The sequence below is a fragment of the uncultured Algoriphagus sp. genome (assembly GCF_963974365.1).
GTDB lineage: Bacteria > Bacteroidota > Bacteroidia > Cytophagales > Cyclobacteriaceae > Algoriphagus.
Window position 1 is genome coordinate 173,014 of the sequence record NZ_CAXBBX010000007.1, and the last position, 57,671, is coordinate 230,684.

The 57,671-nt window shown below is 41.5% G+C and carries 49 protein-coding genes (2 of these 49 only partly in view); 23 read left to right on the top strand and 26 right to left on the bottom strand.

Annotated features, from left to right (window positions below; translation table 11 throughout):
• Positions 1-174 carry the 3' portion of a ribonuclease HII gene (locus AACZ87_RS11235; protein ID WP_339867209.1) on the top strand. 429 nt of this gene lie to the left of the window's left edge, so the window shows 174 of its 603 coding nt (coding positions 430-603); its start codon lies beyond the left edge, outside the window; it ends in the stop codon at positions 172-174.
• A gap of 33 nt (positions 175-207) precedes the next feature.
• Positions 208-537, top strand: coding sequence for a multidrug efflux SMR transporter (locus AACZ87_RS11240; protein ID WP_339867210.1), 330 nt, complete (start codon positions 208-210; stop codon positions 535-537).
• A 6-nt stretch (positions 538-543) separates the two neighbouring features.
• On the opposite strand, the gene AACZ87_RS11245 is transcribed toward AACZ87_RS11240, so the two are convergent.
• The 7 genes from AACZ87_RS11245 to tsaD all read right to left on the bottom strand — a co-directional run bounded on the left by AACZ87_RS11245 (position 544) and on the right by tsaD (position 5,114).
• A complete protein-coding gene (locus tag AACZ87_RS11245; RefSeq protein WP_339867211.1) occupies positions 544-1,266 on the bottom strand; it encodes a DUF502 domain-containing protein in 723 nt (240 codons plus the stop codon).
• A gap of 97 nt (positions 1,267-1,363) precedes the next feature.
• The gene (locus tag AACZ87_RS11250) at positions 1,364-1,528 is read right to left on the bottom strand and encodes a DUF1328 family protein (RefSeq protein WP_339867212.1); all 165 of its coding nucleotides are present in this window, start codon (positions 1,526-1,528) and stop codon (positions 1,364-1,366) included.
• A gap of 340 nt (positions 1,529-1,868) precedes the next feature.
• Entirely contained in the window at positions 1,869-2,303 is a 435-nt protein-coding gene (locus AACZ87_RS11255) for a lipocalin family protein (protein ID WP_339867213.1), read from the bottom strand.
• Between the two features lie 51 nt (positions 2,304-2,354).
• Positions 2,355-2,867 (bottom strand): HNH endonuclease, encoded by a 513-nt coding sequence (locus tag AACZ87_RS11260; RefSeq protein ID WP_339867214.1) that lies wholly within the window; start codon positions 2,865-2,867, stop codon positions 2,355-2,357.
• 3 nt (positions 2,868-2,870) lie between these two features.
• Entirely contained in the window at positions 2,871-3,668 is a 798-nt protein-coding gene (locus tag AACZ87_RS11265; RefSeq protein ID WP_339867215.1) for a hypothetical protein, read from the bottom strand.
• Positions 3,631-4,098, bottom strand: coding sequence for an SsrA-binding protein SmpB (gene smpB, locus AACZ87_RS11270; RefSeq protein ID WP_339867216.1), 468 nt, complete (start codon positions 4,096-4,098; stop codon positions 3,631-3,633). Before smpB ends, AACZ87_RS11265 begins: the two co-directional genes overlap by 38 nt.
• A gap of 2 nt (positions 4,099-4,100) precedes the next feature.
• Complete coding sequence (gene tsaD, locus AACZ87_RS11275; protein WP_339867218.1) at positions 4,101-5,114, bottom strand: tRNA (adenosine(37)-N6)-threonylcarbamoyltransferase complex transferase subunit TsaD; 1,014 nt, start codon at positions 5,112-5,114, stop codon at positions 4,101-4,103.
• A 29-nt stretch (positions 5,115-5,143) separates the two neighbouring features.
• On the opposite strand from tsaD, the gene AACZ87_RS11280 reads away from it, so the two are divergent.
• The 7 genes from AACZ87_RS11280 (at position 5,144) to AACZ87_RS11310 (ending at position 14,565) form a co-directional block, all read left to right on the top strand.
• Positions 5,144-9,721: a translocation/assembly module TamB domain-containing protein gene (locus AACZ87_RS11280; protein ID WP_339867220.1), complete on the top strand. Its 4,578-nt coding sequence runs from the start codon at positions 5,144-5,146 to the stop codon at positions 9,719-9,721.
• A gap of 39 nt (positions 9,722-9,760) precedes the next feature.
• Positions 9,761-11,059 (top strand): deoxyribodipyrimidine photo-lyase, encoded by a 1,299-nt coding sequence (locus AACZ87_RS11285; protein ID WP_339867222.1) that lies wholly within the window; start codon positions 9,761-9,763, stop codon positions 11,057-11,059.
• Entirely contained in the window at positions 11,056-12,006 is a 951-nt protein-coding gene (locus AACZ87_RS11290; RefSeq protein ID WP_339867224.1) for a Smr/MutS family protein, read from the top strand. Before AACZ87_RS11285 ends, AACZ87_RS11290 begins: the two co-directional genes overlap by 4 nt.
• A gap of 3 nt (positions 12,007-12,009) precedes the next feature.
• Positions 12,010-12,843: a hypothetical protein gene (locus AACZ87_RS11295; RefSeq protein ID WP_339867226.1), complete on the top strand. Its 834-nt coding sequence runs from the start codon at positions 12,010-12,012 to the stop codon at positions 12,841-12,843.
• Positions 12,844-12,984: 141 nt separating this feature from the next.
• Positions 12,985-13,629 (top strand): MOSC domain-containing protein, encoded by a 645-nt coding sequence (locus AACZ87_RS11300; protein ID WP_339867228.1) that lies wholly within the window; start codon positions 12,985-12,987, stop codon positions 13,627-13,629.
• A 47-nt stretch (positions 13,630-13,676) separates the two neighbouring features.
• A complete protein-coding gene (locus AACZ87_RS11305; protein ID WP_339867229.1) occupies positions 13,677-13,979 on the top strand; it encodes a DUF1330 domain-containing protein in 303 nt (100 codons plus the stop codon).
• A gap of 109 nt (positions 13,980-14,088) precedes the next feature.
• Positions 14,089-14,565 carry an acyl-CoA thioesterase gene (locus AACZ87_RS11310; protein WP_283412816.1) on the top strand — a complete coding sequence of 159 codons (477 nt, stop codon included), beginning with the start codon at positions 14,089-14,091 and terminating at the stop codon, positions 14,563-14,565.
• A gap of 228 nt (positions 14,566-14,793) precedes the next feature.
• On the opposite strand, the gene AACZ87_RS11315 is transcribed toward AACZ87_RS11310, so the two are convergent.
• Positions 14,794-16,866 carry a family 20 glycosylhydrolase gene (locus AACZ87_RS11315; RefSeq protein WP_339867231.1) on the bottom strand — a complete coding sequence of 691 codons (2,073 nt, stop codon included), beginning with the start codon at positions 16,864-16,866 and terminating at the stop codon, positions 14,794-14,796.
• Between the two features lie 199 nt (positions 16,867-17,065).
• Here AACZ87_RS11315 and AACZ87_RS11320 point away from each other — a divergent pair, with 199 nt between their 5' ends.
• Together AACZ87_RS11320 and AACZ87_RS11325 are read left to right on the top strand one after the other, a co-directional pair.
• Positions 17,066-18,397: a GntP family permease gene (locus AACZ87_RS11320; protein ID WP_339867232.1), complete on the top strand. Its 1,332-nt coding sequence runs from the start codon at positions 17,066-17,068 to the stop codon at positions 18,395-18,397.
• A 13-nt stretch (positions 18,398-18,410) separates the two neighbouring features.
• Entirely contained in the window at positions 18,411-19,199 is a 789-nt protein-coding gene (locus AACZ87_RS11325) for a polysaccharide deacetylase family protein (protein WP_339867234.1), read from the top strand.
• A 463-nt stretch (positions 19,200-19,662) separates the two neighbouring features.
• Here AACZ87_RS11325 and katG read toward each other — a convergent pair whose 3' ends face one another.
• Positions 19,663-21,927: a catalase/peroxidase HPI gene (katG, locus tag AACZ87_RS11330; RefSeq protein ID WP_339867336.1), complete on the bottom strand. Its 2,265-nt coding sequence runs from the start codon at positions 21,925-21,927 to the stop codon at positions 19,663-19,665.
• A gap of 339 nt (positions 21,928-22,266) precedes the next feature.
• On the opposite strand from katG, the gene AACZ87_RS11335 reads away from it, so the two are divergent.
• From AACZ87_RS11335 to AACZ87_RS11345, 3 genes are all read left to right on the top strand, one after another.
• The gene (locus AACZ87_RS11335) at positions 22,267-22,827 is read left to right on the top strand and encodes a LemA family protein (RefSeq protein WP_339867235.1); all 561 of its coding nucleotides are present in this window, start codon (positions 22,267-22,269) and stop codon (positions 22,825-22,827) included.
• A gap of 208 nt (positions 22,828-23,035) precedes the next feature.
• Positions 23,036-24,730, top strand: coding sequence for a DUF2207 domain-containing protein (locus AACZ87_RS11340; protein ID WP_339867236.1), 1,695 nt, complete (start codon positions 23,036-23,038; stop codon positions 24,728-24,730).
• A gap of 12 nt (positions 24,731-24,742) precedes the next feature.
• A complete protein-coding gene (locus tag AACZ87_RS11345) occupies positions 24,743-25,276 on the top strand; it encodes a dihydrofolate reductase family protein (protein WP_339867238.1) in 534 nt (177 codons plus the stop codon).
• Positions 25,277-25,278: 2 nt separating this feature from the next.
• Here AACZ87_RS11345 and AACZ87_RS11350 read toward each other — a convergent pair whose 3' ends face one another.
• The 3 genes from AACZ87_RS11350 to AACZ87_RS11360 all read right to left on the bottom strand — a co-directional run bounded on the left by AACZ87_RS11350 (position 25,279) and on the right by AACZ87_RS11360 (position 29,851).
• Positions 25,279-26,076: a glucose 1-dehydrogenase gene (locus tag AACZ87_RS11350; protein ID WP_339867239.1), complete on the bottom strand. Its 798-nt coding sequence runs from the start codon at positions 26,074-26,076 to the stop codon at positions 25,279-25,281.
• Between the two features lie 110 nt (positions 26,077-26,186).
• On the bottom strand, positions 26,187-27,293 hold the full coding sequence (locus AACZ87_RS11355) for a TIM barrel protein (RefSeq protein WP_339867241.1): 1,107 nt from the start codon (positions 27,291-27,293) through the stop codon (positions 26,187-26,189).
• 11 nt (positions 27,294-27,304) lie between these two features.
• Positions 27,305-29,851: a c-type cytochrome gene (locus tag AACZ87_RS11360; protein ID WP_339867243.1), complete on the bottom strand. Its 2,547-nt coding sequence runs from the start codon at positions 29,849-29,851 to the stop codon at positions 27,305-27,307.
• 215 nt (positions 29,852-30,066) lie between these two features.
• Between AACZ87_RS11360 and AACZ87_RS11365 the strand changes: the two genes are divergently transcribed.
• From AACZ87_RS11365 to AACZ87_RS11375, 3 genes are all read left to right on the top strand, one after another.
• Positions 30,067-30,495 carry a cupin domain-containing protein gene (locus AACZ87_RS11365; RefSeq protein ID WP_339867245.1) on the top strand — a complete coding sequence of 143 codons (429 nt, stop codon included), beginning with the start codon at positions 30,067-30,069 and terminating at the stop codon, positions 30,493-30,495.
• 38 nt (positions 30,496-30,533) lie between these two features.
• Entirely contained in the window at positions 30,534-31,667 is a 1,134-nt protein-coding gene (locus AACZ87_RS11370) for a DEAD/DEAH box helicase (protein WP_339867246.1), read from the top strand.
• Between the two features lie 393 nt (positions 31,668-32,060).
• Positions 32,061-33,296 (top strand): multidrug effflux MFS transporter, encoded by a 1,236-nt coding sequence (locus AACZ87_RS11375; protein WP_339867248.1) that lies wholly within the window; start codon positions 32,061-32,063, stop codon positions 33,294-33,296.
• Between the two features lie 265 nt (positions 33,297-33,561).
• Here the strand turns inward: AACZ87_RS11375 and AACZ87_RS11380 are convergent, their stop codons facing one another.
• Entirely contained in the window at positions 33,562-34,977 is a 1,416-nt protein-coding gene (locus tag AACZ87_RS11380; protein ID WP_339867249.1) for a cellulase family glycosylhydrolase, read from the bottom strand.
• Between the two features lie 179 nt (positions 34,978-35,156).
• Here AACZ87_RS11380 and AACZ87_RS11385 point away from each other — a divergent pair, with 179 nt between their 5' ends.
• Positions 35,157-36,023, top strand: coding sequence for a cation diffusion facilitator family transporter (locus AACZ87_RS11385; RefSeq protein WP_339867251.1), 867 nt, complete (start codon positions 35,157-35,159; stop codon positions 36,021-36,023).
• 165 nt (positions 36,024-36,188) lie between these two features.
• Positions 36,189-36,608 carry a nuclear transport factor 2 family protein gene (locus AACZ87_RS11390; RefSeq protein ID WP_339867252.1) on the top strand — a complete coding sequence of 140 codons (420 nt, stop codon included), beginning with the start codon at positions 36,189-36,191 and terminating at the stop codon, positions 36,606-36,608.
• Position 36,609: 1 nt separating this feature from the next.
• Here AACZ87_RS11390 and AACZ87_RS11395 read toward each other — a convergent pair whose 3' ends face one another.
• From AACZ87_RS11395 to AACZ87_RS11440, 10 genes are all read right to left on the bottom strand, one after another.
• Complete coding sequence (locus tag AACZ87_RS11395; RefSeq protein ID WP_339867337.1) at positions 36,610-37,596, bottom strand: bile acid:sodium symporter family protein; 987 nt, start codon at positions 37,594-37,596, stop codon at positions 36,610-36,612.
• 204 nt (positions 37,597-37,800) lie between these two features.
• Positions 37,801-39,285, bottom strand: a complete 1,485-nt coding sequence (locus AACZ87_RS11400; protein WP_339867253.1) for a mandelate racemase/muconate lactonizing enzyme family protein — start codon at positions 39,283-39,285, stop codon at positions 37,801-37,803.
• A gap of 63 nt (positions 39,286-39,348) precedes the next feature.
• Entirely contained in the window at positions 39,349-40,326 is a 978-nt protein-coding gene (locus tag AACZ87_RS11405; RefSeq protein WP_339867255.1) for an RraA family protein, read from the bottom strand.
• Between the two features lie 64 nt (positions 40,327-40,390).
• On the bottom strand, positions 40,391-41,668 hold the full coding sequence (locus AACZ87_RS11410) for a mandelate racemase/muconate lactonizing enzyme family protein (RefSeq protein WP_339867256.1): 1,278 nt from the start codon (positions 41,666-41,668) through the stop codon (positions 40,391-40,393).
• Between the two features lie 24 nt (positions 41,669-41,692).
• Complete coding sequence (locus AACZ87_RS11415; RefSeq protein ID WP_339867258.1) at positions 41,693-42,625, bottom strand: RraA family protein; 933 nt, start codon at positions 42,623-42,625, stop codon at positions 41,693-41,695.
• A 61-nt stretch (positions 42,626-42,686) separates the two neighbouring features.
• A complete protein-coding gene (locus AACZ87_RS11420; RefSeq protein ID WP_339867260.1) occupies positions 42,687-44,204 on the bottom strand; it encodes a SusD/RagB family nutrient-binding outer membrane lipoprotein in 1,518 nt (505 codons plus the stop codon).
• A gap of 11 nt (positions 44,205-44,215) precedes the next feature.
• The gene (locus AACZ87_RS11425; protein ID WP_339867261.1) at positions 44,216-47,755 is read right to left on the bottom strand and encodes a SusC/RagA family TonB-linked outer membrane protein; all 3,540 of its coding nucleotides are present in this window, start codon (positions 47,753-47,755) and stop codon (positions 44,216-44,218) included.
• A gap of 43 nt (positions 47,756-47,798) precedes the next feature.
• Positions 47,799-48,809 (bottom strand): FecR domain-containing protein, encoded by a 1,011-nt coding sequence (locus AACZ87_RS11430; protein WP_339867263.1) that lies wholly within the window; start codon positions 48,807-48,809, stop codon positions 47,799-47,801.
• A gap of 86 nt (positions 48,810-48,895) precedes the next feature.
• Positions 48,896-49,528, bottom strand: coding sequence for a sigma-70 family RNA polymerase sigma factor (locus tag AACZ87_RS11435; protein WP_339867264.1), 633 nt, complete (start codon positions 49,526-49,528; stop codon positions 48,896-48,898).
• 117 nt (positions 49,529-49,645) lie between these two features.
• A complete protein-coding gene (locus AACZ87_RS11440) occupies positions 49,646-50,785 on the bottom strand; it encodes a DUF819 family protein (RefSeq protein WP_339867265.1) in 1,140 nt (379 codons plus the stop codon).
• A gap of 302 nt (positions 50,786-51,087) precedes the next feature.
• Here AACZ87_RS11440 and AACZ87_RS11445 point away from each other — a divergent pair, with 302 nt between their 5' ends.
• Both AACZ87_RS11445 and AACZ87_RS11450 read left to right on the top strand, forming a co-directional pair.
• On the top strand, positions 51,088-51,930 hold the full coding sequence (locus AACZ87_RS11445) for a VOC family protein (RefSeq protein WP_339867266.1): 843 nt from the start codon (positions 51,088-51,090) through the stop codon (positions 51,928-51,930).
• A 12-nt stretch (positions 51,931-51,942) separates the two neighbouring features.
• On the top strand, positions 51,943-52,122 hold the full coding sequence (locus AACZ87_RS11450) for a hypothetical protein (RefSeq protein WP_339867267.1): 180 nt from the start codon (positions 51,943-51,945) through the stop codon (positions 52,120-52,122).
• A gap of 70 nt (positions 52,123-52,192) precedes the next feature.
• Here AACZ87_RS11450 and AACZ87_RS11455 read toward each other — a convergent pair whose 3' ends face one another.
• The 3 genes from AACZ87_RS11455 to AACZ87_RS11465 form a co-directional block, all read right to left on the bottom strand.
• Positions 52,193-53,290, bottom strand: a complete 1,098-nt coding sequence (locus AACZ87_RS11455; RefSeq protein WP_339867269.1) for a DegT/DnrJ/EryC1/StrS family aminotransferase — start codon at positions 53,288-53,290, stop codon at positions 52,193-52,195.
• Positions 53,271-54,560: a glycosyltransferase family 4 protein gene (locus AACZ87_RS11460; protein WP_339867271.1), complete on the bottom strand. Its 1,290-nt coding sequence runs from the start codon at positions 54,558-54,560 to the stop codon at positions 53,271-53,273. Before AACZ87_RS11460 ends, AACZ87_RS11455 begins: the two co-directional genes overlap by 20 nt.
• A gap of 316 nt (positions 54,561-54,876) precedes the next feature.
• Positions 54,877-56,328: an NADP-dependent isocitrate dehydrogenase gene (locus tag AACZ87_RS11465; protein WP_339867273.1), complete on the bottom strand. Its 1,452-nt coding sequence runs from the start codon at positions 56,326-56,328 to the stop codon at positions 54,877-54,879.
• Positions 56,329-56,540: 212 nt separating this feature from the next.
• Here AACZ87_RS11465 and AACZ87_RS11470 point away from each other — a divergent pair, with 212 nt between their 5' ends.
• Both AACZ87_RS11470 and AACZ87_RS11475 read left to right on the top strand, forming a co-directional pair.
• Positions 56,541-57,326 carry an enoyl-CoA hydratase-related protein gene (locus AACZ87_RS11470; RefSeq protein WP_339867274.1) on the top strand — a complete coding sequence of 262 codons (786 nt, stop codon included), beginning with the start codon at positions 56,541-56,543 and terminating at the stop codon, positions 57,324-57,326.
• 15 nt (positions 57,327-57,341) lie between these two features.
• Positions 57,342-57,671 carry the beginning of an oligosaccharide flippase family protein gene (locus tag AACZ87_RS11475; RefSeq protein WP_339867276.1) on the top strand. Its footprint extends 1,176 nt past the window's final position, so 330 of the gene's 1,506 nt are visible here — the first part of the coding sequence; its start codon is at positions 57,342-57,344; its stop codon lies beyond the right edge, outside the window.

The window sequence follows — 57,671 nt, forward strand, 5'->3', positions numbered from 1 at the left end:
CATCGCGACAAGTTCATGGAAAAATTAGCCGAAGAATTTCCTAATTACGCGTGGGAAAGGAATGCAGGCTATCCCACTAAAGCCCATAGATCTGGAATCGAGGAATTTGGAGACTGCATCTGGCATAGGAAAAGTTTTAAGTTGTTAAAAGATCAGATAGTCTTAGAATTTTAACTTTTTGATCCTTTTTTTTTAAACAAACTAAAAATGAACTGGATATTACTAATTATCGGTGGCCTATTTGAAGTTGGCTTTGCTTCCTGCCTAGGTAAAGCAAAGTATGCCACAGGAATGGCAGTATATGGCTGGTATGCCGGCTTTATCGTCTGCCTTACGATCAGCATGCTTCTGCTGATCAAAGCAACGCAGACACTACCTATTGGTACAGCATACGCCGTTTGGACTGGAATCGGCGCAGTTGGCACTGTGCTAGTTGGGATTTTTGTATTTAAGGAATCAGCAGAATTCTGGAGAATCTTCTTCCTTATCACGCTCATCGGATCCATTATAGGATTGAAATTCGTTTCAGCTCACTGAATTTTACTAAGCTGGATTTGTACCGACAGTATCAAGACTTTCATCAATTTCTTTACTTTTCATAATTTCTTTGGCACCTCCGGCAGTGAGAATCTCCGACAAATCCATCCCAGATAACATATCACAGGTTCCAGTACCCATACCCATGACAGTTCGCATGGCATCCTGAGTACTTACATCCAAAAAAGTAATAAGCTCCTTTGGCACATGGTAAATATTGCCATTAGTCGGATTAGGGGCTGTAGGGACAAAAATCGTATAAAGTGTATCGTTGATTTGATCTGTGATAAAACCCGTCATCATTGTACCCGATCTAAATGGATCCAAGAGCACTACCTCGGAAAAAGGAAGTTTTTTCAAACCCACAAATTGGTAGACAGTTTGGTGAATTAGATTGTAAAGTGGGATTTTGGTTAGGTACTTTTTCTCAAAACTTTTGAAATAAACTTTCCCAACCTTATTGCGGACTAGAAGTCCAATTAAGAAAATAAATACACAAAAAATTGCCAAAGAAAGTACATTGATAAACCAATGAGGCTCCTCTGAACCCGGATCTAACGCAGCACTAAGCGGTGCAACAATCCCAAAAATAAAGTTGAAAACAATAGAGATTAAAATCAGGATTATTGTCAATGGAAGCAGAATAAGAAATCCTTGCAATAAACTGTCTAATATGATCCCACGTTGGGATTTTTTAACTACTGCGGGTGCTGCGGGATCTGAGGTCATGGTTTTTGAAGAATTATTTCAAAAATCGCACAAACCCTACTAGAGAATTTGCGCGAAAGTTGGTTGATTGGTTTTTGGTCTAAGATGACTTAACTAATTAAGTTCTTCTTACCAGATGCATGATCAAGGAGATCACCAGCAAGACTAAGAAAATGTAGAAGATGATTTGGGCTATTGAAGCTGCACCAGCGGCTATTCCTCCAAATCCTAAAACGGCTGCAATCAAAGCGATTACTAAGAAAATTAATATCCAGCGTAACATAGTTTTTATTGGTTAATGGTTCAAACAAAAAAGCTTCAAAACCATACCAAGTGCCTTAATCAGCCCTAAACGCTACTTTACTGATTATGAAGCATATTGAAGTCGAATAGCCTGGGGAATTAAAGCCCCAAAACCAGAAATTATTGTGAATAAAAATCTTAGACCCGGCAAATTTTACATGAAATAAGTCTCCTTAAAAAGATAGAATGCGAAAGAAAACAGGAGAAAAAGCAGGGTTTTTAAATCCATATAATCACTTGGGTTAGAAATGAATGCCAAAAAAATAAGCCATCAGAGGGTCTGATGGCTTACATACTACTGGTGATTGATAACTACTTTTCTATTTAATTCTTTCAAAAACAAGCTTTCCAGATCCTGGATTTTTACTTATAGGTTCTAGAACCATTTTATCATCTCCGAACTCAACAATTTTGGCTTGCTTAGTTTCTGATCCTGTATGAATAGTCAATACATTATCGGCATTGATTTCAATTTTAGCATCCCGCTGCACGATTTCCTGTCTCACAAAATCAGTGTATTTTAAACTATCACCATCCACAAATTTATAGACCGTATTTTCAAGTCTATTTTGGATTTTATACTCTAAACCTTCCCGCATTGCAGCATTTGCATTACGGTATTGAGGTGATTTTCTCAATTGATCCATTGCTTCAAAATGTACCAATTGCCAAGTTCCTACAAGCTGCTCAAATTTGATTTGACTTGTCTGGAGTACAAAGGCTAGTAAAAGTGTGGGGATAATGGATAGATACATACCCAACGATCAGGCAATTATTTTGCCACAAAATCAAAAGAATAAATGTAATTAATCCTGAACTAATCTACTACTCAAGTAGGGCAGCCATTCCTCCGCCTGTCTTTCAGCATATTCGGACAAAAAGTAGGACAATGATGGTTTGAAAGGTTGCGACTGCATGGTTAGGCCGGCTTGCTCAGGACTTTTATCTCCTTTCAGCACATTGCATCTATGGCAGGCTGTGGTCAAGTTTGTCCAACTTGATTTTCCACCTTTCGATCGGGGAACAACATGATCTATGGTCAACTGGCGCTTGCTTCCGCAATACTGACACTCTCCTCGGTCGCGTCTGAATAGATTCACCCGATTGAGAAGAACCCCGCGATAGGGTATGTTTTTATAATTATTGAGACAAATCACTGCAGGATATTCAAAACTTCTGCTCACTGTACGGATCTGAAGTAAATCATATACAGAAAGGCAATTTGCCTTCTCCAAAAGCAGGAGCACTATGGCTTTTTGAGGCGAAACTACCGCCACGGGAGAATGATCTAAATTCAATACCAATACCCGCTTTTCCATAGTCTAACTAAATATTGACCGAGTTTCTAAAACAACCTGTTTATCCTTACTATTTCGCAAAAAGGCTTCCCATTCACTCAAATCAGAAACTTTTATTCTATTATCCATCCAAAATACTTCTTCAGCCCCAAGATACAAGGCATACTTGACTTGCTTCTTTTCTAACTCCTTGAAAATAAATAAATCACCCGGTAAAACGTCTTCCGGATCAATTAATTTACCAGGAATTTGGCCGGACTTCCAAGAATATCCCGCTATGCTAAAAATCAACTCAAAACCCTGAAGCTCATCCAATCCAAAGATACTTCTCCCTCCTGCCTGGTAGGGTGCATTAACGTACTTTATAGCTACATCGATCAGCTGAGAACGATCTGCTTTCAGTGCATGACTACGAACTGAGCCTGTAAATCCTATATGATCCTGCCAATTAAAAAGCTCCAAGTCAGAGAAATGGAGCCTGCTGCCCGGAAGCAAATACAAGTTAGTGCCAAGGTACTCTATCGCTGCGATAGGACTGGTGACTACCTGAAAATCTGTATTGAGGAATTTATTATAATCTGATCCGGGAATTTCTTTGAGTGCCTGGGTGGTGATCCAGCCTTGTAAGCCGGTATCTTCGTGTAAAATCTTAAACCACTGTTGATCCGAGGTCATCGCGATGGTTTGATAGCATTCGCCAAAAAGTAACTGGGTCACCAGTGCTGAATCAAAAGTAGGTCTGCGGTAAAGAGGAAGTATTGTTTGCCTGCAGATCCCAAAAGCGTCAATCAAAGGCCATTCGCTGGATTTCTCTTTTTGCATCTTTTTCCTTCAAGTCCTGTCGTTTGTCGTGTGATTTCTTACCTCGGCCTAGCGCAATTTCCATTTTTGCCATCCCGCGGTCGTTGATAAATATACGAACAGGAATGATAGTCAGCCCTTTTTCCTGAGACTTAGTTTCAAGTTTTTCCAGTTCCCTCTTGCTCAAAAGCAACTTTCTATCCCGTATCGCCACATGATTATAGCTTGCAGCCATAGAATAAGGTGCGATGTGTAATTGCCTCACATACAGCTCTCCATCTAGAAAGAGACAGAAGGATTCGGTAAGCGAAACTTTGGATTCACGAATAGACTTAATCTCGGTACCTTTCAGCACCATACCGGCTACGTAAGTATCTATAAATTCAAACTCAAAGCGAGCTTTTCTATTCTTGAGGTTGATGACTTTGTCAAACTTATTATCCTTAGCCATGCTTAGATTTTCATTTTTGCGAGAGGAGTGACATCCATGGATGAGAATTCTCCTTTCAGGTATTTGTAATGAGCTGCCATGGCAATCATGGCTGCGTTGTCTGTACAATATTCAAATTTTGGAATGTACAAGTTCCAGCCTTTTTGTGCTGCCAACTTAGTCAACGTATCCCTCAAACCTGAGTTCGCTGATACGCCACCTGCAATCGCAACTTCTTTCACACCATACAGCTTCACCGCTGCTTTCAACTTGATTAGCAACATTTCTACCAGTGAATATTGAACGCTGGCGCAAAGGTCTGCCAAGTTCTCTTCAATGAATGTTGGATTTTCTTTCAATTGATCCCGAAGAAAGTATAGTACCGCAGTTTTAATTCCGCTGAAAGAATAATTCAATTCCGGCATTCTGGTGATAGGGAATTGAAATGCTTTCGGATTTCCTTCGGTAGCATATTTATCAATAAGCGGACCACCAGGATAAGGCAAGCCAAGCAATTTTGCAGTTTTATCAAAAGCCTCTCCCACTGCGTCATCCTGAGTCTCTCCGATCACTTCCATTTCCAAATGACTTTTCACCAATACCAACTGTGTATGTCCTCCACTTACTGTCAGGCAGATGAAAGGAAATTTAGGTTTTGGATCCTCAATGAAGTGCGCTAGAATATGCGCATTCATATGGTTTACTTCGATGAGTGGGATCTTTTTTGCAAAAGCAAAAGCCTTAGCAAAGCTCACTCCCACCAGCAAAGAACCCATTAAACCTGGCCCACGAGTGAATGCTACGGCTGAAAGTTGATCTTTGGAAATTCCAGAAGACAAAATGGCCTCCTGAACCACTGGGATCAGATTTTCCTGGTGCGCGCGTGATGCAAGCTCCGGAACTACACCCCCATATTTTTCGTGAACAGATTGTGTGGCGACAATATTATTAAGTACTTTGCCGTCAGCTATTACAGCCGCAGAGGTCTCGTCACACGAGGATTCAATTGCTAGAATAAAGATATCGTTGGTACCCATTGGAAAAGAACGCGAAAGTTACGGATTTTTTGCAGAAAGCGTTTCGGATACTACTATGGATCGTCTTTTCCTTGGTCATGCTCTTCATCGTAGTGGCCCTCAGTCTCCAAATAACCTGGGTTCAAAATAAGGTAATCGACACAGTCACAGGAGTTCTGAACAAAAACTCGATTTTTCATACGGAGATAGGAAGAATTCAACTCACTTGGTGGGATGCACTGGAATTAGAGGATGTAAGCATCAAAGATCATCGCGATAGCTTAATGATTAGTGCCAAAAAAATTAATGCTGACTTTGAAATCCTTGCATTAGTCCCTCCAGGAATCACCACAATAAATGCTGTTCGAATGGAGAATGCCAAGCTCCATCTCCTTACTCATGACGGAGATTCTGCCATGAATATCAATATTTGGGTGGAAGAACTGGCGGATATGTTCAGTACAAGTAGCACAAGCACCGGCCCTACTCAGTTTCAGATAAATACTATTGAGTTGAGAAATTCGGAGATTTTCATCGTCAACGAGATCACAGACGCGATTACCAAAGGGTTAGATTACAATAGGCTGCGCTTTTCAGATATCACGCTAAATGCTACTGACTTTTACCTGGAAGGGCCTGAAATAGGCGCGGACATCAAAATGCTTACGGGCACTGAGCTCACTTCCGGTTTTGAGATCATGGAGCTCAAAACGAAAATGACCTATGCTCGTGAATTTATGGAGTTTGACAAGCTAAGTCTGAAATCCGTCAATAGCCACATCAAAAACTTCCTCCGCTTTGAATATGCTACTCCGGCAGCATTCTCCAATTTCGTTGAAGAGGTGGTGATCATCACCAACATGGACGAGAGCAAGCTATACCTTCAGGATCTTAAACTCTTTGCTCCTTCTCTACCGGATATTGATGACGAAATCTATATTTCAGGAAAAGTTTCAGGTCCAGTTTCTGATCTTCGTTCCGACGAGTTACTGATAAGACTGGGAGAAAAGACTGCGATTTTCGGTGCATTTCGATTGGATGGATTACCTGAAATTGCCGACACCTACATCAATTTATCGCTTAAGAATTCCACCATTTTAGCAAGGGATTTAGCTCCATATTTGCCTGCCAATATTTCCAAAGAAATCAACAAATTCAATACAATACGGCTCACGGCTGATTTTGCAGGCTATTTGCACAGATTTGATACCAATGGAGAATTCAAAACATCCATTGGAAATATGACCGGAAGGGTGAATTTCGATAGGGTAAACGGCCTCCCTACTACCGTTTCCAACATCACTACGGAGAATCTTGACTTAGGAATAATTATCGAAGACAGAGAACTCCTCCAAAAAGTAAGTTTGAAGGGCCGGGTAAATACTACTGGAGATTCCCGCGACAATATATTGATCGACGTAGATGCAGATGTTTCAAAGTTCGGACTGAAAAACTACGTGTATTCGAACATCCAAACTGATGCTACGTACGGTCTTGACCTCTTCAAAGGTAATCTTGCAGTCAATGACCCGAATCTAAAAATCAATGCAAACGGAGAGTTGAATCTTAGAGAATCCACTGATTCAGTTAGAATGTCACTGGAGATTGATACTGCTTTTCTCGATCGATTGAATCTCACCGAAAAGGCTACGTTTATTAGTGGAAACTTGGACATTGATGTCAAAGGAATAGAATTGGATGACATTCAAGGAATTGCAAGATTCAGAAATATTAAAGTCGGCTACGAGGATAGATTTTTGGATGTAGGTAATTTCAATTTCCAATCGCTTTTTGCCGGAGGCACTCGGACCATGTCCGTTAATTCAGATTACCTGGTAGCGGCAGCTTCGGGTCAGTTTAATCTGGAGCAAATGAGCCGAGATCTTGACATTCTCTTACAGCAGTATATCGCCATTATCCTAAATGAGGAACAACCAATCGCGGATCTAGAGCGGGATTTTTCGGAAATCTACAACCTCGACTTGAATCTGAGACTAATCAATGTCAATCCTATTGTTCAGCTGTTTGAACCTGACCTCAGTCTCTCTAAAAACATGGTCCTGGAAGGAGCTTTCTATCAAACTAAGGAGAATACCGTTTTTAACTTTTTCACAAGCATTGATACCCTTCAATTCCAAAATAATATTGCCCGAAATATCAATATAGATTTCAACACGTCCAAACTCATCAATAGCCCTGATATTTTAGCCTCCTTCTATGTTTACTCCAAAGCACAGGAACTTGGGAAATCTTTTCAGTTTACAAACTTTGGGTTTGAAGCGATTTGGGACAAAGACCAAATGGACATCAATTTTACGCTTGATCAGGATTCTACCCAAAGTGCGGCGGATATTAATGCTTCGGCACGATTCACTTCTCTGAATACCCAACTAGCTTTTGAGCCTTCTTCGCTGAAAGTGCTGGATAGAGAATGGAAGTTTAATTCGCTCAACCTGATCACCATCACTCCAGGATTAGTTCAAGTGGATAGTTTGAAGATTTTTAATGAAAATCAATTCATTTCCCTGCAAGGAAAGGCTAGTAATCAACTGGAAGATCAATTAAACCTATCAATAAATAATGTAAATATTGACCTTCTCAATACCCTATTTCCTCAAGATTTTGATGGCACAGCAAATGGTCTAATCTCCTTCGAAAACCTATTTGAAAAAGCACTGATTCAGGGAGAGTTTACCTTAGCAGATTTTGCAATCAACAAATTCCCAATCGGTGATATGACTGCCAAGGCCGACTTGGATTTGGAGCGGCTCAACCTTTCCCTGACCAATGTCAATTCAGGTAAAAAGACGATTGACTTGGGCGGCTACATGCTGGTAGACAACCAAGAGCTGGATATGCAAGCGGATCTCAATAATGCCAGCTTGGTGATCTTGGAACCATTTTTATCCAACTACATCTCAGATATGGGAGGAAGCATTTCTGGTAATATGGATATCAAAGGCACTATGTCTAATCCTGAAATTGATGGAATCGGTAAGCTAAACAATGGGAAAATGACCATCAACTACCTTAAAACTACTTACCTTCTAAATGGAAACGTACTTTTCAAACCTACTCAAGTCAGCCTTCAGCAAGTAGTTCTAAATGATTTGTTTGGCAATAAAGCAACGCTCACGGGTGGGATAAATCACCGTGGATTCAATAATATCCAATTGGATATCAAGGCAAATCTGGACAACCTTCAGGTGATGAACACTACCGAGAGGGACAATGAAACCTTCTATGGGACGGCTTTCGTCACTGGCACTGCGGAAGTGGTAGGCACGACCAAAAACATGGACATAAATGCCAGAGCAACCAGCCGACCAAATACGGAGATCTACATTCCACTGAGTAGCAGCAGCAGTCAAGCTCAGGAGGATTTTATTCACATGATTAACATTCAGGACACTGTCCGCATTCAGCAAATCGCCGAGGAAATAAACAGACTCGAAATTGAAAATGTGAGGATGAATTTCGTGCTGGATATCACACCTGATGCCTATGCAGAAATTATCATTGATCCCCGAACTGAAGAAGGTATCTCTGGCCGTGGACGTGGAGTGCTGACGATGAATGTGGACACACAGGGTAATTTCACACTGAATGGCACCTATGAGATCACAGAAGGGATGTACAATTTCTCGCTTTACAATGTATTGAAAAAGCAATTTAGCATCAAACCTGGAGGCAGGATCAGCTGGTATGGAGATCCATACACCGGCATAATGGACATCTCTGCAGAATATACCGAAAGTGTGTCTTTGCAACCGCTACTTGTCAGCACGACAAGCAATACCAATCAAAATACCTCGGCCAGTCGCCGATATCCCGTCAAAGTTCTGCTGAACCTGGATGGTCAGCTCCTCTCACCTGACATCAGTTTTGGCTTTGATTTCAGCCAATTCCCATCAAGTGGAGAAACTCAAACTACCATTTCCTCCTTCCAAAATAAAATAGCGAATGACGAGCAGGAGATGAACAGACAGGTTTTCTCTGTGATAATGACCCGATCTTTCTCTCCAGAAGGTCAATTCTCCGGCGTTACCAACATTTCTTCAAGTTTGGGACAATTGCTTTCTTCTCAGCTGAATAGCTTCCTTGGTCAAGTGGATAAAAATCTGGAAATAGATCTCGATGTGGCTACTTTGGACCAAAATGCACTGGAAACCTTCCAACTCAGCGTAGCCTATACCTTCCTTGATGGTCGTTTGCGCGTGTCGAGAGATGGCGGATTCACTAATAATCAAGGAAATGCAAGCGCTTCTTCGATCATCGGAGATTGGCAGGCTGAATATATGCTTACCGAAGATGGAGTATATAGAATCCGCATTTTCAACCGAAACAATTACAATACCTTCACTTCTCTTTCCCTTTCAGACAACGTTTCGACATACGGTGTTTCAGTTTCTCAAAGCGTATCATTCAACTCTTTTTCGGAGCTTTTTAGCAAAATCACAAGAAAGAAAAAAGAGAAGTTGATCATCAATGACCAAGATGATTTCTTACGCTATCAGTTTGAAAATAAGGAGGAATGGAAACCTGTCCAGCTGGATAACATTGAAAAAAGACTAGATTCTCTGGATCAGGAAAGAAGGATTAGACTATTGAAAGAAGGAGAACTTTAAACAATTGCCCCTTTTTTCAGATTAATTGAATAAAAGACAATGAAGAAAGTAAGCATTTTTTGGTTCCGAAGAGACCTTAGATTAGAAGATAATCACGGATTATTCCAAGCCTTGAGCGAAAGTGAAAATGTATTACCACTTTTCATTTTTGACAAAAACATACTCGATAAGCTAGAAAATAAGGCTGATGCTAGAGTGGAATTCATCCACGATCAGACCAGCAAAATCCATGAAAATCTAGCCAAAAAAGGCTCCTCTCTCCTAGTCAAATACGGTGATCCTGAGAGCATTTACAAAGAACTTCTTCAAGAATATGAGATCCAATCCGTCCATACCAATCGGGACTACGAGCCGTATGCCAAAAGTAGGGATGAGAAAATAGCTAGGTTGCTGAACAAGCAGGATATTGAATTACATCAATACAAAGACCAATTAATCTTTGAGCCTGGAGAAATTCTGAACGGATCTGGGGAATTTTATAAGGTCTTCACTCCCTTCAGCAAAGTCTGGCTGAGCAAGCTAAATCCTTCCATGCTCGAGGCATTCAAACCCATGCATTGGAAGAACCTGCTTCCGACTGAGGAATTCCCACTCCCAACTTTAAAGGAGATCGGCTTTGAGAAAAGCGACATCTCTATTCCTTCCAAAACTGCAGATGAAGAAATCATCGCACATTATAACGAAACCCGGGATTTCCCTGCCAAAAACGGCACATCAAGACTCGGTATTCATTTACGCTTTGGCACAATTTCTATTCGACAACTTGCGTCGATAGCTAAAGAACTTAACGCCACTTATCTGAATGAATTGATCTGGCGGGAGTTTTACATGATGATTTTGGCATTTAACCCTGAAGTGGTTGATAAAGCTTTCAAACCCGCTTACGATCAAATTCCATGGAGAAATAATGAAGAAGAATTTGCTGCTTGGTGCGAAGGGAAAACTGGCTATCCCATCGTAGATGCCGGTATGCGTGAACTCAATGCTACTGGCTACATGCACAATCGCGTGCGAATGGTCGTTGCATCTTTTCTCACCAAACATCTCCTAATTGACTGGCGCTGGGGGGAAGCATACTTCGCGGAGAAATTACTGGACTTTGAATTGGCCTCTAACAATGGCGGTTGGCAGTGGGCGGCTGGGACCGGAACAGATGCGCAGCCTTACTTCCGGGTATTCAATCCAAGTTCTCAGCAGGAGAAATTTGACAAGAACTGGAAGTACATCAAAAAATGGATTCCTGAAATAAACTCAGATAAGTACCCAAAACCGATAGTAGATCATAAATTTGCAAGGCAACGTGCAATCGACACCTACAAATCAGCCCTGAATCAATGAATATCGGAGACCGAGTAAGATTACTACATGGAAATGAAGAAGGAATCATCCGGAAAATTTCGTCTAGTGGAAGAATGCAGGTAGAAATCGAGGATGGATTCATCATTCCTGCCCTCAAATCAGAACTGGTTTTAATTCACGAAACTGAAAAACAGCATTTTGGAGAAAAGGCTGTAGAAGAGAAAGAAATCGAAACTCCAATTCCTATTTCTGGTCCAAAAGATCAAGGGCTATACCTCGCTTTTCTTCCGATCAATGATCAAAGCCTGAGCCTTTATCTGATCAATGACAGTCGTCAACCTTACTTGGCGCATGCATCAGAAGTTTTCGGAACCAATCAACGAACATTACTTGCTGCTACACTAAATCCAGGCGAAGCAAAGAAATTTGACGATAGAATGCTTAAGGAAATGGACGAGTGGCCTGCATTTTTACTACGTTTTATCCCGATCCACAATACGCTGGAGAAAGCAATTCCTGCGTTTGAGCGTCAACTGAAAATGAAGCCAACTCAGTTTTTCAAGCATCTCAGCAAAGCACCTAGGCTCGATAAAACAGCATATATTTTTGGCCTGGAGCAAACCACCAAAGAGCTCGATATCCGTGCGCTGAATCAGGAACTAGACGAAATCCGACCAAAATCTGAAGCTCCTAAAGCTGTAAAACCTTCGCGATCAATTGATTTACACATAGAAAAGCTAGCAACAGATCCCAAAGGAATGAGTAACTCGGAGATGCTTCGGGTTCAGCTGGAAGCTTTTGACAGGAACTTAGACCAGGCGATCGGCTCAGGAATGGACGAGATCACGTTCATTCATGGCATCGGAAATGGCGTGCTCCGCAAAGAAATTCACAAGCGATTGAGTCAACATCAAAATATTAAGTACTTTCAGGATACGCAAAAAGATCAGTGGGGCTACGGCGCTACACTGGTCAGAATCTCCTAATCTATGCAGGCAAAGGTATCCCCTGTCTTTCAGCTTTTCGAAACTCAACATCAGGAAGCGAAGGCGCTTTTTCTAGTTTTGGGAAAGCAAATCAAATCTAAAAAAGCCATAGAACTCCTAGGGAAAATGGACTTTCTGGAGCTCTATGCTGATTTAATGGCCAAAGTTCATTTTGATATTGAAGGATTGAACTTCAATATTTTCTCGGACTTCAAACAGATGAAGAGAAGTCTGAGGAAAATCCATCATTTCAAATTGGCTGAGAAAAGTCTGAATGATCGGGAGCAAGCGCTGGGGATCAAATACAACGGCTATAGAATCCATTTGGATAAATACAAAAAGAAGCTTTATACCGAAGCTTTTGACTTGATAGTCGGCAGCACGCTGAAAAGCTGGGATGAGTTTCATCAAAAAGCCCAGACCGCAAGCCGGGGAATCAAGCCCTTAGCTATACATACAGCGGTGAATCAGATCATTCAAGAGGAACTTGAATTTTTCAATCTAGATCACAAAGGAGCAATGGATAGCAAGGCGTTGAAAGATACTTTCGAAGGTTTGCGTACGATCATCATGCTGGAAAACACGCTTATAGAAATGGGGTTTAACTCTATTTTTATTACAGGAATTCACCAGGAAATCGAAGCGCTAAAGAACAATTTGAAACCTTGGTATTCCAATCATCTTTCATTGCAGTCGTTGATGCATTTTTTGGGTGCAAAAGAAGATGTTTCTAAAAAGTATCTGGATTGGGCGAAGGAGCTCAAAGCTGAAAAGAAAATTCTCTCTGCCCAAGCTGAGGCTCAGGCACATCAGTTGTTCGATAAGATTTTGGGGTGATGAAGAGGTAGATTATTGAATCTTCTATTTGGAAAATCTCAAAGGCTAAATTTGCTGCTTTTTGGTTCCCTTTCTAGACTTTGAGAATTTCCCGAAAATCATGATAAATTAGTCTGAAATTCCATTAAGCGCATTTTTAGAATGAAAATCATCTCAACCAACATTGGAAAGCCCACCACTTTTATGTGGAACGGAAAGGAAGAAACTACCGGGATTTATAAAAAACCTACCGGACAGCCCATCTACCTTACAAAAAACGATGTCATCAACGATGAAGTCTCCAATAGACTAAATCATGGCGGTTATTACAAAGCCTGCTATATCTTTTCGGCAGAGCAATATCCATATTGGAAAGCCTTGTATCCAGAGTTGGATTGGTCTTGGGGCATGTTTGGAGAAAACTTGACTGTTTCCGGTTTTGATGAAAATGAAGTATATCTAGGTGATATTTATAAAGTTGGGGAAACGCTGGTTCAGGTTTCTCAGTACCGTGAACCTTGCTATAAATTCGGGTATAAGTTTGGGACGCAACAGGTAATCAAGCAGTTTATCCAGCACGGATATGGTGGAACTTATCTCAGCATTTTGGAAGAAGGGTATGTGGACGTAGATGATGAATTCATTCTGGTTGAACGCCCAGAGAATAGTATCTCAGTAGCTGATTTATTCCAAATAGTTTTTGCCAAAGAGAAAAATCAGGAGCTTTTGAAAATCGCTGCAAGCAGTAAAGCTATTCCTCCAAAAAAACGGTTTTTGTTGAGTTCGTATATTGATACTAATTCCTAGAACTTAGCCAAGAACTTGAGTAAACCATTGATTCACCAACAATAGCAATGATCTATTTCACACAGCTTATTTACATTCTCGACGGTCAGGAGGCAAGCTTTCTAGCGTTTGAAGCAGTAGCCATTCCGCTAATTGCTAAACATAATGGAAAACTGTTGCTCAGATATAGACCAAGTTCTGACAACATCATTGAGCAAAACATGGAAATGCCTTTTGAAATCCATTTGGTGGAATTCGAAAACGAGCAGGATGTAGCAGACTTCTTCAAAGATGAGGAGCGCCAAAAACATATCCATTTAAAAGAGAAATCCATCAAGTCAGTTTGGCTGATCAAGGGATCAAAATTGTAAGTGAGCTACCTCGTCAAAATCCAAATTAACCACCTCCTGAATTTCGTTTCATCCTGCACAAAACCGAAATATCCCTTAGCTTAGCAACTTTTAAAAACCTATCAACCCTATGGATACCTCACACAAAACCTCATTCCAGTTTATCAGCGAACCCTCAGATATCAATTTTGGAGGAAAAGTACACGGAGGTGTAGTGATGAAATGGATAGATCAAGCAGCTTATACCTGCGCCAGAACATGGTCGGAAAGCTATTGCGTAACAGTTTATGTGGGTGGTATCCGGTTTTACAAGCCTATCAATATCGGAGATGTGATCAAAGTGGAATGTGCAGTGATTTACACGGGGAGCTCCAGCATACACATTATGGTGGAAGTTTATTCCAGAGATTTTGGACACAAAGAATTTGAGAAAAAGACGCACTGCATCATCATTTTCGTATCTGTTGACGAAAATGGCAATCCGAAAAAAGTAAAGCCTTGGGTTCCTCAAACCGATCAAGAAAAGAAGTTGGAAGAATACGCAACGCGACTGAAATCACTCAGAGAAGACATTCATAACGAGATGAAGCCTTTCTTTAATGAGTAGATTTTAAGTAAGAAGTTGTAAAAAGTGGTTAGTTCGAGGGTAACATTTTGTCCCATCGGACAATTGGTATGTGGAAAAGGAATTGCTTTGTGTAGAATGCATTCCGTCGTAACGATTGAATAAGCGTAACTTTTCCAAAGTTCAAAACTTTGGAAAAGTTCTCTTGATACGCCAACCAGTAATTGTACTCTTTGCGCAAACCTGCGCGTCTTTCACGGTTCAAATCACCTACTTATTCTCCAAATCTCCTTTCATCTCCAAACTATTTCCTTCCTTGAGTTTTTGGAGAAATAGATCCTCGACGTAAAACTGCCAATCCGAAAACTTGATCGCCTGATTCGCTAAATGCACATGATGGTCCTGATCCAAAATGTAATCGTCAGGTTTATTCAACTCTCTAGTTTTACCATATACTGTTTCCAATTCAGCTAATTGCTTCTTCCACTCCCCTTCTAAATTCAAAAGTTTTTCCTTTGTAGCTTCTCTTTCCTCAGCCGTTTTGGCTAGATCCCATTCCGCCAGGAGCAATAGAGACTTATTGGTGAATTGTGTGACTTTGGCAACTTGCTCATAGACATCAAGTGTATAGGAATTTCTTAAAGCAGCTTTCTTGGATTCTGAGATTTTATAGAGAACAGAGTCTAAAACTAACTCACTGGCTTGAGCTTTCTCCAGTTTACTCTTATTTCGCACAGCCCATTCTCCCGGAGCATTTGCTTCCGGCAAAGCCAAAACAGCATCCTGCATAGGGTTTCCCATCCCCTTCAATCTATTTCTGTCAGCTTTTTCCAGCAAAGCATTTTTCCAAAAAGCTACCGAAGGCTCCAGGTCATTGATAAAAGAATAATCTTCAGACACCAATCCAGAACCAAAAGATCGATGGCGAAAGGCTGCATGCAACTCCTCCGAACTACGCTTTTTGCCAGACCATGTGTATTCAGCAAAAATCGCAATTCCTCTTTGATACAATTCAAAGTGCGGGGAATCATCATCCCAAAGCGTCAACAACAGCCCATCCGCTTTATTATCGATAGATATCAATGCAAAATCCCGAATATTGGCTGTGTTACTTTCTTCAAGCGGCATCAAGTTCCAGCGTGTCTGGCCTGCTGTAGCCCCCATCACTTGGAATCCGTGATCGGTAAACCACTGCATAGCCCTGTTATTCCCCGGAGTTTCCGGCGCACTATAGTTCCAACGCATGTAAACGCAGTTTTTCGGAAACATATCCACGTATTTATTGAGGTTGGGCTCATTAGCAGTCCAGATACTATCTACCTGCGCCTCAGAAAGATTTCTGTTAAATATAGAATTATACACTCCTGCGTTTTTCAAGGGCATATCATCCCAGAAAATCGGAGTCAACCCTCTTTCATCAGCATATTCACTGACTCTATTCAGCCAGATCAACTGCAGCTCTAATGGAGATTTACCACTTTCTCTCCCGGTAGTATGAACTTCGTCTCCCCCTACATGGAGATATTGTGCGTGTGGAAAAGCTTCAAGTGCATCGGAATACAAGTCAAACTGCACTTCATAAGTTCGGTCGTCTAGTGGATTGAAAGCCCAATCGCTGGCTGGATCATCCCGCAGATCTCTATATTCATCATGCTTGAGAATGAATGAAGCATGTCCCAGACCCTGAAGCAAAGGGGAAATCCGAATATTTCTAGCCATAGCATAATCACTCAGCTTTTTCCATTCTGCGATGGACCATGCATCTGATGAACCTACTTTGGGTTGTTTTTCGAAAGCCAGCTTATCTTCTATCTCCAGAATTATCCCATTGATTTTCAATTCTGCCAAGCGATCCATAAGCTCGTAGTAATAGTCTTTCTTTTCCAAGTGATGCTTTACATCGAGTTGAATCGCTCGATAGTTTAACGCAGGCTCATCATTTATTGAGATCAAAGGCAAAGCTGCATCTTGGTCCAGTGCATCTTGCACCAACTGGCCTAGTGTAATTACTCCATACCAGAGCCCAACTTTGGTCGCCGCTTTGATTTCCACCTGTTCCTCAGTAATCTCCAGCATGTAAGCCTCAGGCTTCAAACCCGAAGTTGATTCTAAACTAAGAGACACTTCACTTGTTCCTGCTAGCGATTTCCCTGCTATGAAATCTGATTTAGCCTGTTTGACAAATTCTTGAATTTCTGTAGCAGAAAGTGAAGAAACGCCTGTAATTTCTAAAGAAGTAGGACTTGGCAGAATCATATAGCTTCCTTCCTTCTTTGGAGAAGAGGTGCAAGAAGCCAAAATTAATGAAGTCAGGAGTAGACTAAAAATTGATAATAAACGCATGAAAAGAGGTTATTGGATACAAAGCATTATGAATTGGCTAAAATACCAAATATTCAAAGTTGATAAAGCCACTCAACAAACAATTAGAAAGCTATTAAAGCATCAGGCTTTATTATTCCCTTTTTTTGCCTAATTTTTAGGTTGAAGGTTTGTAACTCATTTTGTTCAAGCTCTAATCTCAAACCCAACCTAACCCAAAATGCTTACACTATTGATTATCCTTTTTGCCTTGGCAATGATTCTACTTGCCATCGTCAAATTCGACATCCATCCATTTCTTGCGCTTTTTTGTGGAGCCATCTTATATGGGCTTCTTTCCGGAATGTCCGGTGAGTTGATCTTAAAATCCATCTCGGAAGGTTTTGGAGGAGTTTTAGGAAGTATAGGATTGCTGATTTTGCTAGGTGTGATGATGGGGACTTTTCTAGAAAAAACCGGGGGAGCTATCGTTATTGCTGAGAAAATTCTCTCGTGGATTGGGGAAAAATCGATCACACTTGCGATGATGATTTCGGGCTACATCTTATCCATACCAGTATTCGGAGATAGTACCTTTATCATGATGAACCCGATAAGCAAATCTCTTTCATTGAAAGGAAAGGTACCTTATGCAGCGACGACCATAGCTTTGGCTCTCGGTGCTACTGCTTCTCACTCGTTGGTTCCTCCTACTCCCGGGCCAATCGCAACTGCCGGAATCTATGAGGCGGATCTTGGAATGATCATTTTCTATGGATTGATTGTGAGTTTAATCGCTTTAATTCCCTCTTACATTTTTGTCAAAAAAGTTGCTTATAAAATTCCGTTGGTGCCAAAAATGGCAGTTAAGACTGAGGAAATTAATAAAAAAGAAAGACCTTCTGCATTTGCATCTTTCCTGCCCATCATCGTTCCTTTGATTTTAATCATCACCGCTTCAATTGCAAAGTATCCTACTAAACCCTTTGGGGAAGGTGGTTTTTACACCTTTATCCAGTTCGCTGGAAGTCCAGTTATTGCCCTGCTTCTGGGATCTTTTATGGCGTTTACCCTTCCAAAGAAATTCGACGCGAAGTTACTTTCCTCTTCTGGCTGGATCGGTGAAGCAATTCTGATCGCAGCGCCTGTGATTCTGATTACGGGCGCAGGAGGAGTATTCGGGAAAATGCTGCAAAACTCAGGAATCGGCGATCTGGTGAGCTCAAGTATGAGTGGAGCAAGCTGGGGAATTTTCCTTCCATTCCTGATTGCCTTTGCGTTAAAGACAGCCCAAGGGTCCTCAACTGTGGCAATGATCACAACTGCTTCGATTATTGCTCCGTTGCTTGGTTCTCTTGGGCTAGACTCTGAAACCATGCGCGTATTTGCAGTTTTGGCCACCGGAGCCGGTGCTATGGCGATTTCCCATGCCAATGACAGTTTCTTCTGGGCTGTAACGCAACTCTCCGGATTATCTATCAAGCAAGGGAATCAAACACATAGCCTAGGTACATTAATTATGTCTGTGACGGCAATAAGCGTCATATACTTGATTACATTGGTAGTAGGCTGATAGACAAAATTTAATGAGATCTACTATCCTTCTTATATCCGCATTTCTTATTTCAAGCTTTTCCCAAGCCCAAATTCTCAAAAAGCCAATCCCAGATAAACTGGTCGTTTTGACTTTTGACGATGCGCCGGCAAGTCAGTATTCGGTAGTCGCACCCTTATTGAAGAAGTATGGATTTGGAGGGACTTTTTTTGTCTGTGAGTTTCAACCTAATTATGCAGACAGCACCTTATATATGAATTGGCGTCAAATTCAGGAAATAGATAGAATGGGCTTTGAAATCGCAAATCATACGCATACCCACGCCAATGTCAGTAAATTATCCCAAGCAGAATTCAATCAGCAACTTGGGTACATAGAACAGAAATGTGACTCACTAGGAGTTCCCACGCCCACCAATTTTGCCTATCCAGGTTATGGATTAAATACTGATGCGCTCGAATATTTGGAAGCAAAAAACTATGTCTTCGCCCGGGCTGGAGGAAGCAGAGCTTACGATCCGTTGAGTGATCATCCCTATTTGATACCTAGTTGGGCAACTGATGAAAAGAACAAAGTGGAGATCATGAAAGCTTTTGAACAAGCCAAAGAAGGAAAGATCGTTGTTCTGACAATTCACGGAGTTCCGGACATCGAGCATTCTTGGGTGAACACTCCACCTGAACTTTTCAAGGAGTATTTGGAATATCTAAAAGAAAATGGATTCACAGTGATTTCTCTAAAGGATTTGGAGGAATATATTGATGTGAAAGAAGCAAAGCGCTTAATCAAGCCGGACTTTTCGAAGAAGCTTAGTAATTAAAACAGCCTACATAAGAAATGGCTTGAATAGAAATAAGAGGTTTCTAGTAAATTCCGTTCAGTAGGAACGAGTGGTTGGTAGCAAGAAAATAGTTTCAACGAGGTTCGTTCCGTCGGAACGACTGGTCAAGAATTGACACCATACGTTCCTACGTAACGAAAAAACCTAACCTTATGACATTTAGATACCGGCCAACTGTCCCCCTGGGACAAAATGCTAATCAGGTCTAACTTTGATTTCGGCTAAATTGCTCATAGTGAAAAAGTTTCGGTCCTGATAGCTATATGGGACCGAAACCTAACAGTAGTCGAATTATAAGATATAACCTTTGCGAACCTTCGTGCACTTTGCGGCTAAAAAAAAATCACGGCCTCCACGAAATTCTCTGCGTACCACGCGGCTAAAAATCAAAAAGGTGATCCGTTTCCAGATCACCTTTTCAAATCAATTTTAAATACTATTCTTAAGCAAGATCGTAACGATCCAGCATCATCACTTTGTCCCAAGCAGCTACGAAATCATTGAGAAACTTCTCATTAGCATCCGAACTAGCATAGAACTCAGACAATGCACGTAGCTCTGAATTGGATCCAAAGATCAAATCAGCACGCGTTCCAACCCATTTCATTTGACCTGTCTTACGATCAGTTCCTAAGAAGGCATGGGCTCCTTTGTCAGCGGCTTTCCAAGTAGTGCCCATGTCTAGGACATTTTTGAAGAAGTCGTTGGTCAAGGCTCCTGGAGTGGAAGTGAACACACCATAGTTTGAACCATCGTAATTCGTTCCGATCACTCGAAGTCCACCCACAAGAACAGTCATTTCTGGTGGAGTAAGCTTCAGCAATTGCGCGCGATCTACGAGCATTTCCTCAGCAGAAGCTTTGTGGGTAGGACGGTAATAATTACGGAAACCGTCTGCCGCTGGCTCCATGGCTGCAAAAGATGCTACGTCAGTTTGAGCCTGAGTGGCATCAGCACGTCCAGGAGTGAATGGAACAGTGATATCACTACCTGCATTTTTAGCAGCTTTTTCTACACCAGCACATCCTGCCAATACAATTAAGTCTGCTAAAGAAATCTGCTTTCCTCCAGCTTGATTGGAGTTGAATTCCTTCTGGATTGCTTCCAATTTATCAATCACCTTACCCAACTGAGCTGGATTATTCACTTCCCAGTATTTCTGTGGGGAAAGTTTGATTCTTGCACCATTGGCACCTCCACGCATATCCGATCCACGGAACGTAGAAGCAGAAGCCCAAGCAGTGGTAACTAACTCAGAAACAGAAAGTCCAGATTCTAATACCTTAGCTTTCAACGATGCAACATCCACATCATTTACCAATTCATGATTGACAGCTGGAATTGGATCTTGCCAGATCAGTTCCTCTGTAGGAACTTCTGGACCCAAGTAGCGTTGAATTGGCCCCATATCCCTGTGTGTTAATTTGAACCAAGCCCTGGAGAATGCATCTGCAAACTCTGCTGGATTCTCGAAGAAACGTCTGGAAATCTTCTCATAAGCTGGATCTTCTTTCAAAGCCAAATCAGTAGTCAACATATTTGGCGCATGTCTCTTAGCCGGATCGTGAGCATCTGGAACTGTGCCAGCTCCGCCATCGCCCTTTGGCTTCCACTGATGTGCGCCAGCTGGGCTTTTGGTCAATTCCCATTCAAAGCCAAATAAATTCTCAAAGAAATTATTGCTCCATTGAGTAGGAGTAGTAGTCCAAGTGACTTCGATACCAGAAGTAATCGTATCTCCAGAATGACCTTTTCCATAGGTATTTTTCCAACCTAAGCCCATCTCTTCAATACCTGCTCCCTCAGGCTCATGCCCAACGAATTCTCCAGGATCTGCGGCACCGTGGGTCTTTCCAAACGTGTGTCCACCTGCAATCAAGGCTACAGTTTCCTCGTCGTTCATAGCCATTCGGCCAAAAGTCTCACGGATATCGTGTGCTGCCCCGATTGGATCAGGTTGTCCTTTTGGGCCTTCTGGATTCACATAGATCAATCCCATGTGAGAAGCTCCGAGTGGATTTTCCAAGTTTCTTTCGCTATCCGAACTTCCTGCATACCTGTCTTGATCCCCGAGCCATTCTCCCTCAGAACCCCAGTAAATATCCTCTTCTGGTTCCCAGACATCCACTCTACCTCCAGCAAAGCCAAATGTTTTCAATCCCATCGTTTCCAAAGAAACATTACCTGCTAGAATCAACAAATCTGCCCAGGAAAGCTTATTGCCATATTTTTGCTTGATCGGCCACAGTAAATAACGCGCCTTATCCAAGTTGGCGTTATCTGGCCAGCTATTAAGTGGAGCAAATCGCTGAGATCCAGATCCTCCTCCACCTCGACCATCAGCGATACGATAGGTACCTGCAGAGTGCCAAGCCATTCTGATAAAAAATGGACCATAGTGCCCGAAATCTGCAGGCCACCAATCCTGTGAATCGGTCATCAGATCAGCAAGATCTTTTTTCACCGCAGCCAAGTCCAACTTCTTGAATTCCTCAGCATAGTTGAAGTTCGGGTCCATAGGGTTAGACTTCGACGAATGCTGTCGAAGTATATTCAGGTTCAATTGATTTGGCCACCAGTCGCGGTTTTTAGTTCCGCCACCAGCAGTCTGATGAATTGCTCCACTCGTAAAAGGGCACTTAGCCGAGCTATCGTTTACATCCCAAACTGGGTCTGTGTAGTCATGTCCGTTTTCTTTGTTATCCATTTTGTTATCCATAGTATTAGGGTTTGTGTTTAATTTTTAACAAGAGCCAATTTAGGCAAAGGTTTGTTTATGTAATAAAAAATTCAATTGATAAAAACTATGATACTTATAGAGTTCACGATATAAGTCTTCAATTTTTATCGAAGTCAGTGGCCAATCAAATTATCAAATATTCTGGAAACAAGCTACTTTTAACGTGATTGAAGAGGCTGTTCAATTTGCGGATTTTGTTGAGTTTTCGCTAAAAGGTAGTATTTTGAAAATGTTAAATCGTTAAAATTCGATAGTTGGTAGTTTTTTAAGTCCTCTTGTCTCAATTCATTTTAAATTCAATCTAATATGGTAACACTGCTCATTATTATTGGAATTGTTTTACTGGTGGGAGTAATTCTCGTTGGCATTTTCAATCGTTTCGTAAAAAACAAAAACACAGTAAAAGATGCCTGGAGTAACATAGATGTCGCGCTAAAACGACGCTATGATCTTATCCCGAATTTGGTCGAAACTGTAAAAGGCTATGCCAGTCATGAAAAAGATACACTGGAAGCGGTAATCCAAGCCCGAAATGCAGCCATGGCAGTGCCCTCCGATGACATCAACAAGCAAATTCAAGCTGAAAACCAACTCCAAAAAACATTGAGAAGCATCTTTGCTTTGAGCGAAGCTTATCCTGACTTGAAAGCCAACACCAACTTTCTGCAGCTACAGGATAAACTCAATGAGATCGAAGAAAACCTGGAGAGATCCAGACGTTATTATAATGGTACAGTCCGTGAGAATAACACCTATGGCGAAAGCTTTCCTGCAGTACTTGTAGCAGGCATGTTTAATTATCAGCATTTTGACTACTTCGAAGCTGAGCCTGATAGCCGCGAAAACGTGAAAGTGAGCTTTGATTAACCAATATTTCTCTCAATCATTCAAGTTGCATTACTTTCTTTGCTCTTCGGGCTGGATGTCGGATGTAGGGTGACCCATGCACGCCAAAATCTAGATTGTAGCTTATTCCTTATGCTATTGGTAATATATTTTCAAAATCGAGCATACACCAAATCATTAATTAGAAATCAACTTTCCTTGCCATTCGCAATGGTTTTTTCACAAGTTCATGAGTACTAGTATGAAACAATTGGCCTTTCTTATTCTCTTATTTTTTGCTCAGCTAGAAGTCTTTTCTCAGGATTTCAGCGTTACCTCCTATTCTGTTAACATCAAAATTCATGAAGAAGGGTACTTCGATGTGGTGGAGAAATATGACCTCAATTTCGAAGTGCCAAAGCATGGGATTTTCAGAGATATTCAGCTGGCTTATGACTTGCAAACTGAAGAAGGCGAGCTGGAAAAACGTCAACTAAAACTCAGTAAAATAGAGGTCCCAGGATATAAATTTGATGCACCTTCAGCATTTGGACAAAAATATTCTGATAACGCCCGGATTAAAATCGGTGATGCAAATGTGAACTTGGAAGGTCCGCAGCAATATGAAATCAGGTATAGAGTAGAGAATGCTTTCCTTTTTGAATCAGAAGCAATTCAGTTCTATTGGAATATCAAGCCGAGTGATTGGTATGCTCCTTTTAATAAAATAGACTTTCAGGTTAACCTGCCTAGTGGAGTTTCTCTTCAGAAAGATGATTATTTCTTGTATTCCGGTACCATTGGATCAAATGTTCCCACAAATGATTTTGAGACCAGCTATGCTAATGGAATTTACTCGGGTAGCAGCAAGGAAGGCATAGTTTCCTCGGGCGGGGAAGCAGTTACAGTTTTGCTGAAATTGCCGTTGGGAAGTATCAAAGAAATCAAGCCTGTTTGGCCGTTTTGGTCAGATTATGGTTGGATTGTCCTATTGACTTTCGTCTATTTAGGATTTCATGCAATATGGAAAAAACATGGCAAAGACGACCATGCCACTACTACAACCAGCTACTATCCGCCTACAGGTATGGATCCTGCTATGGTGGGTTTCTTGATTGATGACTCTGGTGATACTGTTGATCTGATCTCGTTGATTCCATTTTGGGCTTCTCATGGCTATTTGAAAATAGAGGAAATAGACGAAAAGGGTTGGTTTGCAAAGGATGACACTAAACTAACGAAGTTGAAAGATATTGAAGCAAACGCTCCATTATATCAGCGCCAACTATTCAATGGTCTATTTGCCAGCAAAACAGAGGTTCTCGTCAGCAGTCTTAAGGAAAAATTCTACACTACCATGAGTACCGCAAATGGGAGTTTGAAGGATGCCGCCCAACTATATTATATAAATAAATCCCGTAAAATAAAGAATTACACAATTTTCGGATTGATACTTTCGATGCTCATTCTAGTCCCTACTTTCTTGTTTTTCTGGGGAATAATTGCTGCCCTTGTTGCCGGTGTTTCTCACATTTTTTTATTGATCATGAGTCAGTTTTTGATCAAAAAGAACAAAGAGGGAACTATGATTCTGTCTGAGCTCAAAGGCTTCAAGCAGTTCATCAAAGTAGCTGAGAAAAATAAACTCAAAATGCTACTTCAGGAAGATCCCACCTATTTCGAAACTACCATGAGCTACGCCCTAGCTTTTGGGATGTTTGACAAATGGGCAAAGAAATTTGAAGGCTTGAATTTGCAACCACCAACTTGGTATTATTCCTCCACCGGGAGAATGATGACGATGAATCATTTCTCCAAATCATTCAACAATTCCATAAAATCCACTCAATCTACTATGGTCAGTTCCCCATCTAGCTCTGGAGGTTCTGGTGGTGGTGGCTCATCTGGAGGTGGCTTCGGCGGCGGCGGTGGCGGAAGCTGGTAATCAACTCATATAATGAAAAACAGTGTATTTATAGCCACTAGTCTGGATGGCTTCATCGCAGGAAAAAATGATGAGCTGGATTGGCTATCTACTTTTCCAGAAATTGACCATATCGATATCGGGTTCAATGAATTCACCGCTGGAATCGATGCCCTACTTATGGGAAGAAATACCTTTGAAGTTGTTGCTGCATTTGAAGGAGAATGGTTTTACAAAAAGCCTGTATTTGTTTGGAGCAATTCATTGACAGTGATACCAGAGAAGCTGAAGGATAAGGCATTTCTAGTTAAAGGAAACATCATGGAAGTTCTTGCAGAAATTCATGGCAAAGGCTTTCACAACCTTTACATTGATGGAGGAAAAACCATTCAGAGTTTTCTGAAAGAAGATCTAATTGACGAAATGATCATTACGACAATCCCAGTGTTATTAGGGTCGGGTATTCCTCTATTTGCAGATTTTCCAAAACAATTGGTATTTGAATGCATCAAATCAACCCGTTTTTTAGATAAGGTCGTTCAAAACCATTTCCTCAGATCCAGATAAATTTACCTCGCCGTCCAGCCTCCATCCACAGTCAGCATAGAACCCACCATAAAAGTTCCGGCATCTGAAGCCAGATAAATCGCTGCTCCTTGGATCTCTTCCAATCTCCCCCATCTGCCAAGTGCAGTAGCACCCACGACAAACTTCTTCCCTTCTTCAGTATCAGCAATCGGCAAGTTCATTTCTGTCAAAAATGGGCCAGGACAGATTGCGTTCACTGTAATATTAAATGGAGCGAACTCCAGTCCAAGTGCCCGGGTCATCTGAACGACTGCCCCTTTGCTCGAAGCGTAAGGCGTTCTATTCGATAGCCCAACCAATCCTAGCGTACTCGCCAAATTGATAATGCTTCCTTTCCCCGCTTCTTTCATGTAAGGAGTTACCGCTTTGCAGCAAAGCCAAGTTCCGGTCACATTGATATCCATTACTTTGCTAAATTCCTCCAACTGCAATTCATCGATTGCTCCCCGGATGTTTATTCCAGCAGAGTTGATTAAAACATCTATCCTTCCAAAAGCTTCGAAAGCTGCTTTTGCCATGGCTTCTGTTTGGTCTTTATTCACAACATCCGCTTCAAAGGCAATAGCTTTCACTCCATAAAGTTCGGTTATTCTACGAGCCGATTCCTCGCCTTCATTTAAATTTCTACTGACGAGCATCACATTTGCACCAGCAGATGCAAGACCTTCGGCCATCGCTAAGCCAAGTCCTTTGGAGCCACCTGTTATGATAGCTGCTTTTCCACTTAGGTCAAAAAGTTTGATTCCGGGTAACCTACTGCTATTTGATTCTTGAGTCATGTTTTTTTGGATTAATTGATTATCGGGGTCATTTTCTAATTTATTTCACACTTTTCACCTTTGACTTCATACCACTTACAAATTTTACTTTTCACATTTTCCAAAAATACTCACCCCAATCCCAGGGAACTTCGGCTATACTGCAGACATGCTAACACATTCTTCTCTTCATAAGCCAATTGCTCTTCCTTACTCAGACCTGTTACCTGAGGGAGCTCACCTTTGAATTGATTTTCTTCCATCAATCGCTCCATCCGGTACACATCCAATCCTGACAAATGATCGAATGTAGCCCAATAGCTATCTTTCATCACAGGAATTTCTAGGGGATCGCGCGTGATCATCTCCAAACTAAAGTTGATCTGCGGATTATGTTTCTTACAAAGTTCTACAGCTGATTTCAAATCAACAATTCCTTCACCTAACGGAACTTCGGAAAGCAAAAATCCATCATGGTAGTTTTTTATACCCATATCCTTTACATGCGTAGAAAAGGCTAATGGGGCTAAAGTCTGTATCACATCCTCTGGTGTTTCCATAAATGAAACGTTATTCCCAAAATCCAAAGTCACTCCCACCCATTCACTTCCGAGGTTGTTTATAATCCAAGCAAGCTCCTTAGAGGTCCAGTCCTTATGGTTTTCTACTGCCAACTTCATTTTATGCTTTCTCACAATAGGCTCAGCTAGCTCAATTGATTCTATCGCTGTTGTTCGAAAAGTCTCGTATTCACTTTTCGTCTTGAAGATCACATAGCGTCTTCCGCTCAGGCAGGCAGTACGCAAAACCGAAGCTCCAGCCTCCTTTGCTGCCAGAACTTCTGCTTCAAACTTAGCAACCTCATTCTTCGACTTTGGTAAACCAATGCTTCCTTCCAGATACAAACCCGTTTTTTCACGAACATCCCGAACTTTCTTCGCAAAATCCGTAGCCCAACCATTCACTACCGTCTGAACTCCCCCAGCTCCGATTTCCTTACAATGCTCCATCAGACTCAGCGCATTTTCAAAGCCTGGGTATTTCTCACTAGGTGAATCAGAATGCCATCTTGCAGCATAAGAATGAACGACTATTCCCATCGGAACTCCTTCGAGATAACTCGGAAGTTTTGGGAAAGGAAATGACATGGCAAGAACTCCAAGACCGGCTTTTTTCAGAAAATCTCTCCTATCATTTTCTTGCCTAGCGGACAAGGGGTGGAAGGGTAAAGTAAACATGGCATAATCGGTTATTGTGGATCTTCCTTAGGCAAGGATTCTATATATTCATTTAGCTCAGTAGCTTTCCAAGGATATACTCTTCCTTGGGTGGTCATCCGAGTTTTACTAACAGTACGGCCTGAGATCGGTGCGGCTTGATTACCCCACTCATTCCTAATATAAGTCAAAATCGCAGCAATACTTCCATCATCCATAGTCGAATGTGCTGGCATTACAGGCAAAATATCCGGTGAATCATACGTCTTTCCCGCTACCTCAATTGCTCCCTCCAGCCCATGCAGTAGTATCATTGCCAATCTTCTCTCATCGCCGAGTACCCATTCCGAATTTGCCAACGGTGGTCCCATTCGAGTCGCACCAGCACCATTTGAACCATGACAACCTGCACAAGTCACCAAAAACTTTTGACGTCCATCAGCAAATTGCTTAAGCGCTTTCTCATCCAACTGATTGGCAACAAGCTTCACTTCTGAAGGAGAATAGCCAGGCCAAGCAAACATTCGCTTCAGCATTTCCACTCGATTATCATCGATAGGAAGATCAGTTCTTTGGAAAAGTGCTGGCTCTGAAGACAGAAGAATAGGCTCCCTATCTTTTAGGTTTGCTGCTTGAATAGACATTCCTGAGATCAGAATATTTTCCTTCCAACCCAGCTCTTTAGCATCTGCCATTTTCAATAGGCCATTTACCTCAGCAGATTTTCCATTTTTCAACACTGAAGTAGCAAGAGTCTCCAAAAAGATCTCCTTGATTTGATCTTGATTTTTCCAATCAGAAGAGGCCCAGAGCTTTTGCAAGAAATCGTATTCCCTCCCTCTCAAGCTACTCATCATGGCATCACGCATCAGTGGATCTTCTCCATAGTTTGAGAAAATAGCTGCAAGTACTTTTTCAACATCAGCTGCAGACAGCACATAGCTACTCAAGGCAAGTTGCAGTGCTTCTTTTCTATCCGATTTTTCCACTGCATTTTCCATCGCTGCTCCCAATTTGGATCGGATTTGCGAAGATTCTTGAGAAAATGGCTCCAATAACCTTAATGCTGTATTTTGAACTAACCCCTGAGAATCTGAAAAGACCTTAAGTAAGAGATCTGCTGATAGTAAATCCAATCCTTCCAGTGTCCATAGGGCATGAAATCTTCCAAACTCGCCAATTTCACGATTCAATGCTAGAGCAATCAATGGGTCTTTAACAGTCATATCTTTTCGCTCCACCAAGAGTCGCTGTGCCATATCTCTGTACCAGCCATCTTTATCAGAGAGAAAATCTATTAATTCTTCATTGCTTGCTTGCGAGAGCTTTGGCGTCGCTCGGGTAGTTCCCCCTTTAGGAATAATTCTCCAAATTCTACCTAGGTGTACTGGTGTCAACAATCCCCTGCCTATCGTTTGGGCACTAAGGTAAGGAGTGAGATATTCCCCATGCTGGATCAATCCACGATACATATCTGCTACATATAAAGCTCCATCTGGGCCAGTTGCAAAACTTGATGGCCGAAATCGCTCATCCGTAGATGCTAAAAATTCTTTCCCCGGATTAGGATCATTTCCAATGATGATATTTCCGTCCTCTGAAATCACATTTCGCTTAATTAAATTACCCGCTGGCTCAGCCACAAAGGCATTTCCATAATATTCTTGCGGAAAAAGTGTACTTCTGAATACATAGGGCGCGCAGGCAGCCGTAAATTCCATCAATTTCTGATTATCATCCAGTACCCCTGGAATATAGCCCCTGTTTACAGCAGGGGTACGGCGAATTGGATAGACCCTCCGATCCTGAGCTACTCCATGATCAATTCCCGTCGTAGGGTTATGATTGGGATTTCTACGTAAATAATTGGGAGAAACTAAATCAGCGTGAAGTTGAGACCAGTTATAATTGTAGAATAATCTTCCTTGATCATCTTGGCTGATTCCCCATTGACCACGGAATTCTGTGGAGTCTCTAATCCATTCTCCTCCTTGATATTTATAACGTAAGCTTGATTTGGCATTATAATACCAATTATCCACGTTTCTTAACAATCCATTATCAGAATGCTCAGGATTTCCAGATGATGCATACGTGGAATCCAGCAGGACTTTTGTATCAGCTTTGAGGTCACCATCCAGATCTTTCGTGACCCAAAGTGCAAGGTTTTCAGCTACCAAAACACCATCTGCGAAAAAGCCAAGTGCTCGAGGCATGATCAAACTATCCAGGTAGATGGTACTTTTATCCATTCTGCCATCACCATCTTCATCCTCCAACACAGAGATTCTCCCTAAAGGTTTGTCTTCCTCGGATCCTAGCGTATCAGTCATAAAACCCCGCATCTCAATTACCCACAGCCGGGCATCCTCATCAAACGTTATGAAAACAGGATCCTCCACCATGGGTTCGGCTGCAACAAGCTGAATTTGAAATCCAGCTTCCAACTGAAAACTTTCTAATTCTTCTTGAGCTGATTGTGCCGGAGAAGGGTTTGAGGGATCTTCTTGTACAGATTTCGAACAAGAAAACGTGGTAATTGCTATCAAAAAACAAGAAGCAATACGAATAATCGACATACTACAATTCGGTATTTTGGGTTTGAGCTAAGCCCTTTTTAGTTGCAAACCTTCATCATTATGGTCAGCGATTAAAAGACAGTTTACAATTTGAAACATATTACACTCTTACACAAGAAAGAATTTAACCAACTGCTAGATTATTCTATTTCAAGCAACTGGAAAAATAACGCACATATTGAGTACCTTCATTTCCTACGCCTAAACCCTCCGTCATGAAGAAAAATATACTTTTGGTGGCTCTTTTATTTCTTTTTTCATTTTATGTAGTGAAAAAGGAAGTTTTGGACAAAAAATCCCCTACTTCTGTAACACTAATCCAGTCCGAGCTTTCTTGGAATGGAGACTCCTTACCAAATTACCCAATTTCAAAGCCTGAAATTTCCATTCTAAAAATCACCATTCCAGCCCATTCCGAACTACCGCTTCATTATCATCCTGTGATCAATGCTGGCGTGTTACTCAAAGGAGAGCTTTTTGTAATCGATGAAGACGGAAATGAGCTCACGCTAAAAGCTGGTGACCCCATCGTAGAAGTGGTGAATAAAAAACATTTGGGGAGGAACTTGGGAGATGAAGATGCTGAAATAATTGTCTTCTATGCTGGCAGCAGAGGGATGAAGATTACCGAAAAAGTACAATAGTCGTTTCCAAGCCTTAACTTTGTGCAAAATACAATTCCATGAACTTTTCAGAATTAGGACTATCCAAGCAACTACTTGAAGCTATCGCAAAAGCTAATTATGATAGCCCATATCCTATACAGGTGCAGGCTATTCCTGCTATTCTTCAACAAAAGGATGTGTTTGGCATTGCCCCAACAGGTTCTGGAAAGACAGCTTCTTACATCCTTCCAATTCTGCAAAGACTTCAGGATAAAGCTGAGAATAAAGGGCGTATGATTCCAGTTTTGGTATTGGTCCCGACGCGAGAACTAGCCAGTCAAGTCGCTGAGGTAACTGAGAATTTTGCTCGCTTTTTGAATAGAAAAGTAAAGGCCTTGGCTGTTTTCGGTGGAGTCTCTATCAATCCGCAGATGATGAAAATCTACGGAACTGATATTTTAGTCGCTACACCTGGCCGCTTGCTGGATTTGCTTTCTAAAAACTCCCTAAATCTGAATCAAGTAGAAGTTCTTGTAGTAGATGAAGCAGATAAGGTTTTGAACATGGGATTCAAAGAGGAAGTAGATCAGATCTTGGAGCGACTTCCCAAAAAGCGTCAAAACATCCTTTTCTCAGCCACCAGCGAAGAGTCTGTGGACGAGTTGACTAAAGAATTGCTGGATGAACCTATCAGGATCTCTGCAGAGCCAGACACAGTTTCTCCAGACCTGATTAATCAATATGCCTATCGTGTTCCGATGGAACAAAAAGGACCATTTTTGAGATATTTATTGAGCACGGGTAACTGGTCCCAGATTCTGGTTTTTGCCTCATCCATCAGAGCAGCGAATAATATTGTCACCAAGCTTTCTAAAAATGGGATAGACGCTTTGGCATTTCATGGCGACAAAAGTCAAGGTGCCAGAACCGAAGCTTTGCATCGATTCAAAACCGGAAAAACACGTGTGCTGGTAGCTACTGATCTGGCAGCTAGAGGAATTGACATCAAATTTTTACCCTTGGTAATCAACTATGAATTACCAAGATCTCCGAAAGATTATGTGCATAGAATCGGCAGGACTGGCCGTGCTGGAGCAGCCGGAGAAGCGATTTCGTTGATTGCTGAAGAGGATTTGCATCACTTCAAAATCATTCAGAAGAAGATGAAAAAACATGTACAGTTGAGGAGTATAGATGAAATTGAGTTTTGAGGAATTTCATTATCTGCGATCACGCCAATAGATCTATTTACTTTGTTTACATGGCTGGAAGTCCGAAGACCTCTGCCTTACGGTAGGCAGAAGTGATCAAAGTTACCTCACTCAAAGTGTACCACACATAAAATCGCTTTTACTGCTAAACAAATGCAATAGCAGGTGTAACTATTGAAAAAATCTATTCTTCGGCATTTTTTGATAAACCCAAAATCTTAAAAATTAATCCTACTAATTTTCATTACAGGCAACTCTTCCTTATCAAATCACCAATAGATTTAATTTCTATCTAATTATATGCTAATAAATTAACCTGATATTTACGAACTCAATAACAAATGAGTCTGTTTACCCAAAATAGTTACTAGTTAAGATCAAAATATTTTTAGGGTGGAAAAGAAATACAGCAAAACGGAATACTTCAAAATTGTACTGGTACTAGGTGCGTTGTGTACGATATCTCCTTTTTCTATAGATATGTATCTCCCGGGATTCCCTGAGATGTCGGAGACGTTGAATACGCCTATTTCGAATATTCAATTATCCTTGACTGCCTATCTTGTAGGAATCGCTATAGGCCAGCTGTTTTATGGCCCTTTACTGGATAAATACGGACGAAAAAAACCTCTTTATGCAGGTTTAGCTATTTATATCTTAGCATCAATAGGCTGTGCATTGTCTCAATCTGTTGAAAACCTGATTTTCATGCGCTTCCTTCAGGCTGTAGGAGGCTGTGCCGGAATGGTATCAGCTCAAGCAATCGTGCGCGATATTTTTCCGGTAAAGAAAATTGCACAAGCAATGTCTTTGCTTGTTTTGGTGATCGCAGTTTCTCCGATGATCGCTCCCACTTTGGGTGGATTTGTAACTGCAGCGTATGATTGGCATTGGGTTTTCATTATTCTTGCGGCTTTGACGGCTATCATTTGGATTGCTACTGTAGTGGTGCTTCCAGCGGGTGCACTTCCCGACAAGGAAGTTTCCTTAAAACCTAAGCAGGTTTGGAAAAGCTACCTGAAGGTTCTTGGCAATCGTCAATTTCTGGTGTATATGCTGGCAGGAGGGATTGCAGGTGCTGCTCCGTTTGCTTACATCGCCAGTTCTGCTGATGTATTTATGAATCTTTATGGCTTCAGCGAGCATCAATTTGGCTGGCTATTCGCACTATTGGCCTTTGCTATGATTGGTTCCACTCAATTAAACCACATCTTATTGAAGAAATTTTCATCCCAGCAAATCATAAATTTCTCCTTGCATTATCAAAGTTTCACAGGCTTAGCATTAATCACGGGCGTGTTTTTCAATTTGCTGAATGTTTATAGTTTGATTGGGTTGATGTTTATTTTCCTTACAGCGCATGGATTGAATGGGCCAAATACAACTGCGCTTGCTATGGCACCATTTTCAAAAAATGCAGGTTCGGCTTCCGCTATGTTGGGCAGCATGCGCATGGCAATTGGAGGAATAGTCACTGCGATTGTCAGTTTATTCCACGCTACCTCAGCATTCCCGATGGTAGTTGGAATGGCAATTTGTGCTTTTGTTGGATTTGTGGTATTAAAGATGGATCAGACCCTACCCGGTACCATCAGTCGTCAAAAAAATAAGGAAGCATTCGCTTCTTAATCCTATTCCCTATTCGACCAAAAGCTGGAGTTCGAAATGAATTCCGGCTTTTTTTGCTTCCTAAATTATCATCGGAGAGCGCGGAGTTTGGCGTGCAGATCCGCAGAGTCAAATATATCCTATTCTTTTCGTTCAAGATCAGTCTTAGATCTAAATCATTGCATTCTTCAGACTGCCGCAGATAAAATAGTTCGGATATAATTTATCCATCTTAAAGCATTCTGCCATGAAGACTTTGCTAAAAGCATCTCGGTAAGAATTCCCGCTAATCTTTTCCCATAATTGCCTTCACCAAATCAGGATAAATCTGTGCCCCTGAATTCCTGTCAAATAGTGAGGAACCATAGTCACCCCCATGTCCATTATCCCAATAAAAAGGCACCAATCCATGATCTACAGCACTTCCTGTGATGTACTTCAAAAAATACGCACGATAGATGTCATTTTCTTCAGCCTTTTTATCCGTAGCGCAATATTCCCCCAGCATTACCGCAACTCCCTTATCAATAAATTTTGACTTCATTTTCTGAAACTGCGCATCCGCATGCGCTTCATCTCCCCAATTTGCTTTCTTGGAAGGGTCAGTCGCGTTCGATCCCCATTGGGTAATAATTTCATCCTCACGCAAAGCGAACTCATAAGGATCATAATAATGCACTTCCACCATCAACCGATCTGCTGTATCATCTTCCGGCATTTCAAAAAAACTCACGCCATGATCAATGTTTGTATTGAATGTCTGAACGACGAGATTTCTATATGCATTTCTACCACCAGTAGATCGCACGGCATCCACGAACGTCTGGTTGAATGAATTCTGAACTTGGTAATATTCAGGTTTCGGCGTACCATAATCACCATCTACCAAGACTTCGTTAGTCCCTGCAAAAAGGAGATGATCATCATGATCTCTGAAATTTAGGGCTATCTGAATCCACATTTTCTCCAATCTATCATTCACATAGTCTTGCTGCGCAAAAGTTGGCTGCATCCAGCCTTCATCCCAGTGAATATTCATCAAAGCATACATGTCATTGTCTATCACATAATCCACCACTTCGGCGACTCTTGCCATCCATACAGGATCTATTTCGTACGTTTCAGCATTGGTGAATTTGCTCCACGCAACTGGGATTCTTACAGAATTAAATCCAGCAGCCTTGATGGCATCGATAAGTGCTTTGGTAGTTTTCGGGTTTCCCCAGGCAGTTTCTCCTCCGATTGCTTCGAGGGAATTCCCAAGATTCCATCCAATACCCATTTCTGCTGCCAACTCAAGACTGGAAATTTCACGCATACCTGTATTATCTGAAGGGATGTAATAATCTGGAAATTGAAGTTCACTCGCCTCCTGTGTAATTTTAATCGGCTGGATGATGGTTCCGGATCTTACATTTATGACAGAAGTTCGGAGTTCTTCCGTGGAGTTTAAAGCTACTTTTACGGAGATCTGAGCATTTCCAGACCCTTGGCTTGGGCTCACAGTAATCCACGACACATCGTTATCCACCTGCCACTGTTGATTGCTTGTCACAGCCAGACTCAAGGTTTCTTCGGCAGATCCGAACTTTAGCTCGTTGGAAGAAACCAGAAAAGATACCGGTTCTTCCTTTTCCCCACAGGAGAAAAAAATCAGAGTAAAAACTAGCACTGGTGCCAAAAATCTAAATAGGTTATTCATAGGGTTCGCGTTTACTGTTCCAAAAGTATTCAATCCGCGCTTCCCAAAAGGGATGTAAATGTTAGGTAAAGGGGATTCATTTGTTGCCTGGCTTGGCAAATGGCAGAAAGTACTCGTTGTTTCACCTCATATATGCCTAAAAAGAATATTCCCTACTTTTGCATTCGTCTATCCCATATATGAGTAATTCAAACCTTGCAATAAGAACCGTAATTTTCAGCATGCTGGGAAATGTTGGCTTGGCGGTGATTAAATTTCTGGCGGGTATTTTTGGAAATTCCTATGCCCTGATTGCTGATGGAATTGAATCGGTCGTGGATGTATTTGCCTCCATTCTTGTACTTATTGGTCTGCGTTATTCTGCCAAGCCTGCAGATGAAAACCATCCTTACGGTCATGGCAAAGCAGAACCTTTGATCACTTTTCTTGTGGTGGTATTTCTTATTATTTCCGCCAGCACAATAGCTTGGCAGGCTTATGAGCATATTATCACCCCACATAATTTACCCAAAGGGTTTACGCTGATCGTTTTGGCAGGAATTATTCTTTGGAAGGAAGTGTCCTTTCACGTAGTAATGCGGCGTAGCAAAAAAATAAACAGCAGTGCCCTCAAAGCTGAAGCTTGGCATCATCGAAGCGATGCGATCACCTCAGTAGCTGCATTTATCGGAATTACGATCGCACTTTTTGGGGGCAAAGGATTTGAAGTAGCAGACGATTATGCGGCATTATTTGCGGTAGCATTTATACTTTACAACTGTTACAAAATCTTCCGTCCTGCCTTGGGAGAGGTAATGGATGAGAATAATTACGAAGAGTTGACAGAGCATATCCGACAGATTTCTCTCACAGTGCCTGGTGTGAAAGGCACGGAAAAGTGCTTTATCCGTAAAGCAGGAATGGAATATCATGTAGATTTACACGCATTGGTTAAAGGCGAGCTCACCGTTACCGAAGGTCACGACATCTCTCATCAGCTGAAAGACAAGCTATGCGATGAGATTCCAGAACTAGGAAATGTCTTGATTCACATCGAGCCTTTTTAATGAGTTTATTTTAAAAAGAGAAATTTCCATACAATCATCTAGAGGTCTGAATTTGCGTATTTGCCAGCCTGGGCTACCGTGGTTTGAGCGGATTTGTGTATTTTTCTATCTGCTTTCAAATCCTTAGTCGATTTGTGGTGTTTCACTAAATTCCTGATAAACCCTATGAAAACCATTTTAACAATTGCCCTTTTCCTTTCTGCCACTTTTGCTTTTGCGCAAGTAGAAAAAGATGTAGCTTCTCAAGTAGAAAAACTGCGAGTAGCATTGATCGATCCCACTATTGCCAATCTTAGCGAGATCAGCTCTATCAACCTAAGCTATGGTCACTCCAGTGGAAAACTGGAAAACCAGGCGCAGTTCATTGAAGCTTTGGTAACTGGTGCTTCCGATTTTGCAAAAGTCGATTTTCAAGATCAAAGCATTCAAGTAGAAAAAGATGTGGCTATCGTTCGTCATAATTTGGCAGCAGACGTTTTGGATGGTGGTACAAGTAATTCGATAAAAATTGGAGTGATCCTAGTTTGGCACAAAGAAAAGGGCCAGTGGAAATTACTGGCCCGTCAGGCATACAAACTGCCTTAGATTATTCAGCTATTTTCTCCGGTTCTATAGGTTTCTTATGCCAATATGAAGCAAGTATAGAACCGCTGACATTCATAAAAGGTCCAAATACAGCAGGAGCTAAGCCAACTGTTGCGATCTTTCCCATCTCCTTGGCAATACCGGAGGCTAGACCTCCATTTTGCATTCCCACTTCTATCGCAATGGTTCGGCAATCTTTTTCGCTGAGTTTAAATAATCTACTCGCCCAATACCCAAGCACATAGCCAAAGAGATTATGAGCAATCACCAGCACAATCAGCAATGGACCGATATCCAACAGACTATCTCTGCCTGCAGCTACTATCACTACCAGAATCAGGGCGATGGCTGCCATAGAAATTATAGGCATGAGATCATCCAGCCATTTAGCTTTGCCACGAAGAAAATAATTAAACAACAAACCTGCACCGATTGGTATGATGACCATTTTCACAATGCTAAACATCATATCCACCACATCAATCGCAACAAATTCTCCTGCTAGCCAGCCCATCAAAAAAGGAGTGACAAAAGGCGCCAATAAAGTGGTAACTGAAGTTACAGTAATGGAAAGCGCAAGATTTGCTCTGGCAAGAAAAGCCATGACATTTGAAGCCATTCCACTCGGAGAGCAACCTATCAAAATCATCCCAGCAGCTATTTCAGGTGGAAACCCGCTCATTTTCGCGAGTGTATAACCAATGAAAGGCATAATGGAAAACTGACAGAGTACACCTATCAAAACTCCCTTGGGCATTTTCACGACTCCAAGGAAATCTTTAATGCTCATGGATGTCCCCATGCCAAACATAATTATCTGAATCAGCGGGACGATTGAAGCGCTGAACTTATACCCATTGTACTCGATGAAGTATTGGGGAAAATAAAGAGCTAAAGCAACCGACCCAAAGATCATCATGGAATAGGCATAACCTTTGAGATGTGTGCTTCCCAAAAAGGCAATTGCGCAAACAAAGAAAAAACCGATCCAAAGAAACCCGGCGTTTGCGATTCCTGAAAAGAGACTGGTAGCCAATGCGGCTAAGAATAATACAACTGTAAGTATTGAAAGTGCTTTGGTGATTTTTGGATTCAAAATGACGGTATTTTGGGTGAGTTCACTTGAATTTAAACCGAAAACCAGATTTCAAATCTAGCTCCCGGGTTAATCCATCGGTAAAATAGGTATTTCTTAACTATAGGTTCTATCGTGAGAACGCTTTTCGTTCCACATATCAGTAGGGGCAAAATAAGAGCTATCAGATGGATGAAGGTGAGCTTTCACCACCTCTTCATTCAATTCGATTCCTAAGCCTGGAGCATCCAGAGGAACTGGCGCATAACCTTTATCGATCATTTTTCCTCCACCAGTCATGGTTACTAAATCCTCCCACCATGGTACATCCACAGAGTGATGCTCAAGAGCTAGGAAATTTTGAGTGGCTGCAGCGCAATGTACATTTGCCATAAAAGAAACCGGTGTTCCAGCCTGGTGCATCGCCATGGAGATACCCTTTTCCTCTGCATAATCAGCAATTCGCTTAGTCTCAAGCAGGCCTCCAGAAGAAGCTAAATCCGGATGAATAATGTCTACCGCGTGGTTATCGATCAAGTCTTTGAAATATTGCAGAAGGTAAATATCCTCACCTGTCGTAGTTGGTGTATTGAGAGCAGTGGTGATCGTTTTATGTTGCTCCCACATTTGCCAAGGCACCATATCTTCCAGCCAAGCCAGACGGTATTTGTCAAGTGCTTGACCTAGTCGGATACAATTGTTCAAGTCAAAATGTCCGTAATGATCCGTAGAAAGCGGAATATCGTAGCCTACCATGCCGCGAACGTGATCTACGATTTTTGCCAGCTCATCCAGTCCTTTTTCTGTGATTTGGACACCAGTAAATGGATGGGCAGTGTTACCATAAGACATGTACCCACCTGACCACTGACTTCGTCCGTTTTTGAAGATTTCAGGATTTACTAGACATCCGGGAATATCCATGATCTCACCGATGGACACATCCATTTTCAACCAAGTATATCCCTGCTCTTCCGTTCTAAATTTGATCAGTTTCATCTGCTCTTCAGGGGAACTAGCCTCAGGAGTATCAGCATAAAGACGAATAGAATCTCGATATCTTCCTCCAAGCAGCTGCCATGCAGGTACATTGTAAGCTTTGCCACACAGATCCCAAAGTGCCATTTCTACGCCACAGACACCACCAGCTTGACGGGATTGTCCACCAAACTGCTTGATAATTTTAAAAATCTTCTCCACGTTACAAGGGTTCTCACCCAATATTCTGCTCTTCAGCATCAAAGCATATTTAGGATCAGCTCCATCACGTACTTCCCCTAGCCCATAAATCCCTTGGTTAGTATCAATTCGAAGAATGGCCGTACCACCCATCACGTTGGTGTGCGCATATCGTAAATCAGTGATTTTCAAGTCGGAAGGCGCGGATGCACGACGTACATTCTTAGTGGTCTCAGCCATGGTATCTTCAATACTAAGTCCCATTAACGCAGTTAAACTCAAGCCGCCAAGTGCAGTTTTTTTCAAAAAATCTCTCCTATTATCTTTTGTCAGTGGGTTGTCGATTTCAGCTTGGCGCTGTGCAGTATAGGCACGCTCCTGCTCCTTATTTTTCTGAATGAGGTGTTGTAAGGTGTTTTTCATGTCAATTAGGTTTATTGGGTTAAAGAATTTTTGAGTATTGCAGCTTTATAGAATTTCAAGAAATCAATAGTTTCTCTCCTTCAGGTAATCATCCAATTCCTGCTTAGTCATTGGAAGTTTTCCAGGGTAGTTATTCAACCAGTTGAGAAAGTCTTTCTTAATCTCATCCGTCCATTGGCTATCTATCTGACCAGCTAAGTATTTTCCTTCACGAAGTCTTTGGTGGCCAAATTCATCTCTTAATCCTGTCACTTCAGAAGTCAACACAAGCTCCTCTACCAGATATGCTGGAATAAAAATCACCCCATATTTTTTAGCCAAAACCACATCTCCAGGAAGCACCGTAGCTCTACCAACTCGAATAGGACTGTTAATTGAAGTAAGCATCATTTGTTGGATATAGGACGGATCTTGACCTTTCATCCAAGCATTGAAGCCTTCTATCTCAGAAAGCCCTTCCTGATCGCGCACAGATCCGTTGAAGATTACTCCACGTTGGGATTTGGCATAGATGGCATTGCCGAGATTATCTCCGATCAGCGTTCCGTCGACGATTTTCCCATAGCCATCGGCCACATATACATCTCCGTTAGTAAGAATATCTATAGGCCAGGAGTTCGTCCCTCCTTTTGGAGATCTCCCCTCTTTTTCTACTCCTTGATCTTTGACTTGCTTCTCCAAATCCGGTCTTAGAGGCATATATTGAGCCGTCACCACTCTACCTGTCATAGCCTCTTCTGGTAGCATGATTTGCCACTCGCCTTCGTATTGGTTTTGATAGCCTTTATTTCTCAAAACGCCCCATGCTTCTTCTATTGAGATGTTTTTAAGGCGCTCCAGAATTGAATCAGAAACTTTCGGTCTCCCATCTGCGGATCTTTCTCCAGTCCAATCTGAAGTGAGCGCTTTGATGTATTCTGGAGAAGCTCCTACATTTTGAGCAGTTGAATTAGAAATAGTGGAAATTCCTAGGGCAGCAAAAAGAGTTACTGCAACTAGTGTTTTTTTTGTGAAATTGGGTCTTATTGAAACTGAGATCATAAGCTGGGTTATTTGATTTAAGCAGTGGTTGCCTTGAATTGGCAACCACCTTTATATTCATTATCTATTCAAAAAAAGGAATGCCGGGAACTGCATGCTTTTTCATTCCTTCTTCGTTGATTTCCACTCCGATACCTGGTTTTTCAGAGACTGTGATAAAGCTATTTTCAGTTCTTGGACCATCGTAAGTGACGATATCTTTCCATAAGTCATCTGTGTCCATGTAGATTTGCCATTCCATAATCTGGAAGTTGGGCACAGAAGCGCAGACGTGACAACTGGCCATTGCGCCTAAGAAAGAAGCAACCATGTGAGGAGAAAAAGGCACATAATAAAGATTTGCCAGATTGGCGATACGCTGTGCTTCACCGAGTCCGCCTGCTTTTTGCAAATCCGGCATAATTATATTGAGTGCTCCATCAGAAAGTAACTTGGTAAAACCGTAAGCGAGGTAAATATTCTCACCGGCACAAATAGGTGTACTCGTCTCTTGAGTGATGTGCTTATACATTTCCGGATTATCAGCAGGAATAGGTTCTTCTAAAAACATTAAGTTTAAAGGTTCGTAGGCTTTCGCCATTTTCATTCCAGTGACCGCATCGTATCTACCATGCATATCCACGCATATATCAATGTTTGGGCCCACTTCTTCCCTCACTGCAGCGATGGCATTGTACATTCTGTCTACTTCTGCGGGACTCGCGGTCCAGTTGAAGCGGTCATATTTATTCGGATCTCTAGCATCGTCCACGTCAAATTTTACAGCATTATAGCCTTTGGACACTGCATTTCGCGCGGCCATAGCATAATCATTTGGAGTAGGATTGGTAGAAGTATATAGCGCAGTGTCGCAGTAAACACGAATTTTATCCCTGAACTTCCCTCCCAATAATTGGTAAACAGGAACATTAAACACTTTTCCTGTAATATCCCAAAGTGCAGTCTCAATTGCTGTGAGAACAGCCACAAAAACTCCAGACTGTGCACCACCAAAAAAAGCTCCCTTCCGGATTTGCTCTGCAAGACGATTGGGATTTAAAGGATTTTGCCCTTTGAGCTGATTACCCATCCGCTTGATCATATAATAAGTTCCTTGGATCGCATCAACTGCCTCTCCACAGCCCCAAACATCTTGATTGGTATAGATTTTCACATAAACGGCACCTCTTACATAGCCGCATTTCACATCTGTGATCTTTAGGTCTGACGGATTGGAATAAGGGTTTTGCTTGACTACAGCAGCATTCAATCCTTGCCCAAAAGTGGATAACATGCCAGCTCCAGCCAAGCCAGCTACTGCTCCTTTTTGGAGAAAGGATCTTCTTGAATTTTTAGATTTCATAGGTTTTAAGGGTTGTATTTAAAATTACCAAGTTCTGTTTTTTAGAATTTCTTGGATTTGTTCTCTAGCTATAGGTAATTCATCTATATGGGATTCGAGCCACTGTGAAAAGTCTTTTTCTATTTCATCAGACCATCTCGTGTCGATATCTCCGGCGGTGTATTTTCCTTCTCTGATTCGCTCATGTCCAAACATATCTCTCAATCGAACTACTTCTGAAGTAACTACCACCTGCTCCACGAGATGTGCAGGAATAAAGGATACTGCTCCATCACGACCTAAAACCACATCCCCAGCCATCACCGTAGCTTGACCGATTTTTGTAGGTTTATTAATTCCGATTAGCATTGTATTCAAATCTCTAGGTTGATTGTGATGGGAAGGATGGTAGCTACGGTAATAGGAAGTGAATCCACCAATTTCCTTAAGCCCGGCGATGTCTCTGATCGCTCCATTGTAAACGATTCCATTTCCTGAGTTTGCAAAAATGGCATTACCTACATTGTCACCTATGGTAGGACCTCCATCATGAATACCAAATTGGTCGGCGACATAGACATCGCCTTTCACCAACAAATCTACTGGCCAGACATTTTGCCCTTTCTTCCCTTCAGCTTTCCCACGTGCATCAATAGCCCCGTGAATGTCTGGTCTGCCTGGCATAAAAGTAGCCGTCAGTGCTCTTCCTACCATTATGCTGTCCGGATTGATCATTTCCCAGCCATCGGCATATTGATATTTGTAGCCTGCATTTTTCATTACTGCCCATGCTTCATCATGAGTCACTATTCTCATACGCCTCAGCAGGTCATCAGACACTTTAGGGCGACCATCTTCAAATCTTTCTCCCTTCCATTCTTGGGTCAGAAAGAGCATTTCCTCTTTTGAAATCTGTTGAGCAAAAGAATCTATTCCAATAAAGAATAAAAACAGCAAGGTTATATAGGTTTTTTTCATTTTGGAATATAACTAAAATCAAAATAAACCGAGCCTGGATTTTCCAAGTTCGGTTCTATACTTATTTGTCCCACCAAACTTTAGTAGCTAGGTTGTCAGCCCCTTGTGCAGAAATTGCAGCTTGAACATTCTCAGAATTTACTGAAATCTCTGAATTTGGATAAGTCAGTCGGTTGATAAACTCTACTTCCCTACCCTGATAAGGATTTGCTTGAAGAATTGGAAATCCTGTTCTTCTGAAATTCGCGAATGCTTCAGGTCCATTCAGAAAGGAGGATACCCAGTATTGCATTCCTATTTGCTCCATTGCTTTGGAAGAATCAAATGGATTTGCCGATAGATATGCATCTATTTCTCCCAGTGCAATAGAAGACCCTTCATCTACCGTCCCCAATTGAAGCATGTGCGCACGCACGCCCGCATTAAAGTAAGATTCTACATCTCCTGAAGTAATCCACCCTCTTTGTCTGGCTTCTGCCAATAGTAGGTAGTTTTGAGAGGCTGTTACCAGAAAGTTCTGTGCTGTATTTTTTGCCAATCTCCTTCTATCTGCCTGCGCAAATTCATAGAAACTAGCTAATCCTAAATCGGATGCTGCTTTTACTGCTCCTGCATTATCATTCCCCATTGGCATACCCACATGTACATCCGCTGCATAGGTACCATTCGCAGGAGTTTGCTCAGGACCGGATTTTGCACCGACGTAAGTAATAGCAATTGCGGGAAGTCTAGGATCATTTTTGCTTCGCAAATATTCTACAAATGGCTCTGTCAAATAGAAATTGGAAGCCTCAGTAGCATTAAGCAAGTTGCCTATAGGATTCGTATAATTAGGATCATGCTTGAGAGAAGCATTTTCGGAATTGGTAAGAATCACCCCGCCTTGAAAAGCTTGTTGCACCACGGACTGAGCTGTAGTAGGATCAACTTCACTAAGTCTCATGCCTGCTCGTAGAAGTAATGAATAGCCAAAACTTTTCCACTTCATGATATCACCTGCATACAGAATATCTGCAGTTTCGATGCGTCCAGAAGGATTCAAAGCGGCAGATGCCTCTGACAATTCCTTGATTAAATCAGTGTAGATCACTTGTTGGCTATCATATACAGGCAGATATATTTGCTGTGAATACCCAACCCCTCCTTCAAAGTATGGAACACTCCCGTAAGTATCGGTCAAAACCATATAGGCATTTGCCTGAATGATTCTTGTCATGTGGTATAGATTTTCCCGAGAAGGATCCTCTTTTATCTGACTGATGACATCTTTTGTGTTTTTGATGACATTGCGATAATATGCCTGCCAACTGTCATCTGTGACTCCTCGATTGTCTTGGTTATAGTTAGCTCCCGTGAGCAGGCCAGAATTAGGAGAAACGATCTGTTGAACCACCCCGATCTCATAAATCAGCGTACCTGTACTATATGCACTTCCAATAATGGCATTGTTTAACTGAAATGCCGGATCAATAGAAGTTGCACTGACCTTATTGGTATTAAGTTCGTCGAAATTGCTGTCACATGCTGATGAATACACCAGAATGGAAACTATAAATATGTAATTAAGTATCTTTTTCATGTCTGTATAGCTTAGAATTTGACATTAAGATTAAAACCTAAACCTCTGGTAGATGGTAGTCCAGTGGACTCCATGCCGACCAAATTATCCGAAGAGTAGCCGAAAGATTCTGGATCAATATTGTCAACCCATTTCTTTATCATGAAAACATTGTTCGCAACAAAATTCAGTTTCACGGATTTGAATGGTTGCTTCTCAGGTAAATGCTTGGTAAAGTCATAGCCTAATGTGATCTGCCGAAGCTTCCAATAGCCCCCATCATAAATGACAGGCTCCACTAATGCCTGAGACCTCACGACTTCCCAGTAAGATTGGACTGGTGCAACTACTGTATTTATTTCACCTGCTTCATTCACTCCCTCGCCTACTACACCTCCTTCTCTTCCTTCGAGCGTCATCTTATGAAGACCATGTCGAGTAGCATTGAAATTAGTACCTGAAAGCATGATATTCCCCAATTTGAAATCTATCAGGAAGGAAAGCATGACTCCTTTGTAATTGAAGGAGTTGTTGAAGCCACCTACCCAATTTGGTAAGGCACTCCCGAAATTGACCAGATCTGTAGTTCTAAGGGGAATTCCATTAGCACCGAAAATCTTTCTTCCTTGATCATCTCTTTTATAGCCAAATCCTGCCACTTGCCCCATTTCCATTCCTACGATTTGTCTCAATTCACCATTGAAAACGTGCGTTCCTACCGTAATTCGTTCTCCAGGCGTATCAGTAAGCAGACTAAGTACTTCAGTTTTATTGTATGCGGCATTTGTGGTGAATTCCCACGTGAACTTCTCATTCTCAACTGGAACCAAGGTCAAGAGCATTTCTACTCCTTTATTTTCACTTTGACCACTATTGATAGATGTATTTACAAATCCTGAGGCATCTGAAATCTGTGCACTAACGATTTGATCTGTCGTAAGCTTTCTATAGGCAGCCATGTCGAGGCTAACTCTGCCTTGTAACATGCTCAGTTCAAAACCCACTTCAGCTTCTCCGATTCTCATTGGACGCAAATTGGGATTTGGAAGATTGGTCCCATTTGGACCTCCGATCGGCTGACCACCAAAAAGGTTATTATTGATTCCATAGAAAAGCACATTGGAATATGCTCCTACATCTGCGTCACTTCCCACTTCAGCATACGCCACTCTCAGCTTGCCAAAATTCAACCAACCTGTTTTACCGAAATTCTCAGTGAACACCCAGCTGGCTGAAACAGAAGGATAAACAATACTTCTGTTTTCCTCCGAAAGTGTGGAGAACCAATCGTTTCTAACTGTTCCTGTCAAAAACAGCATATCCTTGAACGACACTTCCGCTGATCCATAAAGTGAGTTAACTGCCCGCTCATTCAGATCGTAAATCGGATCTTTTGCTCTACCATTCTGAACTGTGTAGAGATCTCTAACTACGAAGTCGGTAACCTGAACACTATTCCGATCAGACCTTCGCTGCATGTGATTGCCTCCGAAATTTGCATTGATGGTGTAATCACCAAATTCTTTATTCGCATTAATCAAGAAATCTGTGTTGATCTCACGGAATCTGCGTGACTCCTGCGTATAAACCCCATTGACAAAACCAGCTGGGGCAGCAGCTCTGGATGCCTGACCTGTAGGGAAGTTGTTGTAATCCTGATCACGGGACCAGTAATCCTCCCCTACTCTCCCTTGGACAAACAACCAAGGAAAAAGCTCATATTTCACAGCTACGTTTCCAAAAATCCTATCCCTTTTGATATTTTGAAATTGCTCTTCAAGCGTGAAGTATGGATTGGTACGATTACGGAATCTAGAGTAAACAGCTTCATTTCCATTAGCATCGTATTTATTTTCATCCAGTACATTTAGCGGCATGGAGTTCGCCATATTGTAAAGGGCAACTGGAATGGTATTGTCCTGCTCCCCGATATTTGGAGGATTTTTATTGTCCTCTACAGAATAGTTGAAATTACCTTTGAAGCTCAATTTGGATGTCAAGTCATAGCCAAAACCTAAGTTGATTGTCTTTCTGTTGTACGTGTTATTTGGTACAATACCTTTGCTATTCAGATCGGAGAAAGACAAGCTCATACCACCTTTCTCTGTGGAGGTAGCGAGCGTTATGGAATTGGTCATGTTCTGACCATTTCGAAAAAAATCATTGATAATTCCCTTTACAGGCTCATAAGGCACCGTTACTCCATCAAAAAGCATTTGTGTCATGCCAGGTTGGAATTTCTCTCCAAACGACCATTGGCCTGAAGTTGGATTTGGAGTAGTTGGTCTGACACCCTGTTCGCCTTGACCATACTCATATTGGTAATCAGTAAAGTCCAAAGGGGCTTCATTGGTGTAGTTGAGGTTATAAGTGACACCTATTCCCCGAGAATCATTTTTACTCTTGGTAGTAATCATGACCACTCCGTCTTTTGCTCTGGATCCATAAAGTGCAGCGGCAGCGGCACCTTTCAGAATGGTCATAGTCTGTACATCATCAGGATTAATACTAGATAGACCATCACCACCATCCGAAGTATTTCCTCCACCACGAACTCCAATTGAACTATCTGATCCGCTGCTATTTGGATTCGTACCAAAGTTGGTATTGTCAATCGGAACGCCGTTTACTACAATCAAAGGGCTATTTTGACCAGAAATAGAAGACTGACCTCTAATTCGGATTTTTGATGTTCCGCCGGGACCAGTTCCTAATGCTGAGATGGATACACCTGCCACTTTCCCTTGAAGGGCATTCATGACATTTGGCGTTCTATTGATGGTCAACTCGTCAGATTTCACAGTGGAAGTAGCATAACCAAGGCTTTTAGCGGATTTTTCTATGCCCAAAGCTGTTACGACTACCTCTTCTAGATCGCTCTCGTCTACTACCATGGTGATGTTGATTTCCGACCTGTTTCCAACTGTGATTTCTTGATTGAGGTATCCGACAAAGGAAAACACCAATACAGAAGCTTCACTTTCAACATCGATAGCATAGGTACCTGAATTATCAGAAACAGAACCCACTGAAGTTCCCTTCAACAGGATATTGACGCCAGGAAAGCCCGCTCCTGTCTCATCAGTAATCCTCCCCGTTACAGGAATTCTTTGGCGTTCCTTTTTGAGTAGGGAATTCCTTGTAGTCTTCGAACCGCTAGCGCTAATCTTATTATCCGAAATGGGTAAATAGTTAGTTGCTTGAATATATTTCAATTCAGAATCTTTGGCTGATTGGCCAGACTTAGCTTGAAATATCACATAAAAAGTATCGCCAGCTTTTTCGTAGCTGAGTCCTGTTTCTTTCAGGATCACTTTCAATCCCTCTTCTACAGAATTAAAGGGAGAATTCGATGGCTTGATCTTTTTTGATTGAACTAACTCATCCTTGTATGCGATCGAGACATTAAATTTATGCTCGAATTGGGTCAAGACCTCTTTTAGATCCTTGTTTTCATTCCTAGACGTATAGGTATCTAGGCGTTTTTCTGAAGCTAACAATCCCTCGACTTGCGCAGCTGCAAACCAAGAAATCGAACAGCTCATACACATCAGTAGTACAAACTTTCTCATTGTAAACAGGTTTTAGGTTATTTGGGGAATACTTCATTTTGGGTTATTTAATCAGGTACTTATTTCTCTCGTTTACTATTTCAATGTTGAATATTTTGGAGATCTGATCCATAAACTCCGCTGAATCTCCAAGTGGCATTGAGCCAGATGCAGTTTGGGATAGCACCTCCTCATCCTGTATTTCTATTTCAATTCCGTAATTATTTCTGGCCATTTTTATGATTTCACCTAGGCTTGTTTCATCCAGATGAAATACATTATCCTTCCATGAGGTATAAAGCGATGTGTTTACTTTTTTCCGCTGGAACTTATTTTCCTTAAACTCCACCAACTCACCTGGACTCATCACGATCTTGCCTTCTTTCTCCTTCACCGGAAAACTTAACGTAACCAACCCTGAGGTGAGCACAACCTCTGTTTCTTGAGACCGGTTATAGACATTGAATTCCGTCCCCAACACCTCTATGGCTACATTTTGAGAACTTAAAACCTTAAAAGGTTGATGATCTTTCTTATGGACTACACTAAAAAATGCCTCTCCCTCTATCCAAATCTCTCTTGCCATCTGACCCTCCCAATTGTCAATAAAAGTCAGTTTGGAATTTGAATTCAAAATCACTTTTGAACCATCAGGAAGCATAAGCTCTTTCGTCTCTCCAAATGCAGATTGGTATTCGATTTCTTTTGGCAAATTATACCAGTACCAAGCTAGAAATACCAATGCGCAAGACGCCACAGCAGAGGCAAAAGGCCAGAAAAACCTCCTGTCTGGAGTTGGCTTAGAAAACTTTGGGGGCTGCTTGATCTCGCTTTGGATGGCGCCCCAAACTGAAAGCATTTCACTTGGTTTCATCTCAAGCTTTGCATGTTCCAAACTCAAAACCAACCTTTTTGCTTCATCGATCAACGCCACTTTAGATGGATTAGAATCCTTCCAATCCATCCAAAACTCATCGTGAATTGGGTCAGAATAAAGCACCCATTCCTTGAAAAATGGATCTATGACAAAGTCATCTATTGAAAAATTAGAGTAATCTGAAGGTTGATGATTCACTAGGTCTCTTTTGGTTATTACCTATAAGAGTGTAGAAGTGCTAAAACCTCATCATTTTTTTCAAAAAAAATTCAAAAGCAAAAAAACTAAGCTAAATAGTTTAAGTATGATGCAAACAATAATGCTTTGAGCACAACTTTCAAGCATTGCAAGGCCTTTGAAAGTAGATTATGGGCAGAAGCCGGAGTGATAGACATGATACTGGAAATCTCAGCATAACTGAGGTCATTGAAATATTTGAGAACTACGATTTCACGCTGCCTCTTTGAGATTTTAGCCAGTGCATTAGCAACTTTGCTTTTATTATCCTTCAAATAGTCTTGGGAAATCAACTCTTCTTCGATAGATGATGCAAATTCAATTGATTGGCTATCTTCATTCAGCTCTGAATAAAGTTTACGGTCGCGTGTAATGTGCTGTATGAGTAGATTCCGAAATGATTTAAAAAGGTAATATTTGACAGAATCAATCTCAGAAAGCCCTTCTCGTCTATTCCAAATATTGGTAAAAAGCTCCTGGATGCAGTCTTTAACAAGCTCACGGTTATAGCAAAAATGCATTCCGTAATTGAAAAGTAAATTAGAAAAGCGTTGGTACAAATTTGAAAATGCAAGGTCATTCCCCTTTCTCACACTTAGCCACAATACTTTGTCGTCAGATTGAGAACTAAAGGAAGACTTTGGGCTTTTTGAAATAAATAGATCAACTGTACTACCCATATTCAAAATTTTATTGCTGTAAATTTCGTTTTTAAGGTAGTAAGTTTTTTGATCTATATCAAATACTTATTTTAGACATTGAAAAATAACCATAGACAAACTATTATAAAAGTTAAATCAACCCAGCATCCCTGCTATAAAAAACCCAGCATAAGTCCCCAGCGCATTACCCAAACTACCCACCAGGACACCTGGAATAAGAAGATCTGGGCGATTCAAGCTTTCGGCGGAAGCTAAGGCAGTAGTATTACCGCCCACATTCGCCTGAGAAGCCACAGCGATCACATCCCAGTCTACTTTGAAAAGCGCACCGATTCCAAAGATCACGGCTCCGTGAACCAGAACAAGAATACCCACAAACAAAAAGAGAATCCCTGCCAGATCTCCTAGACCTTTGAGCGTGCTCAGGTCGCACAATGCTCCAATCGCCGCTAAAAACAAGAGTATAAGAAAAAACCCTAGCGTATGAGTTCCTGACAAGTTCTTTATTAAAGGCATTTGTGCCAAAATCAAAGCGAGTGTCGTGAGTATTAAAATCTCTGGGATTTGAGGAAAAAGCTCAAAAACGAATTTGGAAACCGCCATAGCCAAAAACGCCAAACCTAAAATAGTCGACAAGCTTGCTATGCTAATCGACTCTTCGTTTTTAATTGGTTGAGATTCAGCAGCCACAGGAAGTAACTTTTCTCTAGGAAATAAAACCTGCAAATACTTGGGTGCGATCAAGGTGGCAATAATCCAAACGGTTCCTACTAAACTATCTACGACGGTGGTTGCGGCATACAAATCCACATTTTCATTGACGTGGTAACTCAGAGCTATTGCATTGAAATTTATACTTCCGCCGATATAAGTTCCCGTGTACATTCCTGCTACCGCGTTTGCCATATCGCCTAGTTGAGCTGCGGGATTCACCAAAAACCAAGCTACTAATACCCCAATGATCGTCCCCAGTCCACCCACACCAAACATAAACAACATAGAAGCACCTGCCTTCTTCAGACTTTTAAGATCCACTTCCAAAAGAGCGATGAAGATTCCCATCGGTGCCAGATAGAGAAAAATCCCGGTATAAACTGGATTACCGGAAGTAGCTGTTGGGATTACACCCGCATTAGCCAATAAAGCAGCTATCAAAATCACTAAAATTGGAGTTCCCAAAGTCTTCCAGCCCTTGAATTTTGCAAGCCAAACAGCTAGCAATACGATCACACAAAGCATTCCACTTACATATAGAGGGTCTTGAGTCCAAGTCATGTGGGAAATTAGGCAAAAATTGGCTTATCGCTTTTAGAATAATCCCTCATTTACTTTCCTTATTCTCAGATGATAGTTTTAAATCTATTTCTGCAATTGCTGTAAAAAAACACTAAATGCATCTTAATAAATGGCACTCACAAGCAATACGGAAACTTCTATACCCCATTACTCACGGCCAAGCAGGTCTACCATCCCATTAAACCAAGTGGACACCACAGCTGGCATAATTGCGAACAATCAGCCTAAACTATTTTAAAATAGCCTTATCTTATGCCTTCAAATCACTTTTAACTCACACAATGAAAAAAATCTTTACAAGTATTGCTTTGGCCTGTATGGGATTCGCTTGTACTCCAGGTGCTACTCCACCCATCGCTTCGCAAATCGGGGAGAGCTCGTACACGCCTGGAAGGGTAGTTTGGCATGATCTGGCTTCACCTAATCCTGAGGCTTCCGCAGCTTTTTATGAGGCAGTTTTTGGATGGACAACTATTCCGCATGGAGAAGGAGACAAAATGGTTTGGGTCTTCAAAAACGAAGATAAACCCGTTGCCCTCATGGCATATTACCAAACTGAGAATGGTTCAGGCGAATGGATCGGAGCCATATCTGTTGATGACGTGACCGATGCTACAACTAAAGCAAAAGCTCAGGGAGCCAAAATCATCAAGAAAGCGATGAACGTAGATGAAAGAGGATCCATCTCTTTTATTCAAGATCCACAAGGAGCTAGCATTTCTCTAATCAAACTTTCAAACGGTGATCCAGAACCGGCTCTAGCTGAAGTCAATACATTTTTGGGACAGGAACTTTGGTCCAATGAACCTACTCAATCGGCTTCCTTTTATGCGAATGTCGTAGGCTACACTGCTGAGGAAACTGACACTCAAAAAGTCCCATACACCATTTTCAAAATGGGGGATATGAATTGCGCCGGAATGCTAAAAAATCCAGCTCCAACAGTACGCTCACATTGGGTTCCTTATATCAGAGTAGCTGATCTAAAAGAAACTCTTGCAAAAGCGACTAAAGCTGGCGCAAAAGTACTGGTAGAGCCAAACCCTGAAATCAGAAATGGCAATGTCGCCTTATTGATGGACCCTACCGGAGCACCAGTAGCAATTCAAGTTTACAATCCTTAATCCAACATCGAAATGAAGAAGAAACTATTACTATTCGGTTTAATCGTTTGTGCATCCTTGCTGGTCACTGCTTGCGCAAATATGTATGTATCAGGCGGTGTAGGTATGAGTTACTACGGTGGCCCGTATGGTGGATACGGCATGTCGCCTCATGTCAATGTAGGGATGTATGGTGGTGGAATGCGCTGGTAAAAAAACTCAATAATCAATATTCAAAAACAATGGTCAAGGAAATCGCAACCTTGACCATTTTTCTTGTAGGTTATAAATCTCCGGTAAGGTAAAACTTCTTGATTTCAGATAGCACAAAGTCAATTTCCTCTTCCTTCATCCAAGGATTTAAGGGCAACGATAGCCCTCGCCCGCTCAGTTTTCTAGCATTTACAAATTCTCCTTCACTTGGAAAAGGCTTCATATCTGGCAAAACATGCGGATAATGAATTGCTGTTCCGATTCCTTTTTCCAGAAGAAAATTCCTCAGCTCATCTCTTCGACTTGTCTGAATCACAAAAAGATGCGCATTGTGATTTTCTTCCAGAATACTCATTGGAAGTTTTAAATCCTCTATTCCTGAAAGTCCTTCCAAATACATTTTTGCAAGCTTCTTTCGAGTAGTTTGAAATGAATCAAAATACTTCAAAAACACATTCAAAAAACCTGCTTGAATAGCATCTATCCTACTATTTCTCCCTAGGACATCATGTTTATCACGAATCTCCTGTCCGTGATTGAGTAGCAATCGAATTTGGTCATTTAGGTCTTTGGAGTTAGTCAAACACATCCCCGCTTCTCCCAAAGCTCCCAAGTTTTTTGTGGGGTAAAAACTGAGACATCCAATATCTCCAAAAGTCCCTGCTGCTTTACCATTTTGAAAAGAACCAAAGGACTGAGCTCCATCTTCAATAACTAAAAGCTTGTGATGTCTCGCCTTCTTCATCAGCTTTTCCATGTCCACCATTTTTCCATACAGGTGAACAGGCATTACAGCTTTGGTTTTAGGCGAAATAGCCCTTACCCAATCCGAAGCCAAAAGTCCATTTTCATCTGTATCCCAAAAAATTGGTTTTGCTCCAACCATCACCACCACTTCAGCCGTAGAAACCCAGGTCATCGCAGGAACAATCACTTCATCGCCTTTCCCTATTCCTAATGCTCGCAAGGCAAGTTCCAATGCATCTGTTCCATTTGCACAGGCAATTGAAAATGGAGAATGGAGGTAGTTTGTAATTTGAGATTCGAAATCTTCTACTTCCTCTCCTCCAGAAAAAATTCCCTTCTCAAGCATTTCTTCAAACTTAGATTTCAAAGCATTTTTCAGCTTTTCATCCATTCTTTTGAGATCAAGAAAGGGAACCTTCATCCAATAAGTTAGCTAGTTGAATACTTAGATTTCTTCGGGAATATTGATCTATTCCTGTAGCTGAATCTGCTTTCCCACTGCGCTCAAACAGCTTCCTCAAGCTCACTTGAATCGCTACATGATCGGAATGAGAAAACACCTCTCCTGCTCCAGCCTCTTTCAAAATCTTGGCAGAATCCCCATCAGGATCTCCTAAAGCGAGTATCGGCAAAGTAGTCGCCATGTATTCGAAGAGTTTCCCAGGAATATTTCCTTTCGCATTTTTGGTATTGGTAAGGATCAAAGCCAAAGCATCGGCTTTCTCATAAAAACCAAAAACCTCTTGATGTGAAACATATCCGGCAAAAATCACATGATCAGAAAGCCAGGAATCCGCTGCAATTTCCTCACGAACCTGGTCACTTACTCTCCCTACAAAGGTAAATTTCACCTCGCCTTTCTCCTTAGAAAATTCTTCTTTCATAGCTTTCAACAAAGGCATTGGATTCCTAATCGAATCAATAATCCCTGTGTAAACCAGGTGTAAACTTCCAGCTTTTTTCTCTCCAATAGAAAAACCCTGAGGTATGTCGTCATCATCAAAACCATTGGTAAGTAAATCAATTTTCCGCGTAGCGAGCTGCTTCAAATCCTCTTGGAATGTCGGAGAAATAGTCGTCACCACATCCGCTTCGCTTAATACTTCCTGCTCCAACTTCTTGTGTTTGGTTCTCACACGATTCTGCATAGGAAGCTTGTCCAAAAACTCCCATTGAGACCAAGGATCCCTAAAATCTGCCAACCAGAAAATGCCAGTTTCTCGTTTCAAATCCCTTCCGATCAAATGCATGGAATGAGGTGGACCTGTCGTAATGATTGCCTGAAACTGACCTTTCTCAATCAATTCTGTTAAGAATTTTACCGAAGGCTTCACCCAGAAAACCCGTGGATCAGGGACCATCAAATTAGCACGAAGCCAGATGGCGGCTTTTTCTATGAAACCATGTTCTTTTTGCTCCAGTACTCTTCCTGGATGTGATTCTTTTTTGCCTCTGATTTTATCCAAAAGCTGGTACGGTTCCCAAATCGGGAATTTCATTACCTCCAGATCTTTGGAAATTTCCTTTTCCAGCGTTTCGTCCTTCAGGTCAAAATCCGGATTCTCCGGTGTAAAAATCACAGGTTCCCAACCTGCTTCCGGCAAATACTTGGCGAATTTTAGCCAACGCTGCACGCCGGACCCTCCACTTGGTGGCCAATAATAAGTGATGATTAAAACTCGTTTCTTCATAAGTGTACCATGTCCTAAGTCTAAAGTACCAAGTAGCTGGCCATAAAATCAAATCTTAGAAAAAACATTAAGTCGCTGTCTCAGTTTTCAGTCGCAGTAAGAACTCTATGTAACGAAAGTGTTCCAATTAGTATAAGAATCTGCTTGAGTTCAGTAATTATTTACTTATTCAAAGGCATGTGACTCGAACCAAAATATTTAAATGCGTCCTCTGCGAAAAACTCAGCCTCCACTGCGGTTTAAAAAGAAAAAAGGGAGCAGGTCACCCCACTCCCTATCCTAATTTGAAATTTTAAATTCCAAATTTTAAATTCTATTACTCTCCCTGCGCTAGAGAATAGCCTCTTACGCCATCGAATGAGTAAAGATTTTCAGTTTTGATAAAGTCAAAACCTAGTTCTTCCACTTGCTTCAATAGCTCACGGATTTGAGCATGAGAAATGGTGGATTGCTCAGGAGTCTGGAATCTACATCTCCAGTGGTCTGTACAGAAGGATTCTTTCATTCCACCTGGGAATACTTTGATACCTCTATTCGTGATCAAAGTCAATTGCAAGCCATCAGCATTAGCAGCACGGAGCTGCTCACCCAACACCTGTGGATCTCTTCCTGCTTCATCCCAATCCACAAATACATCGACACCGATCAATTCCTTCTTGGCTTTGGTCACCGGAGATACAAATACGTTCATTGGAGTAGTATCCTTGTCAAAAGATGCAGGAACCATCGTAGATGGCACTTGACCCAATCGTTCGATCACTGCATTTGCAAATTCTTCAGTACCGGCTTTTTTGGTAGAAAGACCTTCTTGGTAGATATCTCCTGTATGAATTCCGTCTTCCAACGTCTTCATCCAAGCATTAGAGATTTTCTCAGCAATCTCAGGCTGACCAATATGAACCAACATCATAATTGCGCCATTCAGCAACCCAGATGGATTCGCGATACCCATTCCTGTGATATCAGGAGCAGATCCGTGAATCGCTTCAAACATCGCTACTTCTTCACCCACGTTTGCAGAACCACCAAGCCCTACAGAACCTGTCACCTGCGCTGCTACGTCAGAAATAATATCTCCGTAAAGATTCAGCGTAACGATCACATCAAAAGTTTCCGGTCTATCAGCGATCAAAGCTGTTCCGATATCGATGATTTTGTGGTCATTTTTAATATCTGGATACTCCTTCGCGATCTCGTCAAACGTCTTGTGGAAAAGCCCATCAGCCAACTTCATGATATTATCCTTAGTCATACAAGTCACTTTCTTGCGACCATATTTCTTAGCATACTCAAATGCATATCGGATAATTTTCTCAGAACCTGGCTTAGAAATCAATTTCAAAGACTGGAACACTTCCTGAGTCTGTCTGTGCTCGATTCCTGCATACAAATCCTCTTCGTTTTCACGGATAATCACCAGATCAGTCTCCGGGAAATGCGTCTGGATGAATGGAGAAAAAGCCTTGCAAGGTCTTACGTTCGCATATAGACCAAAAGAAGTTCTCGTGGTTACATTTAGCGATTTAAAACCACCTCCTTGAGGGGTAGTAATCGGTGACTTCAAGAAAACTTTCGTTTCTCTGAGCGATTCGAATGCATTCGGCTCCATTCCGGAGCTGATACCTTTTAGATAAACTTGCTCACCGATTTCGATTACATCGTATTCGAGCTGAGCGCCAGCTGCTTCGAGGATCGCCAAAGTAGCCTTCATGATTTCGGGACCGATCCCGTCACCATAGGCAACCGTAATTTTTCTTTTGGAAGACATATTAATATAGCGGATTTAGTTAAAATTCGATTTTGAACAAAAGTAAATAAAAATGTGGAAGCAGGTTTTTGACCTAGGACAAAATCCACATTATCTGGCTTTAAATTACAAAAAGGGTAATAATCGTTTACCTTAGGTTATTCATTTTCTAAGTATGCAGTTTGGGTTTGAATACCCTGCTTGTATATTTGTTTTATACTCAACGATGAACTATGGCTGATTTCAAAAATATCCTTACTGATGTAAAGAATGGAGTACTTCATTTGACCATCAACAGAGAAGACAAAATGAACGCGCTGAATTTTGAAACTTTAGAGGAGTTAAGGTCGATTTTTGAAGAGGTTTCGGACACCAAAGAAATCAAGGCGGTGATTATCACCGGTTCGGGTGAAAAAGCCTTCGTAGCAGGTGCTGACATCAGTGAAATCGCTTCGCTAAATGAAGTGAATGCCAGGAAGTTTGCTGAAAATGGGCAAGAGATTTTCAGTATGATTGAAAACTGTCACAAGCCTGTAATCGCAGTAACCAATGGTTACACGCTTGGCGGAGGCTGTGAATTAGCCATGGCTTGCCATATGAGAATTGCTACTGCAAATGCGAAATTCGGTCAACCGGAAGTCAATCTTGGAATTATTCCTGGCTACGGTGGTACACAGCGACTGACGATTCTCATAGGTAGAGGCAAAGCCAATGAACTTATGATGACTGGGGATATGATCGGGGCTGAAGAAGCAAAATCTCTAGGTCTGGTAAATCATATATTACCTACTAAGGAGGAGGCCCTCGCAAAAGCTGAAGAAATCATTTCCAAAATCTTAAGCAAAGCCCCACTTGCTATTGGTATGATTATCGACTGCGTCAATTCCGCTTATGTACCGGATGAAAATGGTTTTCAAACTGAAGCAAATAGCTTTGCCAGATGTGTGAAATCTGGAGACTACAAAGAAGGAACGTCCGCATTTCTCGAAAAAAGACAGCCGCATTTCAAAGGAGAATAAGCTCCTTTACACTGAATGAGTAATTTCAAAAAACTAGCCGGACAAACCGCAGTTTATGGCCTGAGCAGCATTCTCGGCCGATCGATTAATTTTTTAATGATCATCGTGTACACCGAATACCTCACTAAAGAGGCTATGGGGTCGTTCACGAGTATCTATGCGCTAGTAGGTTTTATGAATATCGTCTTTACCTATGGGATGGAGACTACTTTTTTTAGGTTCGCCACCGGCAAAAATCTAGACATTAAGAGCGTTTACAACTCTACCCAGTCCTTGCTCATCACGAGCACTCTCCTCTTAGGATCAGGATTGTACCTGATGGCCCCTTGGTTGGCAGAATGGTTA

Coding starts and splice junctions, on each gene's coding strand:
- AACZ87_RS11240 (WP_339867210.1), top strand. CDS start 208: ATGAACTGGATATTACTAATTATCGGTGGCCTATTTGAAGTTGGCTTT.
- AACZ87_RS11245 (WP_339867211.1), bottom strand. CDS start 1,266: ATGACCTCAGATCCCGCAGCACCCGCAGTAGTTAAAAAATCCCAACGT.
- AACZ87_RS11250 (WP_339867212.1), bottom strand. CDS start 1,528: ATGTTACGCTGGATATTAATTTTCTTAGTAATCGCTTTGATTGCAGCC.
- AACZ87_RS11255 (WP_339867213.1), bottom strand. CDS start 2,303: ATGTATCTATCCATTATCCCCACACTTTTACTAGCCTTTGTACTCCAG.
- AACZ87_RS11260 (WP_339867214.1), bottom strand. CDS start 2,867: ATGGAAAAGCGGGTATTGGTATTGAATTTAGATCATTCTCCCGTGGCG.
- AACZ87_RS11265 (WP_339867215.1), bottom strand. CDS start 3,668: ATGCAAAAAGAGAAATCCAGCGAATGGCCTTTGATTGACGCTTTTGGG.
- smpB (WP_339867216.1), bottom strand. CDS start 4,098: ATGGCTAAGGATAATAAGTTTGACAAAGTCATCAACCTCAAGAATAGA.
- tsaD (WP_339867218.1), bottom strand. CDS start 5,114: ATGGGTACCAACGATATCTTTATTCTAGCAATTGAATCCTCGTGTGAC.
- AACZ87_RS11285 (WP_339867222.1), top strand. CDS start 9,761: ATGAAGAAAGTAAGCATTTTTTGGTTCCGAAGAGACCTTAGATTAGAA.
- AACZ87_RS11290 (WP_339867224.1), top strand. CDS start 11,056: ATGAATATCGGAGACCGAGTAAGATTACTACATGGAAATGAAGAAGGA.
- AACZ87_RS11295 (WP_339867226.1), top strand. CDS start 12,010: ATGCAGGCAAAGGTATCCCCTGTCTTTCAGCTTTTCGAAACTCAACAT.
- AACZ87_RS11300 (WP_339867228.1), top strand. CDS start 12,985: ATGAAAATCATCTCAACCAACATTGGAAAGCCCACCACTTTTATGTGG.
- AACZ87_RS11305 (WP_339867229.1), top strand. CDS start 13,677: ATGATCTATTTCACACAGCTTATTTACATTCTCGACGGTCAGGAGGCA.
- AACZ87_RS11310 (WP_283412816.1), top strand. CDS start 14,089: ATGGATACCTCACACAAAACCTCATTCCAGTTTATCAGCGAACCCTCA.
- AACZ87_RS11315 (WP_339867231.1), bottom strand. CDS start 16,866: ATGCGTTTATTATCAATTTTTAGTCTACTCCTGACTTCATTAATTTTG.
- AACZ87_RS11320 (WP_339867232.1), top strand. CDS start 17,066: ATGCTTACACTATTGATTATCCTTTTTGCCTTGGCAATGATTCTACTT.
- AACZ87_RS11325 (WP_339867234.1), top strand. CDS start 18,411: ATGAGATCTACTATCCTTCTTATATCCGCATTTCTTATTTCAAGCTTT.
- katG (WP_339867336.1), bottom strand. CDS start 21,927: ATGGATAACAAAGAAAACGGACATGACTACACAGACCCAGTTTGGGAT.
- AACZ87_RS11335 (WP_339867235.1), top strand. CDS start 22,267: ATGGTAACACTGCTCATTATTATTGGAATTGTTTTACTGGTGGGAGTA.
- AACZ87_RS11340 (WP_339867236.1), top strand. CDS start 23,036: ATGAGTACTAGTATGAAACAATTGGCCTTTCTTATTCTCTTATTTTTT.
- AACZ87_RS11345 (WP_339867238.1), top strand. CDS start 24,743: ATGAAAAACAGTGTATTTATAGCCACTAGTCTGGATGGCTTCATCGCA.
- AACZ87_RS11350 (WP_339867239.1), bottom strand. CDS start 26,076: ATGACTCAAGAATCAAATAGCAGTAGGTTACCCGGAATCAAACTTTTT.
- AACZ87_RS11355 (WP_339867241.1), bottom strand. CDS start 27,293: ATGTTTACTTTACCCTTCCACCCCTTGTCCGCTAGGCAAGAAAATGAT.
- AACZ87_RS11360 (WP_339867243.1), bottom strand. CDS start 29,851: ATGTCGATTATTCGTATTGCTTCTTGTTTTTTGATAGCAATTACCACG.
- AACZ87_RS11365 (WP_339867245.1), top strand. CDS start 30,067: ATGAAGAAAAATATACTTTTGGTGGCTCTTTTATTTCTTTTTTCATTT.
- AACZ87_RS11370 (WP_339867246.1), top strand. CDS start 30,534: ATGAACTTTTCAGAATTAGGACTATCCAAGCAACTACTTGAAGCTATC.
- AACZ87_RS11380 (WP_339867249.1), bottom strand. CDS start 34,977: ATGAATAACCTATTTAGATTTTTGGCACCAGTGCTAGTTTTTACTCTG.
- AACZ87_RS11385 (WP_339867251.1), top strand. CDS start 35,157: ATGAGTAATTCAAACCTTGCAATAAGAACCGTAATTTTCAGCATGCTG.
- AACZ87_RS11390 (WP_339867252.1), top strand. CDS start 36,189: ATGAAAACCATTTTAACAATTGCCCTTTTCCTTTCTGCCACTTTTGCT.
- AACZ87_RS11400 (WP_339867253.1), bottom strand. CDS start 39,285: ATGAAAAACACCTTACAACACCTCATTCAGAAAAATAAGGAGCAGGAG.
- AACZ87_RS11405 (WP_339867255.1), bottom strand. CDS start 40,326: ATGATCTCAGTTTCAATAAGACCCAATTTCACAAAAAAAACACTAGTT.
- AACZ87_RS11410 (WP_339867256.1), bottom strand. CDS start 41,668: ATGAAATCTAAAAATTCAAGAAGATCCTTTCTCCAAAAAGGAGCAGTA.
- AACZ87_RS11415 (WP_339867258.1), bottom strand. CDS start 42,625: ATGAAAAAAACCTATATAACCTTGCTGTTTTTATTCTTTATTGGAATA.
- AACZ87_RS11420 (WP_339867260.1), bottom strand. CDS start 44,204: ATGAAAAAGATACTTAATTACATATTTATAGTTTCCATTCTGGTGTAT.
- AACZ87_RS11425 (WP_339867261.1), bottom strand. CDS start 47,755: ATGAGAAAGTTTGTACTACTGATGTGTATGAGCTGTTCGATTTCTTGG.
- AACZ87_RS11435 (WP_339867264.1), bottom strand. CDS start 49,528: ATGGGTAGTACAGTTGATCTATTTATTTCAAAAAGCCCAAAGTCTTCC.
- AACZ87_RS11440 (WP_339867265.1), bottom strand. CDS start 50,785: ATGACTTGGACTCAAGACCCTCTATATGTAAGTGGAATGCTTTGTGTG.
- AACZ87_RS11445 (WP_339867266.1), top strand. CDS start 51,088: ATGAAAAAAATCTTTACAAGTATTGCTTTGGCCTGTATGGGATTCGCT.
- AACZ87_RS11450 (WP_339867267.1), top strand. CDS start 51,943: ATGAAGAAGAAACTATTACTATTCGGTTTAATCGTTTGTGCATCCTTG.
- AACZ87_RS11455 (WP_339867269.1), bottom strand. CDS start 53,290: ATGAAGGTTCCCTTTCTTGATCTCAAAAGAATGGATGAAAAGCTGAAA.
- AACZ87_RS11460 (WP_339867271.1), bottom strand. CDS start 54,560: ATGAAGAAACGAGTTTTAATCATCACTTATTATTGGCCACCAAGTGGA.
- AACZ87_RS11465 (WP_339867273.1), bottom strand. CDS start 56,328: ATGTCTTCCAAAAGAAAAATTACGGTTGCCTATGGTGACGGGATCGGT.
- AACZ87_RS11470 (WP_339867274.1), top strand. CDS start 56,541: ATGGCTGATTTCAAAAATATCCTTACTGATGTAAAGAATGGAGTACTT.